The sequence below is a fragment of the Campylobacter taeniopygiae genome, assembly GCF_005406225.1.
GTDB lineage: Bacteria > Campylobacterota > Campylobacteria > Campylobacterales > Campylobacteraceae > Campylobacter_D > Campylobacter_D taeniopygiae.
In genome coordinates, this window is record NZ_NXLY01000013.1 from 1 (window position 1) to 47227 (window position 47227).

Sequence of the window (47227 nt, forward strand, 5' to 3'; positions counted from 1 at the left end):
GGGGGAAAGTAGCTCATTGCGGACTTGTTAATTATTCTACTTCTTATTTTAATCTTCTTAGAGTATTTAATCTTTTAAATATAAAATAGTTTAGTTAATCTTTATTGTTAGTTTGGTTGTCTATATAGGGTTTAGGGTTAGGGTGTTTGTAAAAAATAGTTTTTAAAGATAATTTTAAAAGAATTATCTATTAAGATAATATTTTTTAAATTTATAAATCAGTTTAAACCCTAGTTTGTCCTATGAGATTATTTAATCTATCCATTATAGATCCAACATAAGAATTAATACTTTCACTACTTGCTTTCCAGCCATTAGCAATGGCTTGTTTAATCTCAGCGTCCAAAGCCCAATTGCCTAAAGCTTGCTTGGGAGATATACCCTTTTCATACATATAAAGCTCTCCATCTGCTATACCACGTTCTGCCCAATATCTAAAAAAGTCTTTAAAAGCAGTTTTATCTGTCATAATTGCATCAATATTAATTGCAGGACCGTTAAAACTCTCTTTAGCCATAGCTGTATTGTAAGCTTCTACTTTTGGATTAAGAGTAGTATTTGGACTATATAAAACACGTCCTTCTTGAGATTTTATTAAACTCATAAATAAGTCTTCTCTAGTATAAGTTCCATCTTCATTTTTTGGATAAAATGACATATCAGGTTTAAAATCACATTCATACTTAGCTTGAGAAACATTTTTTATTTCTTCTAAGGATAAACCTAAGGTTTCAGGTTTAATACCTGATATTAAACCTCCAGAATCAGAATAAATGCTATCTGCTTCGTCAAATTGTTCTGAGGTTTTATAAACATTAGAAATTCTAACATCAGAATAATCCGCTATACTTTTAATAGCAATGTCATTATTTCTTATAGGATCAGGATTTTGAAAAATACCATAACCATTATAAAATCCATTTATAGAGTATCCTTTGGGCATAGTATTAATATCTGCTTCACTAAAACTTGTTTTATCACTTGGAAAGCTTTGACTTAAAGCATTAGAAAAAAGATTATAGTATTGTTTGATGGTTTCAGCCATATCTATATTGTCATAGTATTTATCCACACCTAGATATTCTTTTATATCAGAGACATTATATTCAGCCACTCTCTCTATCTCATCCAAAGTAGATTTATGTATCTTAAAATCTTTTGGTAATCCTGCAGCCTCATTAAAATCTTCTCCCATATAACCATCTTTATCTACACTATAACCATAGGCTGTATTATTACTTATATCTGCTTGTTTGAATTTTAAAGTATAAATAGAGTTTTTAAATTCACTAGATATATCATAATTAGGAGAGTTTGTTTTAGTATAATAATTCTTATTGATATTATTAATAGAATTTGATTGATTGTCTAATACTTCACTTCTTATTAAAGTTTGTGAATTTTTATTTTCTATATCATTTAATTTAGTAGCATTTTGTTTTAAGAAAGCATTGGCAAAATTTATTTTTGAATTTTCTTTACTTTCTTTATTAGCTTTTGCTTGTGAAAGTATAGAACCATAGTTTGAGTTATCATTAATACTGAAGATACTCATATTTATTCCTTTGATTTTAGAATTGTTCTGCCTTCAAATCTAAATATCTTAATTAAATATAAGCAAAATTTGTTCCACTTTGGATTTATGATTTTTTGTTTGAGTAGGGTTTTGAAATGGTTTTTTAGAAGGTTTTAGGGTTATGTTATCACACTTTAATATTCACACTTCTATGTTTAGTTTTAGCTTTAGAACTTAATTTACTAAGATGATTAGAGTTGGAATTGTTATCATTAGAATTATCATTGCTATTAGAATTGTTATTTGTATTGTCATTATCTATTTTTACATTAAAAAGAATTTCTAATTCTTTTGCTAAATCAAATTTATTTTCAAGAAGTTTTTTTATGAGTTCATTTCTTATATTATCATCTTTATAAGTTTCTTTGTTTTTGCTTTCTGCTTGGATGGGTTTGAAGGGTTTTTGAGTATTGTCATCTTGTGTTTTTTTATTTTTATTATTTGAAATGCTTTGTCCACTAGCAATATCTATGCTATAATCAATTCCTTTGGCTTTTTCTTCTGCTTCCAAATTTTCTATAAAGTCATCATATCTTTCTTTAAAATCTAAATATTTAGTTTTAAATTCATTCAAGCTCATATTAGAATTAATCATTTCATTGTATTCTTTAGCAAAATCTCTAGCTTGTTGTGCTAATTCAGTATTGCCTATGTTTTGACTTCTTTTAATGTAAAGTTGCATTGAAAGACGTTCTTCAAGAGGAATCCATTCATCAGGATTGCTTGAATCTTTATAAAAAGCACTTTGAATTTTATTTTTATTCATAAAATTTTGAAAATCATTACGTTCTGCTTCGCTAACATTTTTATCAACTAAAATTTTTCCAAGCAATTTGGTATCGCCCTCTAAAAAATTAGTTGTTGCACCATAAAGTTGGGAATTTAAAAAGCCCATTAAAACTCCGCCCTTATCTATACTTCCATCTTCATTAATATAAGCATTTTTGTTTAATCTTGTATCTCCATTATTACTAAAAATATTATCAGTATTAATATCTTCAAAATATGAACCATTCCAAGTATTGAAACTAGCATATATTGTGTCTTGAGAGAAATCTATTTTTTCATATTCGTCTTTAGTGTAAATTTTAGTTATATTGTAATTTTTATCCATACTAAAACCATAAGGAAGGTTTTTTAACTCTTCTTGAGAAAAACTTGAATTTGAAGTTTGAGGTATGAGTTGTGAAAAAGCTTTATAAGCATTTCCTATAGTTTTAGCTATATCAACCTTATAATGTGTAGAAAAAATAAAATTATCACTTTCTTGAAAATTCACAAAACTTTCCATATCTTTAGCATAAATCTTATAATCTTTTGGTATTCCTGCAGCTTCATTGAAATCACTAGTAAAAAAACCATCTTCATCTACACCATAACCTAGTATTTTATTAACAGCCTTAGATTTATCACTTACTAAATTTGAATTTATTTGTTTTAATGAGGTATTGTTTGAAATATTATTATTATTTAAATTTGTGTTGTTGTTTATTTCTTTATTGTTATTATTATCTACTGAATTATTTGTTTTAGAATTCTTTTTATTAGAATTTAAAGTATTTGTATAGTAATTATAATTTGAGTAAGAATTTATATTATTTATCATTTTACTGCCTTTTAGTATATTGATCATTTCTACCTTATATATCGGTAGAAATGATGAGAAGTTTATGATAATAATATTTTTATAGAAATAATGATGTACGTTTATAAATTTGTTTTTAATCGTTTTAAGTTTTAAAATTATTTTTTAAACTCTTTTATCTATACCTTTTTCATTAAGTTTTTCCATAAGTTCTAAAATATCTATTCCATTTTCTTTTTGAACTTTTAAAAATTGTTCCCAAAAACTATTTTTTATTTCATCTTTATAAGTTTCTTTGTTTTTACTTTCTGCTTGGATGGGTTTGAAGGGTTTTATTTCTTGTTCTTGTGTAGTTTGCATTTCTTGCTGAATATCTTTTCTGCTTTGCTCGGCAATTTCACCAAATCTAGCTTCGTGTTTGGTTTGAAGATCTAACCATTTTTGTTTAAATTCTTCTACACTCATACTTGTGTGATAAATTTTTACATATTCTTTTTGTAAGTCTTCATCCATCCAATGCACCGAAGCTTTATTTTTTGCTTTAAAATCTTCAATTTCTTTAAAATCTTCTCGGCTTAATTCACCCTTTAAAATCTGATCTTGTATAGAGCCTTTAGCAATAGGAATTTCTTTTGTAAGTTCATCATAATAATCTTTGTAAGATTTTAGTAATTCATCTAAATTTGCAACATTTGACTTTTTTTTATCATTTGGAGTTTGAGCGGTATTTTTATCACTCAAACTCCAGTCATTCGTTATACTTATTCCAAAAATACCCAAACTATTCATATTTTACCTCCTAGGATACCAACCGCCAAGAGCACTTTTATATTTATTTGCCATTTTCTTGATCGCCATAATTATTATTTAGCATTTAATATCGACAAAATACAAATTTTTATTAATATCAATAAAATATAAAAATTAAATTTTACTAATACATTCTTTAAAGGTTTTTCCGCGTTCTATATAAGAACTAAATTGATCTAAACTAGCACAAGCTGGGCTTAAAAGAGCGACTTCATTTTTTTGAAGAACTTTTGAAATTTCTTCTACAGCTTTGCTTAATATTTCGCATTTGATTATTTTTATATTAGCATTTTTAGCATAATCAAGCATTTTTTGCGTGCTTATGCCTATAGCATAAAGCGTAATGTCAAATTTTTTCATAAATTCAAATAAAGTACTTAAATCAACCCCTTTATCATCTCCGCCGATGATTAAATGGATTTTTTTATCTTTGTACCGATTTAGCGCCGCCATAACAGCACTTTCATTGGTTGCTTTCGTATCATTTACCCAAAGTCTTCCTTGGGTATCAAATAATTCTTCAAGTTTATTTTCTTCAAGGATAAATTGATTTAAAAGATCATAACTTAAGGTATCTAGTAAAATTTTTTCTATAGCTAAAGACATAACAGCATCAAGCAAAAAAGGACTTTTAAAAGAAATTTTACCTATATCAATACCAAATTTACTTGCTAAATCTTTTTCATCTTCATAAGAAACAATATAGGCTTTAGTAGGGGTGTTCTCATAAATTTTTGGCAAAATTGCTATATCGCATTCATTCATTCTCTCTAAAACGCTGAGTTTATCTTTGACATAGTTTTCAAAATTTCCATGCCACGAAAGATGATCTGCGCTTATAGGCAAAAGAACGTAAATTTCAGGTTTGGCAATATGGGTATAATGAAGAGTAAAAGACGAAGTTTCAAGCACCCAAAGTTTAGCATGAGTATCAAGTTTGGCTAAAGGAGTTCCAATATTTCCTCCCATTATTGCGCCTACGTGTGATAATAAATGCGTTGTCATTTGCGTGGTTGTCGTTTTTCCATTTGTGCCACTAATCCAAACAGATCTTGGCATAGCATCATAAAAAAAGTCATATTCGCTTTGTAGATTTTTTGCTTTTTTTATTAATGCATGGTTTGGTGGAAAACCTGGGCTTGGAATTTCAAGATCGCTTGAATTTTGATCAAATTCTTTAGGGTTTAAAAGATAATTACCTAATTCATCTTGAGTTGTATTTTTAAAATTATCATCATAAATATTAAAAACGCCAAATTTATCAGCAAGATTTTTTGCTATAGCCTGTGTTGTTTTTCCATATCCAAAAAGAGAAATTTTCATCAGCGTAACTTTATGGATGCAAGTGCGAGTAAATTTGTAAGAAAAGCGATCATCCAAAAGCGCACTATGATTTTATTCTCTACCCATCCTACTTTTTCAAAATGATGATGAATAGGTGCCATTTTAAAAACTCTTTTGTTAAAAATTTTAAAGCTTCCCACTTGCAAAATAACTGAAATGGTTTCAAGAACAAAAACAAAACCTATAAGCAAGAGTAAAACTTCATTTTTGCTGATGATAGCTAAAAAGCCTATAAATCCTCCGATAGCCAAACTTCCACTATCTCCCATAAAAACTTGAGCTGGATAGCAGTTATACCATAAAAATCCCATTAAAGCTCCAATCAGCGCAGCACAGATAATGCTAACTTCGCCCAAACCTTGAATTTTTGGTAAAAGTAAGTATTCGCTATAGTTAAAATTTCCACTCAAATATAAAAGAATACCTAAAGTTGATAAGGAAAAAATACTAGGTACGGTTGCTAATCCATCAAGTCCATCGGTTAAATTTACAGCATTTGAACTTGAAATTAGAACTAAAACCCAAAAGAAAAGTGCAAAAATTTCCATGTTAAAAAGAGGATATTTGTAAAATGGAATATAAAATTCAGTGTTAAATTGAGAACTAAAATATAAAGGTAGGACGCAAATTAAACCCGCACCAATTTGGGCTAAAAGTTTCATTTTTGGACTGAGTCCTGAGTGATTATCTTTTTTTAAAACTTTGCCAAGATCATCAACAAGGCCAATAAGGCAAAAAAGAGTAAGACAAAGTAAGGAGCTTATAGCAAAAACATTTTCATATCTTATGCACAATAAACTTGCCAAAAGAGCGCAAAATATAAATACAAGACCACCCATAGTTGGAGTATGTGATTTTACCTTGTGGTTTTCAGGAGCATATTCATAAATAGGTTGATTAGCATTTTTAGTTTTTGCCCAAGCTATAAATTTAGGCATTAAAAACAAAGATAAACATAAAGCGATAAAAAACGCAAAACCAGCACGCACACTAATATAAGTAAAAAAAGCATAATTGCTTAAATCAGAAAGATAATACAAATTGAACCTTCTTTTTGGTTTTTAAAAGCTTAATTTTATTAAAATGTAACCAAAAAAATTCTTATAAAGTTTAGAATAATGAAACAAAAATGTATTTTAGTGATTACAGATGGAATAGGTTTTAATCAAGATAAAAAATTCAATGCTTTTGAAGCAGCAAAAAAACCTACCTATGAAAAGCTTTTTAAAGAAGTGCCTTATTCTTTATTAAAAACCAGTGGTTTGGCAGTGGGTTTGCCTGAAGGTCAAATGGGCAATAGTGAAGTAGGTCATATGTGTATAGGCAGCGGACGGATTATTTATCAGAATTTGGTGCGGATCAATCAAGCTATTCAAAATGATCAGCTTAAAAACAATTCTAATTTAAAAAGTTTATTGGCAAAATGCAAAAAAATTCACATTATAGGGCTTTATAGTGATGGTGGAGTGCATTCTATGGATACGCATTTTAACGCTTTACTTGAAATTTGTGCTAAAAATGGCAATGAAGTTTTTGCGCATGCTATCACCGATGGACGAGATGTAGATCCAAAAAGTGCTTTAAATTTCATTAAAAATTTGCAAGAACATTGCGATCAATTAGGAATCTGTTTTGCAACTTTATGCGGGCGTTTTTATGCGATGGATAGAGATAAGCGTTGGGATAGAATTCAAGAATATTATCAATGTTTAATGGGTGAAAGTCAAAGTAGCAATGATTTTACAAAATATATACAACAATCTTATCAAGATCAAATCACAGATGAATTCATAAAAGCGGTCAAACATAAGGACTATAAAGGGATGGATGAGAATGATGGGTTGATTTTCATTAATTTTAGAAACGATAGAATGAAACAACTTGTTGAGGCATTAAATTTTCAAGATTTTAAAGAATTTAAACGAGATAAAATTTTTCAAAATTTATTAACCATGAGTGTTTATGATGATCGTTTTGATATCCCTGTAATATTTCAAAAAGAAAAAATTCAAAATACTTTGCCAGAAATAATTTCTAAAGCAGGATTAACTCAACTTCATACGGCTGAAACTGAAAAATACGCCCATGTGACCTTTTTCTTTAATGGAGGCAAAGAAGAGTTATTAGAAAATGAAACAAGAATTTTAATTCCAAGTCCTAAGGTTAAAACTTATGATGAAAAACCTCAAATGAGTGCTTTTGAAGTATGTGATATCGTAAAAAAGGGGATCAATAAGGGCGAAGATTTCATCGTTGTTAATTTTGCAAACGGTGATATGGTAGGACATACTGGAAATTTTGATGCGGCTATTAAAGCTGTAGAGACGGTGGATACTTGCTTGGGTGAAGTGATTGAATGTGCTAGAAAAAATAATTATGCTTTTATTATTACAAGCGATCATGGAAATTGCGAAGCTATGCAGGATGAAAAAGGTAATTTACTCACCAACCATACAACCTTTGATGTTTTTGTATTTATAGAGGCAAATGGAGTGCAAAAAATTAAAAACAATATGGGGCTTAGCAATATAGCTGCAAGTGTTTTAAAAATTTTAGATTTAGAAATTCCAAAAGAAATGAATAAAGCTTTGTTTTAATTGATTTGCTTTTTTCTTTTTAAATTTGTTAAAATTCTGACAAATTTAAAAGATTAATTTTTAATAAGGATAAAATGATGAAATTTAGCGGAAAAAACGTTTTAATAACAGGTGCAAGTAAAGGTATAGGTGCTTCTATTGCAAAAACTTTAGCTGATTTTGGACTTAAAGTTTGGATTAATTATCGTTCAAAACCAGAATTAGCGGATGCTTTAAAGGATGAAATCATTGCAAAAGGTGGCAATGCAGCGGTGATTAAATTTGATGCAAGCAAAGAAGATGAATTTGAAAATGGTGTGAAAACTATCGTTGAAAGCGATGGAGAGCTTAGTTATCTTGTAAATAACGCGGGTGTTACCAATGATAAATTGGCTTTAAGAATGAAGTTAGATGAATTTAGTTCTGTTGTGGATGTGAATTTAAATTCAGCATTTTTAGGATGTAGAGAAGCTTTAAAAACAATGAGTAAAAAGCGTTTTGGTGCTGTGGTTAATATCGCTTCTATTGTTGGGGAAATGGGAAATGCAGGACAAGTAAATTACTCAGCAAGTAAAGGCGGAATGATAGCCATGACAAAATCTTTTGCTAAAGAGGGAGCAAGTAGAAATTTACGTTTTAATTGCGTAACTCCAGGTTTTATAAAAAGCGATATGACTGAAGTTTTAAGCGAAGAAATTAAAAAAATGTACCAAGATGGCATTCCATTTAAACGTTTTGCTGAACCTGAAGAGGTGGCTTATTGCGTCGCATTTTTATTAAGTGATTATTCTTCTTATATTACAGGAGATGTGCTTAAGGTTAATGGCGGTTTGTATATGTAAGGAGTTGTGATGAATTTAGAAGAAATCATGCAATTTTTAGATAATAATCCACCTGCTTTTTTAGCAACTCTAGGTACTTGTGGAAATCCTAGAGTTCGGCCTATACAGAGTCCGCTTTTATTTAAGGATAGAATTTATTTTTGCACTTCAAATACTAAAGGACTTTATAAACATATCAAAAATTATAATGGAATTGAGTTTTGTTCTTGCTCTAAAGAGGGAACTTTTTTAAGGCTTAGAGCTAATGCGATTTTTGAATCTAATTTGGAAGTTAAAAAAATGATGTTTGAAAAATATCCTTATTTAAAAAAATTATACAATACTCCAGAAGATTTAAGATTTGAAGTTTTTTATCTCGATAATTTAAGTGCTAGAATGCAATTTAGCAATGGAGAATTTAAAACCTTAAAGTAAGAAAATCTTACTTTAGGTTTAAATATTTGTTTGCATTTTTAAAGAATGCTCCCAAAAAGCAATTTCCAAACGCACGACATTATGAAAAATTGAATTAAGTTTTTTAAATTTTTCTTCAGAAATTTGATCACTATAAGAATTAACAAAATCTTCAAATTCTTTTACTGTTGCTTGAAATTCTTGACTTGAATAAGTTAAAATCCATTCTTTATAAAGATGGTTTTGCAACTTTTCTTTTGAGATATTTTTGCAAATTTCATTCCCTATGTATCCATAGCCTATTGCGCAAGCACTAAGAGCAATTAGCATGTCTAAAAAATCTCCATTTTCACCCACGCTTAATATATAACGCGAATAAGCAATATTAATAAGACTTTCATCTTTTTCGTTAAAATGACTTGTATCAATGCCTAATTCCAAGATACTTTTATGAAGTTCCAATTCTCCTTCTAGGGTGTAATTTTGAAACTTAATGGCAAAACGCAATTCCTCTACCGTATTAGCATTTAAAGCAAGTCTTGCATAACATTTTGAGTAATTAATAAGATACATATAATCTTGCTTTAAATAGAAAAGAAATTGTTCTTTGCTTAAAGTTTCATCTTCAAGCCGTTTTACAAAATTATGATGTATATACTCATTCCAAATTTTTAAATTTTCTTTGATAAGTTTTTGAAAGAGCATTTTTTATCCCCTTGGTTGATTTAATTTTTTTAAAGTATAATCAAAAACTATAAATATTTTAAGTTTTTTATAGTAAAATACGCTTTATTTTTTAATTTTTTATTTTTAAGGAGATATAAATGGCAACATTTGATGATGTAAAAGCAGTAGTAGTAGAACAATTAAGTATTGATGCAGATACAGTTAAAATGGAATCTAAAATTATTGAAGATTTGGGTGCAGACTCTTTAGATGTTGTAGAATTGATTATGGCTTTGGAAGAAAAATTTGAAGTTGAAATTCCAGATAGCGATGCTGAAAAACTTATTAAAATTGAAGATGTTGTAAATTATATTGACAATCTTAAAAAGTAATTTTTATTAACTTTACAAGGAGTTTATTCTTGAAAAGAGTCGTGGTTACAGGCATTGGGATGATCAATGCCCTTGGTTTAGATAAAGAGAGTTCTTTTAAAGCTATTTGCGAAGGTAAAAGTGGGGTAAAAAAAATTACCCTTTTTGATACAACAGATTTTCCAGTTCAAATAGCGGCAGAAATCACTGACTTTAATCCTTTGGATGTTATAGATCCTAAAGAGGTAAAAAAAGTAGATCGTTTTATTCAGTTAGGTATAAAAGCTGCTAGAGAAGCAATGCAAGATGCTAATTTAAAAGATAATTTTAATCAAGAAGAATTTGGCGTAGTATCTGCTGCTGGTATAGGAGGTTTGCCTAATATAGAAAAAAATTCGATCATCTGTTCTGAACGAGGACCGCGAAAAATTTCTCCATTTTTTATTCCTTCGGCTTTGGTTAATATGCTCGGTGGCTTGATTTCGATCGAACATGGACTTAAAGGGCCAAATATTTCTTGTGTGACTGCTTGTGCCGCTGGAACTCATGCTATCGCTGAAGCCTATAAAAGCATTGCTTTAGGTACTGCAAGTAAAATGCTTGTTATAGGTGCTGAAGCTGCTATATGTCCAGTAGGAATAGGTGGTTTTGCTTCTATGAAAGCTCTATCAACTAGAAATGATGATCCAGAACGTGCCTCAAGACCTTTCGATAAAGAAAGAGATGGTTTTGTTATGGGAGAGGGTGCAGGTGCTTTGGTTTTTGAAGATTATGAAGAAGCTAAAAAACGAGGGGCTACTATTTATGCAGAATTGGTAGGTTTTGGTGAAAGCGCTGATGCCCATCATATCACTTCTCCAACTTTAGATGGTCCTTTAAGAGCTATGAAAAAAGCTTTAAATATGGCCGGAAATCCTAAAGTTGATTATATTAATGCACATGGAACTTCAACTCCGGTTAATGATAAAAATGAAACTGCTGCCATTAAAGAGCTTTTTGGTGCTAATGTTCCATTGGTTAGTTCTACAAAAGGACAAACAGGACATTGTTTAGGAGCTGCTGGAGCAATTGAAGCGGTTATAAGCATCATGGCTTTAAGAGATGGTATTGTTCCACCAACTATAAATCAGCTTGTAAAAGATGAAGAATGCGATTTAGATTATGTTCCAAATTCTGCCAAAAAAATGGATCTAAAAGTAGTAATGAGTAATTCTTTTGGCTTTGGTGGCACTAATGGTTGTGTCGTTTTTAAAAAAGTAGATTAAGATGGCTTCATATTTAGAATTTGAAAAAAATATTCAACAACTTGATGAAGATATTGCTAATGCACAAATCAAGGGAGATGTTGATGCCATTGTTATTTTAAAAAAAAATCTTGAAAAAGAAATTATCAAAACTTATAAAAATTTAAACGATTATGGTCGTTTGCAGCTTGCTCGTCACCCTGATCGTCCTTATGCTCTTGATTATATAGATCTTATATTGCAAAATGCACATGAAATACATGGAGATCGTGCTTTTAGAGATGATCCTGCTATTGTTTGTTTTATGGGATATTTGGGCGATAAAAAACTTATTGTTATCGGTGAGCAAAAGGGTAGAGGAACTAAAGATAAAATAGCAAGAAATTTTGGAATGCCGCATCCTGAGGGTTACCGAAAAGCTTTAAGAGTTGCGAAGCTTGCAGAAAAATTCCAAATTCCAATTTTGTTTTTAATTGATACTCCAGGTGCTTATCCTGGTATTGGTGCTGAAGAGCGTGGTCAAAGTGAAGCTATTGCTAAAAATCTTTATGAATTTAGCGATTTAAAAACTCCTACTATAGCTGTAGTGATTGGAGAAGGTGGTAGTGGTGGAGCTTTAGCTATAGGAGTTGCTGATAAACTTGCTATGATGAAAAATTCTGTTTTCTCTGTTATTTCTCCTGAAGGTTGTGCGGCAATTCTTTGGAATGATCCTAGTAAAATCGAAGTAGCAACTAAAGCAATGAAGGTAACTGCAGATGATCTAAAAGAGCAGGATTTGATTGATGATGTTATAGAAGAACCCATCAATGGTGCACATAGAGATAAAGAAGGAGCTGCTATTGCTATTGCTAATTATGTAAAAAAAGCATTAGATGAATTAAATACAATAAATCCAAATGAGCTTGTGGCTAATCGTATGCAAAAAATACTTAAACTCGGAGCTTTTTTAGAAGTTTAATTTATTATTTTATCTTAATTTAAAATACCCGCGATATCATTAATAAAAAATTATTTTTTTATATCAAAGGTTTTTTAATGGCATTTAAAAATTTAAAAGAAATATTGTTTGATCATTCCGAATATATTAAACCTAAACGTTTTTCTTATGAAAGTAATGATAGATATTGCACTTGGGATTTTATAGAAGCAAAAGATAGTGTTTCTATACTTTTATATCATCAAGAATTTAAAAGCTTTGTTTTTGTTCGTCAATTTAGAATACCTCTTTGGTATCATCAGATCCATCATGAAAGTTATCAAGGTAAAGAAATAGGATATACAGTAGAACTTTGTTCCGGTTTAGTAGATAAGAATTTATCTTTAGAGCAAATAGCCAAAGAAGAATGTGTGGAAGAGGTTGGATATTGTCCTAAAAAACTTGAAAAAATTAAAGATTTTTATACCGGTTTTGGTTCGGGGGTAAGTAAGCAAAGTCTTTATTTTGCAACTATAAATGAAAATGATAAAATTTCTGATGGCGGAGGAATAGATGGAGAGCAAATTGAAGTTATTTTTGTAAAAATTGAAGAATATGAAAAATTCTCACAAGATATTATTTGTAACCCTTTGTTAGATTTTTCTTATTTGTGGTTTTTAAAAGAAAAAAAAGATTTTTACCTTTAAAAAAGGTAAAAAGATTATTTTTTTGTGCTTTCGTGAAGCATTTCTTTAAAGACGTCGAATAAATTTAAGGAAGCATTTTCAGCTGTTTGACATCTTTCTATGATTTTATGTTGAGTTAAATTTGAACTTACGTCTTCTGCAGCAGCTATATCAATAGCACTATTCATATTTTCATGTACTTTTTCATGAGGTTCTGCAATTTTCAAGAAGCTTTTACTAGTTCCAAATCTTTCTTTTCCAGTACCAGCTAACCATTTTCCAAGACGACAGCTTGTGTGATCTGCTAATCTTTTTCCAGTTTTTGTAAAGATTTCTCTATATCCATTCAGTTTAAAAGCAATATGGTCTAATTTAGCAAGAGATATAAACGCTTCAGAGGCAATATTAACTGCGTTTGAATTTGTAGAATGTGCTTCAGATACAAGATGGGAGAATTTCTCTGAAAAATTGACAATATGAGCACTAGAATCAAGAGAAATTTTTTCAACTTGTTCGCTTTGACTATACATTTCATTAGCATTTTGTTTTAAAAGATTGATATTCATTTCTACTTCTGTAGTTGCTTTTTGTGTTTTTTCTGCTAGTTTTCTAACTTCATCGGCCACGACAGCAAATCCTCGCCCATGTTCTCCTGCACGTGCAGCTTCTATAGCAGCATTAAGTGCTAAAAGATTAGTTTGATCTGATACATCTTTGATTAGATTAATAACATTAGTAATTTCATCAACGCTACGATGTAAAGTTCCAGCTGTATCGCGTGTTTTATTGGCGGATTCTGTGATATTACTTAAAGAAGCATTAATAGAATCTGCAATATGACTCAATTCATCCATTTCTATGAGTGAAGTTTTGGAGTAATTAGATATAACTTCGGCTTTATCAACATTTTCAAGCATATCATTTTGAACTATAGTGATATTTTTTAAAATACCATTTAATAATACGTTTAAAAGATCGGTTTTTAATTTAGATTCTAAAGCTTCTTGCTCTAAGTCTGAAATTTTATTTTTTAACTCTAAATTTTCGGCTTTAATTTTTTGAATTTGATTTGAAAGATTTTTATTTTCTTCTTCTAATTTTTGAAAACTCTCATAATTAGTTTTTTTACTAAACATAGCTCCACCTTTATTTTTTATAATTTTCTAAATATTTTTTCAATTCATCTTTAATATGAAGTTTTTCTTTTTTAAGATTTGAAATTTCAATATCACTAAGAGTTGAAATTTTATTTTCTTCTGCATTTTTAATTTGCTCATCAAGTTCATTGTGACGTTCAAATAATTTATCAAAATGAGCATCTTTACCTTTAAGCTCCGAAATAAGATCGCGATATTCGTGTAACATAAATTTCTCCTCATGCTGTGAAATTAATATTGTATAATTAATTATATCTAAGTAAGTTAATATTTTTACTTAAAAAATATTAAAAATTTAATGATAAATTAAATGCATATATAATTTGGAAAGTTTTAGTGTGATTTTTTGAGGATAAATCCTCAAAAATATTACTTAGAATTTTGTTTTTTTAGGGTTCTTAAAGTAGACGCAGCGATTTTCATTTTTCTAGTAGTACCATCTTCTAAGGTTACACGAACTGTTCTAAGATTAGGTAAAAAACGTCTTTTTGTTTTATTATTAGCATGGCTAACATTATTGCCTACCATTGGCCCTTTGCCTGTGATTTGACATACTCTTGCCATTTTAGTTCCTTATTGTTTGGGATAATTTTTAAATAGGGATTTTAACAAATTTAAACTTAAAATATTCAAATATTTATACTATTTTTATTTATAAATGGATAGAATATTTTTCTAAAAATTATTCTTACAAGAAGGTTTTTTAATCATGTATGTTGCTCCAAGTTTATTATCTGCTAATTTTTTAAATTTAGAAAAAGAAATTAAAGCTGTAGAAGAAGCAGGAGCCGATCTTTTGCATATTGATGTAATGGACGGTTATTTTGTACCTAATTTTACTTTTGGACCTTGCGTGATAGAAAAAATTTCTAGCATTAGTAACCTTCCTTTAGATGTGCATTTGATGGTAGAAGATGTTAAGAAATTTGTAGATTTATTTATTCCATTGAAACCTAAATTTATTTCCTTTCATGTGGAAATAGAAAAACACCCTATAAGAATGTGTGAGTATATAAGATCTTGTGGAATTCATCCAGCTATAGTTTTAAACCCTCATACGCCTATAGATTCTATTAAACACATGATTGATTTTGTAGATATGATTCTTTTAATGAGTGTAAATCCTGGATTTGGTGGGCAAAGTTTTTTAAATTTTACCTATGAAAAAATTAAAACATTAAGAGAACTGATTGATTGTAAAAATGCCAAAGTTTTTATTGAGGTTGATGGTGGTGTTAATGGTTTAAATGCAAGTGAATTAGAACAAGCAGGAGCAGATATTTTAGTTGCTGGAAGCTATATCTTTTCTTCTAATGATTATAAAACTTCTATTTCATCATTAAAGTTAGAATTTTGAGTTCTCAACAAGTTGAGCAGATTATTTCTGTTTTGAGCAAACAAAGCAAACCTTATGAATGGGTGATTAAACAATTTTGCAAAGTTGATGAGCTTCAAGATTATCAGCTTGATTTAGAAACTTTTGAACTTTTGGGCTTAGGTTTTTATTTAAATCATGATAATTTTTTAAGTTTAAAAACGCGTACTACAAAAATTAAAGAAGAGACTTTTTGCATAGTAGATATAGAAAGCACTGGCGGTATCAAGCATGGGCAAATTTTAGAAATTGGAGCTGTTAAAATTAAAAATTCCAAAGAATTAGATCGCTTTAATACTCTAATAAAAGTTGATCAAATACCGGAAAATATTACTGAATTAACAGGGATTAGTTTTGATATGGTTGAAAATGCCCCAAATTTAAAACAAGTTTTAAGAGATTTTAAACTTTTTTTAAAGGATAGTATTTTTGTAGCACACAATGTTCGCTTTGATTATGGTTTTATTTCCAAAGCTTTACATGAATGTGGCTTAGGAATTTTGCTTAATCGCTATATTTGCACTATAGAATTTGCACAATGCTGCATACAAAGTCCTAAATATAAACTTGATGCCTTAAAAGAATTATTGGGGATAGAAAGTGTCCACCATAGAGCTTTAAGTGATGCTTTAGCGGCGGCTGAAATTTTTAAATATTGTCTAGCAAAACTTCCCTATCATGTTCAAACTACAGAAGAGTTAATAAAATTTATTAAAACCTCTCGCACTCAACGTAAAATTGCGATATAATAATACAATAAATGACGGGAGCTTGTGAAACAGGCTGAGAGTAAGCTAAAAGCTTAGACCGAACCGGATCTGGATAATGCCAGCGTCGGGAAGATTTTATTATTAAACGCTTTAAAATTTACATTCACCCTTCATTTATCCAAAAATTTTTCAAGGATAAAATATGAAAACTCAAATGCTTTATGCTAAAGAAGGTATTTTTACCAAAGAAATGCAAATTGTCGCCCAAAAGGAGCAAGTAAGTCAAGATTTTTTACTTGAAAATATTGCTTGTGGCAAAATCATCATACCTGCTAATATTAATCATAAAAGCCTTGATCCCAATGGTATAGGATTTGGACTTCGCACGAAAGTAAATGTTAATTTAGGTGTTTCAAATGATTGTATCGACTATAGCGAGGAGATGAAAAAAGTAAAACTTGCACATAAATTCGGAATTGAGGCTATTATGGATTTAAGTAACTATGGAAAAACGAGTCATTTTAGAGACGAACTCATCACTTTTTCAAAGGCAATGATAGGTACAGTTCCTGTTTATGATGCAGTGGGATTCTTAGAAAAAGATTTAAAGCAAATTGAAGCTAAAGATTTTTTAGACGTGGTTTATCATCATGCAAAAAGCGGTGTAGATTTTATGACTATACATGCTGGAATAAATTCACGTGCTGTTAAAGTTTTTAAAGAGGGAAAAAGGCTTACAAATATAGTTTCAAGGGGAGGATCTGTGCTTTACGCTTGGATGATGATGAAGCAAGCTGAAAATCCTTTTTTTGAATATTATGATGATTTGTTAGAAATTTGTTTAAAATATGATGTAACCTTGTCTTTAGGTGATGCCTTGCGTCCAGGTTCTACGCATGATTCAACCGATGCATCACAAATTACAGAACTTATAGAATTATCTTTGCTGACGCAAAGGGCTTGGGAGGCTGGAGTTCAAGTGATGATAGAAGGTCCTGGGCACATGGCAATAAATGAAATCGAAGCCAATATGCAACTTGAAAAACGTCTTTGCAAAGGAGCACCTTTTTATGTTTTAGGGCCTTTGGTGACTGATATTGGCGCAGGATATGATCACATCAGTGGGGCAATTGGCGGCGCTGTAGCGGCTGCGAGTGGTGCTGATATACTTTGCTATGTAACACCAGCTGAACATTTAAGACTTCCAAATTTGGATGATGTTAGGGATGGAATAGTGGCAACAAAAATTGCAGCACATGCTGGCGATATTGCTAAGTTACCAAAAGAAAGAATGAGAGATGATGATATGAGTAAAGCAAGGCAAGATATAGATTGGGAAAAAATGTTTAAACTTGCCATTGATGGAGAAAAGGCTAAAAAGATGTTTAATGAACGCCGCCCAGATGATTTAAATTCCTGCTCTATGTGTGGAAAAATGTGTGCGATGAATACAATAAATCAAATCTCAAAAGGAGAAGATGTCAATTTAATCTGAGTAAATTTCCACAGAAAAATTTATAGCAATGCCTTTTGGTGTTGCTTTTAATGTAATAGGATAACTGACTTTAATTAAATTATCATAATTTTTTAAAGCATTGATAAAATTGTAAAAATTTTTAGGATTATCCATTAAAGCTTCGATTTTTAATTCTTTACGTAAATATTCTTGTGGAGTTTGTATCTTTATGTTTGTTATTTTGATGTTTTTAAAATAATATTTTAGAAAATCATTGAATTTTTTTTCATCGAATTTTTGTTGAAATTGATCTAAATTTTTTTCATTGTTATGTTTTAATTGTGTAATTTTATCTTCACTAGTTTTTAAATCGATTTTAAAAGAATTAACCGTTCCAATTTGAGAATTTTCTCTTAAATTAATTTGTTCGTAATCTTTCAATACCGGCAATAATAAAAACAAAATTAAAGCCGTGCATATACTAATAAAACTTAAAGCAAGAATGAGAATTCTTACTATATTGAGTTCTTCGAGGCTTTTATCTTTCATCGCAGCAACCTCCAGTATTTTTTTTACTTATGCTTACAAAACGATACCATCCATTGCTTAAGCGATAATATGTGGTGTTGCTTTGATCAAAAATACTTTTCAAAGGAGTTTCCAAAAGAAGGCTAAACATTTCCATGGTCGGAGTTACTCCAATAAGTTGCAAAGAGTCTTTTTCTTGATCTACGCTTTCAAGTGTTATGGATCCTGTTTGCACAACGATGTCAAAAAGATTTTTTAAGCTTTTTTTTGCGATTTCATTTTGATCTTTGATATTGTTAGCAATTTTACTCTTATTTAAAAGAATTTGGTATAAATTTTCATTATCTTTGATTTCTTTTTGCATTTTAACAACTTCTTCTTTTTGTTTTTTAATAGAATGAGAAACAAATGCAATTTTTGTTAGATATAAAAAATACATAAAAATGATAAAGACAATTCCAAAAATAAAAAGAGCAGCCCAAATTTTAATAAATAAGGTTAAAATAGGTTTTTTTCTAGGCTTTATAAAACTGTAAGTCATTGAATTTCCTTGTGCATAAGCTCAAACATGAGATCAAAAGTATTTATTTGTTGAGTAGTAATTTCTAAAAAAGTTTCATTTTCCAAAAATTCAGTAGCCTCTATACTTAGTTCTTGTTCGCTTAGTACATGTATATTGTTGATAAAATTTCCAGAATATTTTTCATCGTTGTAAAATTTTTCAATGCTAGAAATAATACAATGTGCAATTTCCATATCGTTATTAAATTGACTTAGATTATCAAAATTTAAAAATCCTTCCTCTTCTGAATCATTTTTTTCCTGTGATAAATCTTCAAAATTTTCATCCAAATTTTCAAAATTTAATTCATTATTGAAAATATCTTCATCTAATTCTTCATTTGATGTTTCATTGTTTTCAGACTCTTGATCTAAAAAATTTAATTCTCCGTATAAAATTTGATGATTTTTGCAAACCATAATTGTTAGCATTTGCCTACATTGATAAGCATATAGAGTTATTTTATCATCATTTTTGTTCTGCTTTGAAATATTAAAATAAAGCAAAGCAAAAGGAGAGTATAAAAAATCTAATCCATTATAATCTTCAAAAAGTTCATGGAAATATTCCACATGTTCGGTTGCTGTATAGGTTAAAGCATTATTAAGGGTTATAAATTTTAAACTTATCTTACCAACATTAAATTTTTCCAAGTCTTCATTTTTTGTGCTCGGGATAAGACCTTGTTCTTTGGCATTTAAAAAAAGTGCAGTATGGAAAAATAAGAATTTTTTACTTAAGGTTTTAACATATTCTAGCAAATCTTCACTTTTTTCAAAGCTTTTTTCGCTGCTACTTATTAATTTTTTATTTCTATATATTGCTGCTTTAAGGATATTTTTTTCATCTTCTAAAATAATACCAATAAAAATTTGAGGTAGGATTTTTTTAAGCAAAAATAACATTCTATTCCTTAAAACTGTCTAATTCTTCAATATCTTTAAAAAAAGCTAATAATTTTTTTTTAGCTTCCTCTTTATCTAAATTTGAAATATCTAAAGGCTCGCTTAATCGATAAATCAATGTTGTAAATGGCTTAGGAAGGATCATTTTATCCCAACTTTTAAATTCCCAAAAATGCTTTGCTTCATAATTTAATAATCTTATTTTAACATTTTTTTTCTGAGCAAGCAATACAGCTCCATCTGCAATACTACGATAAGGACCGCGTGGTCCATCCGGAGTAATAACAATATCGTCTTTTTCATCTAAAACTTTAAAAGCAGATCTTAATGCCGCACTGGCACCTCTTGAGGTACTCCCTCTAATAGTATCTAGATGAAATAATTTAATAATTCTAGCAATCATTTCCCCATCTCTATGATGAGAAATCATAACATAGGCTTTTTTATTTTTTTGTCTAAAATATCTAAAAGCAAAAGGCATTAAAGCCAAGCGTCCATGCCAAAAAAGTATAACATAAGGCGCTTTATCGACTTTATCTCCTTTATAGATTTTTTTACAACTTAAGAAAATCAGCCATTGTAAAATAAATACTAGATACGTTATTAATACGGTTTTAAACGAGTTCCCCATATAAAACCATACGCTTTGCATTTGTGATTTTTACTTTTTTAATTTGCCCCAAAAGTTCTTCGCTATGTTCAATTTGGACTAAGAAATTGTTATCTGTTCTTCCTGCTACTGAATGATTAGGTCTTAATTCTTCAAATAAAACTTCAAATTCTTTATTGTTTTGTTTTTCAACAATTTCATCTAAAATTTCATTATGGCGATTTTGCAAAATAGAAAGTCTTTGAGATGCTACCTCAGGATCAATTTGATTTGGCATAGTAGCTGCTTTGGTTAAAGGACGTTTTGAGTATTTGAAAGAAAACATTTGTTCAAATCGAATTTTTTCCAAAACATCCATGGTATCTTCAAAATCTTTTTCACTTTCTCCAGGAAATGCAACGATAATATCTGTAGAAATGCTAACATTTGGGCATAATTCTCTAAGTTTTAAAGCTCTATTAAGATACCATTCTTTTGTATAGCCGCGTTTCATTGCTTTTAGGATCTCAGTTGAGCCGCTTTGTAAAGGCATGTGCATAGATTTACAAACTTTAGGATTTTTTGCAAAAACTTCTAAAAATTTATCATCCATGTGCAAAGGATGAGGGCTAGTAAAACGAATACGCTCTAAGCTTTCTATGGTACTAAGTTCTTCAAGTAGATCTGAAAAATCCATTTTTTTATGATCATTTCTAAATCTTTTGCCATAATTATTAACATTTTGTCCAAGTAAAAAAATTTCTTTTGCTCCCTTTTGTACAGCTTTAGTTGCTTCATTGTATATGATGTCAAAAGGTATAGAAATTTCATCACCTCGGGTATGAGGAACTATGCAATAAGTACAATGTTTATCGCATCCTATAGAAATATTAATATAAGATTTATAAATACTGTTTCTAAAATCGGCAAAAGCAAATTCGCTTTCATCATAATCAATATCAACGCTAATAAATTTTGGAGTATTGATAGCTTGAGTAATTTTAGAAATATTTCTCGCGCCTAAAACAAAATCAACATAAGGAGCACGACGAAAAATTTCATTACCTAAATGTGAAGCAGTGCAACCACATACTCCTATTTTAGCATCTTTCTTTTTGACTTTTTCAAATCCCCCAACTTCAGAAAAAAGCTTATGCACTGGTTTTTCTCTAACAGAGCAGGTATTAATAAGTATCAAGTCTGCTTCTTTAATATCTTGAGTTAGAGAATAATTTTCTTTTTGAGTAAGTTCTGCGATCATGTGTTCAGAATCTCTGACATTCATCGCACAACCTAAAGTTTGAATAAAAAGTTTTTTAGCACTCAAAGAATATGCACCTCATACATAAAATCATTATCATCTAAACCATATTTAATAGTTCTATGATAAACACTTAAACCTTTTTTTTCAAAATATTCTACTAGGGCAATAAGATCTTTGTGTGAATTTTCCTTGTCAAAATAGAAAAACTTTTGTCCATCCTTTACTACAGCTTCTTCAATTTTGCCAAGGCTTATATTTTTCGGTTTTTCATCAATTAAATTTCTTGCTAATTTTAAATCCATGTTATATCCTTAAAGCATCTTTTAAATTTATAATTTTATCAAATTTTACTTTTAATTAAACTTATTAAAGGTATACTTTTAATCTACTTTTTAAATTTAAATCCCAAAGTTAAGGTATTAATAATAATGGAAAAAATCGCAGATATCATAGAAAGCATTGCGAATGAAAAAAATTTGGAACTAGAAAGCGTTAAAGAAAAGGTTATTTTAGCCTTAACAAATACCGCTAAAAGAATTTATGGTCAAGAATATGATTTTTTTGTGGATAGAAAAAAATTAAATCTTTATCAAAAAATTACTGTTGTGGCAGATAATGATCCAAGATTGGAAGAAAATAAAGAAAGCTTTATAGCCCTTAGAAAGGCAAAAGCTGAAGCTCCTGATGTTGAAATTGGAGATGAACTTACTTATGAGTGTTCTTTGGAAAATTTAGGAAGAACGGCGGTTAATATATTGCATAAGGAATTAGAATATCATATCCAAAAATTATTAGAGCAAACTATTTTTGAAAAATATAAAAATAAGGTTGGTAAAATAGTATTTGGTAATGTTGTTCGTATTGATAATGATGAAAATACCTTTATAGAAATTGATGAATTAAGAGCTTTTTTACCAAGGAAAAATCGTATTAAGGGTGAAAAATTTAAGATAGGGGATGTTGTAAAAGCGGTTATAAAGCGTGTTTATGCCGACAAAGGTATTAAGATGGAATTAAGCCGAACAAGCCCTAAGTTTTTGGAATGTTTATTAGAAGCTGAAGTTCCAGAAATTAAAGATGGGTATGTTAATATTATTGGATGTGCAAGAATTCCAGGAGAAAGAGCAAAAATTATACTCAAATCCAATGGAATCAATATAGATGCAGTTGGAGCTACAGTTGGAGTTAAAGGGGTTAGAATCAATGCTGTGAGCAAAGAATTGCACAATGAAAATATTGACTGTATTGAATTTAGCAATGAACCTGAAATTTTAATTGCAAGAACTTTAGCACCTGCTATAGTAAATTCTGTTAGAATTGAAGATAAAAAGGCCATTGTAAGTTTAAACAGTGAACAAAAAAGCAAAGCTATAGGAAAAAGCGGTATTAATATACGCCTTGCAAGTATGTTAAGCGGTTATGAAATTGAGCTTTGTGAATTAAAAAATGGACAATCTGGCCATTCTTTAAGCAATGAAGAAGCCTTAAAGAATTTACAAGATTTATTTAAAATTTAAAGCTAATCTGTAAATTTTTAAAATTTACAGATATTTTTTTTCAAACCATTTCCAATAAAAAGCTGCAAAAATAAATAAAGTTCCAAGAAGAAAAGTGATCATTCTTAAACTTAAATTTAATTCAAATAAAAATCCCATCAGTTGAGAAATAATAGCACTAAAACTAAGATAAACCATATCAGTATAAGCAATCACCCTTCCATAATAAACCTTATCGCAGTTTTTTTGTATCATGGTATAGGTATAAGCCCAAAGCGAAGAAGTGAAAAAACCTGCAGCAATTAGCCCTAAAAAAGAGATATAAAAATTAAATTGAGTCAAAGCCCATAATATAATCCCAAATGCCTGTCCTAAATATAGATAAAATAAGGTTTTATTGTTGATAAATTTGCTTAAAATTACAGGTCCCAATGCCAAAGAACAAGCACGCACAGCATTTAAAAAACCAATCACCAAAGCAGCGGATAAAACTTCTTTGTTGGTGAAAAAAAATTCTTTAATAGCAGATAAAGATTCTTGATATTGATGTTGAGCGAGCAAAGCTACTAAAGTTTCATAAGCTGTTAATCCTATAAAAGCATGAAGCAATATAAGATGAAGTATGATTTTATTTTTTAAAATGTAATTAAATCCCTCTTTAATCATCAAAGAGAAATTATCTTGATTTTTTTGCTTAATTTTGGGAATATCAAGTCTTGTTAAAATTAAAAAGCCACTCATGATAAGAAAACAGTCAAATAAAAAGGCGGTTTTTATTCCAAAGAAATAAATGAAAATCCCAGCACTTGCCATTCCAGCTGTATAAGAAACTGCCCAAATAACACTATGCATTTCATTAGCAAGTTTTAATTCCTGTGTGTTTAGAATTTTAGCAAGAAGACTCATTTCAGTTTGAAAATAAATAGAGGCAACACACAATCTAATGAAGATTAGAATAAATAAAAGCCAAAGCATGCTAAGATTTGTCACAAAAGTAAGACAAAAGATAGAAATAAATTCAATACTTATCATGCTTAATAAAAGCTTTTTAGGTTTATTTCTTTCAACTATAACTCCATTAATAGGGGCGAGTAAAACTCCAGGTAAAAAGGCGAGCATGGCACTTGTCGAGGTTGCCCAAGTAGGAGCGTTAAGATTAACCAATAAGGTAAAAACACCTGTTTGTGAAAACCAAGCACCAAAATAAACTATAAATTGAACCGAAGCTAGAATTCTAATCGTCTTATTATTTTTTAGTAAATCAAAGTAATTCATAAATGAAACTATAGCACAATTTATATTTTAAATGCTATAATATTTTAAAAATTTAATGCATTAAGGATAAATATTTGAAAAGATTAAATAAAACGGAAGCTTTGGATTTATTGAAAAATGCGAGTTTGGTTGAGCTTGGAGAAATGGCTTATCAAAAAAAAATAGAACTTCATCCTGAAAAAATTACTACCTTTGTGGTGGATAGAAATATAAATTATACTAATGTTTGTTGTATTGATTGTTCTTTTTGTGCGTTTTATCGTCATCACAAGGAAAATGATGCTTATATTTTAAGTTTTGAAGAAATTGGTAAAAAAATAGAAGAATTAGAGGCTATAGGTGGAACTCAAATTCTTTTTCAAGGTGGAGTGCATCCAAAACTTAAAATTGAATGGTATGAAGAACTTGTTTCTTGGATTAAAGAGCATTATCCAAATATTACTATCCATGGTTTTTCCGCCGTTGAAATTGCTTATATTGCCAAAGCATCTAAAATTTCCATAGCAGAAGTGCTACAAAGATTGCAGCAAAAAGGTTTATTTTCTATACCCGGTGCAGGGGCTGAGGTTTTAAGTGATAGAGTGCGTGATGTCATAGCACCAAATAAATGTGATACTAAAACTTGGTTAGAAGTGCATCGTCAAGCTCATAAAATCGGCATGAAAAGCACCGCCACTATGATGTTTGGAACGGTTGAAAATGATGAGGAAATTATAGATCATTTAGAACATTTAAGAGCACTACAAGATGAAACGGGCGGGTTTAGGGCTTTTATTTTGTGGAGTTTTCAAAGCGAAAATACCCTTTTAATTCAAAAACATCCTGAAATAATGAAACAAAGCTCTAATAAATATCTTAGACTTTTAGCACTTTCAAGGCTTTATTTGGATAATTTTAAAAATTTACAAAGTTCTTGGGTGACTCAAGGTTCTTTAATAGGACAGCTTGCTTTAAAATTTGGTGCTAATGATTTAGGTTCAACTATGATGGAGGAAAATGTAGTGAGTGCTGCGGGTGCAAGTTATAGAATGAATCAAGATGAAATGATAAGATTAATTAGAAGTTTAGGCGAAAATCCTGCAAAACGTAACACAGCTTATGAAATTTTGGAGAAATTTTAATGCAATATTTAGAAAGCAAAGGGGTAAAAATTCCTTTTATCTTTGAAAAAAATCAAGATTTGCCTATCGTTGTTTTAAAGCTTGTTTTTCAAAATTGTGGGCGAAGTTATGATGAAATTGCCGGACTTGCAAAAATGTTTTCTCGTATTTTAAACGAAGGCGTTGATGATCAATTTTTTAAAGAATTGGAATTTAGGGCTATTAGTTTAGAAGCAAGTAGTGGTTTTGAGAGTTTAGAAATCAATCTTTCTTGTTTAAAAGAACATTTTAAATTTGCAATGCATCAAATTGAACGATTATTGTTAAATCCTAGAATAGAAGAAAAAATTTTAAAAAAAATAAAAATTAATGTTTTAGGAGAATTAGCAAGTAAAAAAAGTGATTTTGATTATTTGGCAAAAAATTTACTCAATGCTGAAGTTTTTGAATATTCAGAATTTCAAAGTCCTAATGATGGAGATGAAAAAAGTATAGAAAAAATCACTTTAGAATCACTACATCGCTACCACAAAAAAAATATTCATTTAAATAATTTAGTATGTGTTATAGGTGGAGATATTGAAGAAAAAGAGGCGAAAGATTTTTTAAATGGCTTGTTTGAAAAGCTTCATAAAGGAGAAACAAATAAAAACAAAAAATATGATCTTTGCAAAGAAAATAAAGATAAAATTTTAATCCGAAAAGAAAGCGAACAGGCTTATATTTATTTTGCCACTCCATTGTATTTAAACCTCGATGATAAAGATATTCATCTAGCCAAAATTGCTTTATTTATTTTGGGTCAAGGTGGATTTGGCTCAAGAATTATGGAAGAAATTCGCGTAAAAAGAGGTTTAGCTTATTCAGCTTATGCTATGTTAGATGTTAAATTATCTTTTTCTAGAATTTTTGGATATTTGCAAACTAAGAATGAAAGCGCCGCACAAGCAAAAAAAATTATCAAAGAACTCTTTAAAGATTTTTTACAACATGGTATCAATGAAAATGAACTTCTTCAAGCTAAAAATTTCATCATAGGTTCTTCTCCTTTGCGTTATGAAAGTCTTTCTAAGCGTTTAGCTATAGCTTTTAATGAGTATTATCAAGGGTTAGAGCAAGGGTATTATAAAAAAGAATTAAATTTGATACAAAAGGTAAAACTTGAAGAAATCAATGCTTATATCAAACAGCATAAAGAGATATTAAATATGAGTTTTGCTAGTATTCAAAATGAAAATTAAAGAAAATGATTTTGAACTTTTTAAAAAGTTAAAAATAAAGAGCGCTATTGATTTGGCGCTTATTTTACCTAAAAAGATTGAAAATTTAAATTCAAGTAAATTTCCTAAAGAAAATGAAATTTGCACTCAAAAAATTATTTTAAAAAATGTAAATTATAATAAAAATCAACTTTTTGGTACAGGATTTTGCAAAGAGTGGAATAAAAATATTTCTTTTGTTTTTTTTCATCCAAGACCTTGGCATCATAAAATTTTAAAAACAGGAAAAGAAGTTATTTTTAACGCTAAACTCACTCTTTTTAATAATTTTTGGCAATTTAATAATCCTAAAATTTTAAATTCTTTTGAAGGTTTTATTCCAAAATACCAAATTGCAGGCATAAGGGATTTAAAAATTCAAGAATTCATGGCAAAATATCTTACTTTTGAAAATTTAAAAGAAAGTGGAATAGATGATAAATACATCAATTTTCTTTTAAATCTGCACGCTTATGATGAAAAAAGTTTTGCGATGTTTCAAAATTTGGAATTTTTTCTAAATGATTTAAAATATATTGAAATTTTTAATTTTCTAAGACGGTTAGGGGTAAAAAAAACTAATTACAAATCTTATAAAATTGATGTTTTCAATATCGACAATTGGCTTAACAACCTCCCTTTTGCACCCACTCAAGATCAAATTAAGGCTTTAAAGGATATAAAGCAAGATCTCAATTCAAGTGAAGCTAAAAGACGGGTTATTATGGGTGATGTTGGATGCGGAAAAACCTTGATTTTATTAGGAGCCGCTTTAATGGTTTATCCAAAACAAGCCATTTTAATGGTACCAACTAGCATACTTGCCAATCAGATTTATGAGGAAGCAAAAAAACTTTTGCCCGATTTTGTAAATATTTTATTTATTAAAGGAGGTAAAAAAGAAAAAGATTTAGCGCAAAAATTACAAAGTGCTAATTTGATTATAGGTACTCACGCTTTAATACATTTAGAAAATCATGAGGCTGTTTTAGTGATGATTGATGAGCAACATCGTTTCGGTTCTGCTCAAAGACAAAAAATTTATACTTTAAACAAAAAAGATTTTGCACCGCATTTTATACAATTTTCAGCAACACCTATTCCAAGAACTTTAAGTATGATACAATCAGAATTTTTACAATTTAGTTTTGTCAAACAAATGCCTTTTAAAAAAGATATTTCTACTTTTTGCATACAAAATGAAGATTTTTCAAAATTAAATGAAAAGATAAAAGAAGAGATTGCACAAAATCATCAAATTATTATTATTTATCCTTTGGTTAATCCAAGCGATAAAATTCCTTATCTTTCTTTGGAACAAGCTAGTGAATACTGGCAAAGTCATTATGAAAAGGTTTTTATAACTCACGGAAAAGATAAACAAAAGGATGAAATTTTAAAGCGTTTTCGCGATGAAGGAAATATTTTATTAAGTACTACCGTCGTAGAAGTTGGAATTTCTTTGCCAAGATTAAGTACTATTGTCATAGTTGGGGCAGAGCGTTTAGGACTTGCCACTTTACATCAACTTAGAGGAAGAGTCGGAAGAGTGGGGCTTAAAAGTAGTTGTTATCTCTATACAAAACTTAAAGAAATTCCTATACGTTTAAAAGAATTTGCAAACACTTTAGATGGTTTTAAAATCGCAGAACTTGATCTTAAAAATCGTTTGAGTGGAGATTTGCTTGATGGCTTTTTTCAACATGGAAGTGAATTTAAATTTTTTGATTTTTCTAAAGATGAAGAGATTTTAAAACAAGCAAAAGAGGACTTGAGAAAAATAAAAATTTAATTTTTATAATGGCGTCGATTAGTAAGACGCCTTATTGATAAAGCATATTTTTAAAATGAGAGGCTATCATCTGTGCTCGTTGTAAAATTACATTTTTCATTTCTTCATTATAGATTTTATCCAAGCTTTCTTCAAAAAGTTTTAACCAAATTTCAAAAAATTCTTCAGGAAAAGAAGGTAATTCGAGATGCTTTTTTAAAGGTTGTCCATTGTAATCACCTTTGCCTAAAAGAATACCTGACCAAAAATTTCCTATTTTTATTTTATGTTCCTCCCATTGTTTGTCACTTGTTCCTATGGCATTGTTAAAAATAGATCCCAAATTTTCATCTTTTCTTATTTTTTCATAAAATATTTCCATAAGTATTTTTATATTTTCTTGGGTAATGGTATTTGATTTCATAGTCGATTTTCTCCAATATTAATTTTATAAAGCTAATATAACAAAAAATAGGAGAATTTTATTTAACATAGGTTAAAAATGAAGGATGAAAATTTATTAAAATATTTATATAAAATAGGAAAAACAAGAAAAATGCAAAAAAATAATATTTTATTTTATGAAGGAGAATTGGCAAAAAATTTTTTTATTTTATTGCAGGGAAGAATACGAGTTTATAAACATGCTAAAGGTGAAAAAGAAATTACTCTGCATTATTTCAAACCTTTTGATTTTATTGCAGAAATGCCAGCTTTTAAAAGATTAAATTATCCAGCGAGTGCTATCTGTGAGGAGGAGAGTCAAATATTAGAAATTAATTTTATTGAGTTTGAAAATTTATGTAATAACAATAATGAATTTAACTTGATACTGATTAGTTCTTTATTAAATAAGATAAAAATTTTGGAGAAAAAGATATTGCAGAATTCTTTAGATTTGAAAACAAAATTACTAAAATATATTTTGGAAAATGAAAAAAAATTAGATACAATTCCCCAAAAACAAATTGCGATAGATTTAAACGTAAGAGTGCAGTCTTTATCTAGGATGTTAAAAGAGTTAAAATTAGTCAAACTAATTGACACAAAAAAAGGTAAAATTGAAATTATAAATAAAAAAGCACTCTTGGATGAAGTTTGGTAAAATTAAGGATAAAAAGAATATGGATTTAAATTTTATAATCAATCATTTAAGTGTATTTGCAATAGCTGGTTGGCTTACTTTGAAATTAAGTTTTTTTGGTATAGCTTTTTCTATAATTATAGGATTATTTTGTATTTTAATGAGTTATTTTAGAATTAAATTTATAGAACAAATGTGTAAAATTTATATAGAATTATCTCGAAATACTCCTTTATTGATACAGCTTTTTTTTCTTTACTATGCTTTGCCCAAATTTGGCATCCATTTAGAAAAAATTCCTCCTTTAAATTTGATTTGTTTAAGCGTTGATGAAACTTTACGCCCCGCTTTTGCTTGTGCGATTGTTGGTCTTAGTTTTTTGGGTGGATCTTATATGGCTGAGAGTTTTAGATCAGGATTTGAGGCTATTAGAAAACAGCAATTTGAAGCAGGGCTTTCTTTAGGTTTTACAAAATTGGGAAATTTTCGCTATGTTATTTTACCTCAAATACTTGCTGTTTCGATATCAAGCATTAGTGCAAATATTATTTTTCTTATTAAAGAAACTTCGGTGGTAAGTATCATAGCCTTGCCTGATTTGGTCACGGCTATGAAAGATTTAAATTCTCTAACCTATAAAACAGATGAGCTTTTATTTCTTTTGTTTATGGGGTATTTATGCATTATTTTACCGATTTCTTTGATATTATTTTTTGTGGAAAAAAGGCTTTCAAATGCTTAATTTATTAAATTTAGATACTTTAAATCGTCTTTGGCAAGGTTTATTTGTTACGCTTGAAATTTCCATAATTAGTATTATAATTACATCTTTCTTTGGGCTTTTTTTAGGTATTTTAATGAGTTTTAAAAATCGCTATATTTATATTTTATGCCGTTTTATTTTAGAATTTGTGAGAATTATGCCTCTTTTAGTTTGGCTTTTTATAGTATATTTTGGTTTTTCAAGGTGGCTTGGGGTTAATTTAAGTAGCACAGCTTCGGCTATTATTGTATTTAGTATTTGGGGAAGTTTTGAGATGATGGATTTAGTTAGATCTTCATTGCAAAGTATTCCTAAACATCAATACGAAAGCGCTAAAAGCTTAGGTTTAAATAAATTTCAAGCGTATTTTTATATCATTATTCCACAAGCCTTCCGTCGTCTTACTCCTGTAAGTATGAATTTGCTTACTCGTATGATTAAAAGCACAACCTTTGCTTATTTAATTGGTAGTGTGGAGCTTGTAAAGGTAGGGCAGCAAATTATTGAATTTAACAATAAAAACGATTTAGCTCCTTTTATAATTTATGGTTTTATTTTTTTTATTTTTTTTATAATTTGTTATCCTATTACTTTATATTCTAGAAAATTAGAAAAAAAATGGAGTTAAAATGAGTATTTTAAAAGTAACAAATTTGCAAAAATATTATGGAACTCATCATGTTTTAAAAAATATTAATTTAGAGGTAAAACAAAAAGAAGTTGTTGTGATCCTAGGTCCGAGTGGCTGTGGAAAATCAACTTTTTTAAGATGTATTAATGGATTAGAAGAAATTGCAGACGGAACGATACAAATTGGTCAGGATAAAATCGATAAAAATTTTAAAGATTGGACAAGGGTGCGTCAAAAAGTAGGCATGGTGTTTCAATCTTATGAATTATTTGAACATTTAAGTGTTAAAGATAATATACTTTTAGGCCCTTTAAAGGTGCAAAAAAGATCCAAAGAAGAAGTTTTAGAAGAGGCTAAAATATGGCTTGAAAAGGTAGGGCTAATCCATAAACTAGACGCTTTTCCTAGAGAATTAAGTGGGGGGCAAAAACAAAGAATTGCTATAGTAAGAAGCCTTTGTATGAATCCAGAACTCATGCTTTTTGATGAGGTAACGGCAGCACTTGATCCTGAAATTGTTCGTGAAGTTTTAGAAGTTATGTTAAATTTAGCTAAAGATGGTATGACTATGTTAATTGTTACACACGAGATGGGCTTTGCCAAAGCAGTTGCTGATAAAATAGTTTTTATGGATAATGGCGAAGTGATTGAGGAGAATAACCCGCATGATTTTTTTGAAAATCCTAAAAGCGAAAGGGCGAAAAAATTTTTAAATTTGTTTGATTATCATAAATAATTTTATGATAATATTCTTTTTTAGAGAATATCTGGTTAAATTAATAAATATTTTCTTGACAAAATGTTTTTTTTAATATATAATTCGTCTTTTAAAAATTTTGATTCTAAATTTTAGGACGTAAGATTTGCTGGTTTAGCTCAGTTGGTAGAGCAGCTGCCTTGTAAGCAGCAGGTCGGGGGTTCAAGTCCCTTAACCAGCTCCATATTTATTTTTTTAACAGTGTTTGACCAGATATTTTATATGGTGACAATGGTGAGTTACTCAAGTGGCCAACGAGGGCAGACTGTAAATCTGCTGGCTTTCGCCTTCCGTGGTTCGAATCCACGACTCACCACCATGCTTTGCGGGAGTAGCTCAGTTGGCTAGAGCATCAGCCTTCCAAGCTGAGGGTCGCGGGTTCGAGTCCCGTTTCCCGCTCCAATGTTTAACTGGGAGCTGTGTTTTCATTATAACTACAGTATATTCCCATAATTTTTTTTCAGTTGTCTGTATTATATTGGTTTTCTGAGCGCTCGTATGGCTCAGAGGTAGAGCACTCCCTTGGTAAGGGAGAGGTCGCGGGTTCAATTCCCGCTATGAGCTCCATTGTTTTATTGAAAAGATTATAAATATAGACTTGGTTTTGCTTACATTTATTTTTATATTGGAGGAAAAAAATGGCTAAAGAAAAATTTTCACGTAATAAGCCACACGTAAATATAGGTACTATCGGTCACGTTGACCATGGTAAGACTACTTTGACAGCTGCTATTTCTGCTGTTCTTTCAAGAAGAGGTTTGGCAGAGCTTAAAGATTATGATAATATTGATAATGCTCCTGAAGAAAAAGAACGTGGTATTACCATTGCTACTTCTCATATTGAATATGAAACAGAAAATCGTCACTATGCACACGTTGATTGTCCAGGTCACGCTGACTATGTTAAAAATATGATTACAGGTGCTGCACAAATGGACGGTGCGATTCTTGTTGTTTCTGCAGCAGATGGCCCAATGCCACAAACTAGAGAGCATATTCTACTTTCTCGTCAAGTTGGTGTTCCATATATAGTTGTTTTCATGAATAAAGCAGATATGGTTGATGATGCTGAACTTTTAGAGTTAGTTGAAATGGAAATTAGAGAATTATTAAGCTCTTATGATTTCCCAGGAGATGATACTCCAATTATTTCTGGTTCTGCATTAAAAGCTCTTGAAGAAGCTAAAGCTGGTCAAGATGGCGAGTGGTCTAAAAAAGTATTGGATCTAATGGCAGCAGTTGATAGCTATATTCCAACTCCAACTCGTGATACTGAAAAAGATTTCTTAATGCCAATTGAAGATGTTTTCTCAATTTCTGGACGTGGTACGGTTGTTACCGGAAGAATTGAAAAAGGTGTAGTTAAAGTAGGTGATACTATTGAAATTGTTGGTATTAAAGATACACAAACTACTACTGTTACCGGCGTTGAAATGTTTAGAAAAGAAATGGATCAAGGTGAAGCTGGAGATAACGTAGGTGTTCTTCTTCGTGGTACTAAAAAAGAAGAAGTTATTCGTGGAATGGTTCTTGCAAAACCAAAATCAATTACTCCTCATACTGATTTTGAAGCTGAAGTTTATATTTTAAATAAAGATGAAGGTGGTAGACATACTCCATTCTTTAACAATTATAGACCTCAATTCTATGTGAGAACAACAGACGTTACAGGTTCTATTAAATTAGCAGATGGCGTTGAAATGGTTATGCCAGGTGAAAACGTAAGAATTACAGTAAGCTTGATAGCTCCAGTAGCTCTTGAAGAAGGAACACGTTTTGCTATTCGTGAAGGTGGTAAAACAGTTGGTTCTGGTGTTGTTTCTAAAATAATTAAATAAATATTATAAGAAAGTCAAGTTTTTTATACTTGACTTTTGTTTTAAGGGAAAAAAATGAGAATTAAAGTTGGTTTAAAATGTGAAGAGTGTGGTGATATCAATTACAGCACTTATAAAAATAGTAAAAATACAACTGAAAAGTTAGAATTAAAAAAATATTGTCCAAGATTAAAAAAACATACACTTCATAAAGAAGTAAAATTAAAAAGTTAAGCTCTTAGGGCAATAGCTCTAACGGTAGAGCGTCGGATTCCAAATCCGCAGGTTGGGGGTTCGAATCCCTCTTGCCCTGCCATATTAAGGTTTATATAAATGGAAAAATTAATAACTTATTTTAAATTATCAAAGGCTGAACTAAGGAAAGTAATTTTTCCTTTAAAAGAACAGGTGCGAAATGCTTATATTACTGTTTTTATAGTAGTTGCGGTTATTTCAGTATTTTTGGCATTAGTAGATTGGATTATGTCATCTATTGTTTCTTTGGTTGTATAAGGAGATAATGGTGAATACTTATAAATGGTATGCAATTCAAACTTATGCTGGTAGTGAAATGGCTGTAAAAAGAGCTATTGAAAATTTAGTTAAAGATAATGGTATTGAGGATAGACTAAAAGAAATAGTTGTTCCAACAGAAGATGTTATCGAATTTAAAAATGGAAAAGAAAAAATTAGTGAAAGAAGTTTGTATTCAGGATACGTGTTTGCAAATCTTGATTTAAATACGGAACTTTGGCACCGAATTCAATCTCTTCCAAAAGTAGGACGTTTTATTGGGGAATCAAAAAAACCAACCCCTTTAACAGAAAAAGATATCAATTTAATTTTGGAAAAAGTTCATAATCGTGCAGCTCCTAAACCAAAAATTTCTTTTGAAGAAGGAGAAAATGTAAGAATCACTGAAGGCCCATTTGCGAATTTTACTGCTATTGTAGAAGAATATGATATGGTTAGAGGTTTATTAAAATTAAATGTTTCTATTTTTGGACGTTCAACTCCAGTGGAGATTTTGTATTCTCAAGTTGAGAAAATAATTTAAATTTATTAAGGAGAATTGTTATGGCTAAGAAAGTTGTAGGCGAAATTAAATTACAAATTGCTGCCACTAAAGCAAATCCATCGCCACCAGTTGGCCCTGCTTTAGGACAGCAAGGTGTTAATATTATGGAATTTTGTAAAGCTTTTAATGAAAGAACAAAGGATATGGCAGGTTTTAATATCCCTGTTGTTATCACAGTTTATGCAGATAAGAGTTTTACTTTTATTACAAAACAACCACCAGCTACAGATTTAATCAAAAAAGCAGCTGGTATTTCTAAAGGCACAGATAATCCTTTAAAAAATAAAGTGGGTAAATTAACTCGTGCTCAAGTTTTAGAAATTGTTGATAAAAAAATTGCGGATTTAAACACTAAAGATAGAGAACAAGCAGCAAAAATTATTGCTGGTTCAGCTCGTTCTATGGGTGTTGAAATCGTTGATTAATCCTTTTGACCGCTAAAGTAAAAAGCGGTAGCACTTTAAAAATGCGGAGAGTATAAAAATGGCTAAAATGGTAAAAAGATTAAAAAATTTATTAGAGAAAATTGATTCAAATAAAATTTACAGTCTTAATGAGGCAATAGAAACAGTTAAAGAGTTAAAATCAGCAAAATTTGATGAAACTGTCGAAATTGCTTTAAAATTAAACGTTGATCCAAGACATGCTGATCAAATGGTAAGAGGATCTGTTGTACTTCCTGCTGGAACAGGCAAAAAAGTTCGTGTAGCTGTTATTGCAAAAGATGCTAAAGCAGACGAAGCTAAAAATGCTGGAGCAGATATTGTTGGAAGCGATGATTTAGTTGAAGAAATTCAAAAAGGAAATATGAATTTTGACGTATTGATTGCGACTCCAAATTTAATGGGTTTAGTAGGTAAAGTAGGTAGAATTTTAGGTCCTAAAGGTTTAATGCCAAATCCAAAAACTGGAACAGTAACTATGGATGTTGCACAAGCTGTAAATAACGCTAAGAGTGGGCAAGTAAATTTTAGAGTTGATAAACAAGGAAATATCCATGCTGGACTTGGAAAAGTAAGTTTTTCTAAAGAGCAATTATGGGATAATATCTCAACTTTTATAAAAGCTATTAACAAACATAAACCAGCTGCAGCAAAAGGTAGATATATTAAAAGCGCTGCTTTGTCTTTAACTATGAGTCCATCGGTAAAACTTGAAATTCAAGAGTTACTTGATATGAAATAAAGAGTTGTCAAAAACTCTTTATTTTTTTTGAAATAAACATTTGAGAAAATGTTAATTTTTTGAAATGTTTATTTTAGATTGAAGATAGTCGAGGCGTAAGCTTAATTGGAAAATTTCCTCTCTACTTGAAATCTCAATCGGAAAGGAGAAAATGTGACTAGAAGCGAAAAAGTTGAAGTTATTGCTAAGCTTGAAGAAAATTTCAAAGCTAGTGAAGCTATTATAGTTTGCGACTATAAGGGTTTATCTACTAAGAAATTGGAAGAACTTAGAAATAATGCAAGAGAAAATAATGTAAAAGTTCAAATTATTAAAAATACTTTGGCTAACATTGCTCTTAATAATTCCGGAAAAACAGGTCTAGTTCTTAAAGATACCAATATTTATCTTTGGGGAGAAGATCAACTTAGTGTTTCAAAAGTAGCTGCTAAATTTGAAGAAAACAATGAAAAATTTCAAATTAAAACTGCTTTTGTTGATGGTGAAGTTGCAGACGTTGCTAAGGTTAAAGCCTTGGCTAAAATGCCTTCACGCAATGAGTTGCTTGCTATGCTTTTGCAAGTTTGGAAAGCGCCAATTGCCAACTTTACTATTGGTTTAAATGCGCTAAAAAATAAAAAAGAAACTGAATAAAAAGGATTTAAAATGGCAATTTCAAAAGAAGATGTATTAGAATATATTTCAAATTTAAGTGTTCTTGAGCTTTCTGAGCTTGTAAAAGAATTTGAAGAGAAATTTGGTGTATCAGCTGCTCCGGTAATGGTAGCTGGCGGTGCAGCAGCAGGTGGCGGTGCAGCAGCTGCTGAGGAAAAAACAGAATTTGATATTGTTTTAACTGACGGCGGTGCTAAAAAAATCGAAGTAATTAAAATCGTTAGAGCTTTAACAGGTCTTGGACTTAAAGAAGCTAAAGATGCTGTAGAGCAAACTCCTTCAACTTTAAAAGAAGGTGTAGCTAAAGCTGAGGCAGAAGAAGCTAAAAAACAACTTGAAGAAGCTGGTGCTAAAGTAGAACTTAAATAATTTAATTTTTTAAATTGGATTTAGTTTAAGAAGATTTGTTTTTAACAAGTCTTCTTTTTTTTGTTTTTACCTAGTTTTTAGGTCTTCTTTTTTAAATTTACAAAATTTACCATGAGGTATATGCAAATGTTAGATAATAAATTAAGAAATCGTTTAAGAGTAGATTTCTCCAATATTTCAAAACAAATAGAAATTCCAAATCTTTTACAATTACAAAAAGCTAGTTTTGATTATTTTTTAAATTTTAATAATGGTGAAAGTGGTATAGAAAAAGTTTTTAAATCAATTTTTCCAATACATGATCCGCAAAATAGATTGAGTCTAGAATATGTAAATAGTGAAATAGGCAAACCAAAATACACTATTCGCGAATGTATGGAAAGAGGTTTAACTTACTCTGTAAATTTAAAAATGAAAATCCGTCTTACTTTACATGAAAGAGATGAAAAGACAGGTGAGAAAGTTGGTATAAAAGATATTAAAGAGCAAGAAATTTATATCAGAGAAATTCCATTAATGACAGATCGTGTGTCTTTTATTATTAATGGAGTAGAAAGAGTTGTTGTTAATCAGCTTCATAGAAGTCCCGGTGTAATTTTTAAAGAAGAAGAAAGTTCAACAGTAGCTAATAAGCTTGTTTATACGGCGCAAATTATTCCTGATCGTGGTTCTTGGTTGTATTTCGAATATGACGCTAAAGATGTGCTTTATGTGAGAATTAACAAAAGAAGAAAAGTGCCTATAACTATGCTTTTTAGAGCATTAGGGTATAAAAAACAAGATATTATAAAGCTATTTTACCCTATTCAAACAATCCATGTTAAAAAAGATAAATTCTTGACCGAATTTAATCCTAGTGATTTTATGGATAGAATAGAATACGATATTAAAGATGAAAAAGGTAAAGTTGTCCATCAAGCGGGAAAAAGATTGACAAAGAAAAAAGCCGAGCAATTGATTAAAGATGGATTGAAATGGATAGAGTATCCAGTAGAGGTTTTATTGAATCGTTATTTGGCAAATCCTATTTTTGATAAAAATAGTGGCGAAATGCTTTTTGATTCTCTAACGCTTATCGATGAAAGCAAACTTGCAAAAATTAAAGAGCAAAAAAGTTTTGAAATTGCAAATGATTTAGCTAATGGTGTAGATACTGCTATTATCAACTCATTTATACAAGATAATGAAACTTTAAAACTATTAAAACAAACTGAAAATATTGAAGATGAAAATGATCTAGCTGCAATAAGAATTTATAAAGTTATGAGACCTGGTGAACCAGTAGTTAAAGATGCGGCAAAAACTTTCGTTAATGATTTATTTTTCAATCCAGAAAGATACGATTTAACCAAAGTTGGCCGTATGAAAATGAATCATAAATTAGGTCTTGATGTTCCTGAATATGTAACCGTTTTAACCAATGAAGATATTATTAAAACTGCAAAGTATTTGATCAAGGTTAAAAATGGCAAGGGTCATATTGATGATAGAGATCATTTAGGAAATCGTCGTATTAGATCTATAGGTGAACTTTTGGCTAATGAGCTTCATTTAGGATTGGCAAAAATGCAAAAAGCTATCCGAGATAAATTCACCTCTTTAAATTCGGATATTGATAAAGTTATGCCTTATGATTTGATTAATCCTAAGATGATCACTACAACAATTATTGAATTTTTCACAGGTGGACAACTTTCTCAATTTATGGATCAAACAAACCCGCTAAGCGAGATCACTCATAAGCGTCGTTTATCTGCGCTTGGTGAAGGAGGACTTGTTAAAGAAAGAGCAGGTTTTGAAGTTAGAGATGTTCATGCGACTCATTATGGTAGAATTTGTCCAGTAGAAACCCCAGAAGGGCAAAATATTGGTTTGATTAATACTCTTTCAACTTATGCTAAAGTGAATGAACTCGGTTTTGTTGAAGCACCTTATAAAAAAGTTGAAAATGGAAAAGTTACTGATGAAATTGTTTATTTAACTGCTACACAAGAAGAAGGTTTATTTATTGCACCTGCTTCCACTAAGGTAGATGCTAAGGGTAATATCGTTGAAGAATTCGTTGAAGCAAGACAAGATGGAGAAACAATTCTAGCTAAAAGAGAAGAAGTTCAACTTATCGATCTTTGTTCAGGTATGGTTGTTGGGGTTGCAGCTTCTTTGATTCCTTTCTTGGAGCATGATGATGCAAACAGGGCTTTGATGGGTTCTAATATGCAACGTCAAGCTGTTCCTCTTTTAACTTCAAGTGCTCCTATTGTAGGTACTGGAATGGAGAGTACTATTGCGCGTGATGCTTGGGAAGCTGTTAAAGCTAAGCGTGGCGGTGTAGTAGAAAAAGTAGATAATAAAAGTATTTTTATCTTGGGTGAAGATGAAAAAGGTCCTTTTATCGATCACTATATTATGGAGAAAAATTTACGCACTAACCAAAATACAAATTATATTCAACATCCTATTGTCAAAAAGGGAGAAGTGGTTAAAGCAGGGCAAATTATTGCTGATGGTCCTTCTATGGATCAAGGGGAATTGGCTATCGGAAAAAATGCTTTAATTGCTTTTATGCCTTGGAATGGTTATAACTATGAGGATGCTATCGTAGTAAGTGAAAGAATTATTCGTGAAGATACATTCACAAGCGTTCATATCTATGAAAAAGAAATTGAAGCTAGAGAATTAAAAGATGGTATAGAAGAAATCACCAAAGATATACCAAATGTTAAAGAAGAAGATGTTGCTCATTTAGATGAAAGTGGAATTGCAAAAATAGGAACTCATATTAAACCAGGTATGATTTTGGTTGGAAAAGTTTCACCAAAAGGCGAGGTTAAGCCAACACCAGAGGAAAGACTTTTAAGAGCTATTTTTGGTGAAAAAGCAGGCCATGTCGTAAATAAGTCTTTGTATGCTACTGCTTCATTAGAAGGTGTAGTTGTAGATGTAAAAATATTTACTAAAAAAGGTTATGAAAAAGACGAAAGAGCTTTAAAAGCGTATGATAAAGAAAAAATGTCTTTAGAAAAAGAACATCACGATAGACTTTTGATGATGGATAGAGAGGAAATGCTTAGAGTTTGCGCTTTATTGTCTAAATCAACTTTAACCAGCAGTCAAAAAATCGGTGATAAAACTTATAAAAAAGGTGAGAAAGCTGATTTAAGCGATTTAGAAAAAATCAATCGTTTTACACTTACTACTATTATTAAAGCTTATTCTAAAGAAGTTCAAAAACAATATGAAGATTTGAAAAATCATTTCCAAAATGAAAAGAAAAAACTAAAAGCTGAACATGATGAAAAACTTGAAATTTTAGAAAAAGATGATATCTTACCAAGTGGAGTAGTAAAACTTGTAAAAGTTTATATTGCTACAAAACGAAAGCTAAAAGTGGGCGATAAAATGGCAGGACGCCATGGAAATAAAGGTATTGTTTCTACCATAATCCCAGAAGTTGATATGCCTTATCTTGCAAATGGAAAAAGTGTAGATATTGCACTCAATCCTTTAGGGGTTCCAAGTCGTATGAATATAGGTCAAATTTTGGAAAGTCATTTAGGACTTGTTGGATTAAGACTTGGGGAGCAAATTCAAGAAATCTTTGATAGAAAACAAAAAGATTTCATTAAAGAATTAAGAGCAAAAATGCTTGAAATTTGTTCTATTCCAAGACTTGCAAATGAAAAAGAATTTATTAAAAAATTAAGCGATGAAGAACTTTTAGATTATGCTAGAGATTGGAGCAAGGGGGTTAAATTTGCAACTCCTGTTTTCGAAGGTGTCAATATAGAGGAATTTAAAAAATTGTTTGAATTAGCAAAAATTGACATGGATGGAAAAACAGAGCTTTACGATGGAAGAACCGGTGAAAAGATAGCAGAGCGTGTTCATGTGGGATGTATGTATATGTTAAAACTTCACCACTTAGTCGATGAAAAAGTTCATGCAAGAAGTACAGGACCTTACAGTCTTGTAACCCAACAACCAGTTGGTGGTAAAGCACTTTTTGGAGGTCAAAGATTTGGAGAAATGGAAGTGTGGGCGCTTGAAGCTTATGGAGCGGCACATACTTTAAGAGAAATGCTAACTATTAAATCAGATGACGTAGAGGGTAGATTTAATGCTTATAAAGCAATTACCAAAGGAGAGAATGTTCCAGCGACAGGAATTCCTGAAACATTTTTTGTTTTAACTAATGAACTTAAATCACTTGCATTAGATGTTGAGATTTTTGATAAGGATGAGGACAATGAGTAAATTTAAAGTCATAGAAGTAAAAGAAGATGCTAGACCTAGAGATTTTGAAGCTTTTCAACTAAGGCTTGCTAGTCCTGAAAAAATAAAATCTTGGTCTTATGGAGAAGTAAAAAAACCAGAAACGATCAATTATAGAACTTTAAAACCTGAAAGAGACGGTCTTTTTTGTGCTAAAATTTTTGGTCCTATCCGTGATTATGAATGTCTTTGCGGTAAATATAAAAAAATGCGTTTTAAAGGTGTTAAATGTGAAAAATGTGGCGTTGAAGTTGCTAATTCTAAAGTTCGTCGCTCAAGAATGGGGCATATTGAACTTGTAACTCCAGTAGCGCATATTTGGTATGTGAATTCTTTACCAAGTCGTATAGGCACACTTTTAGGCGTAAAGATGAAAGACCTTGAGCGTGTGCTTTATTATGAAGCTTATATTGTTGAAAATGCTGGTGATGCATATTATGATAATGAAAATACTAAAAAAGTTGAATATTGTGATGTTTTAAATGAAGAACAATATCAAAATTTAATGCAGCGTTATGAAAGTAGCGGTTTTAAAGCAAGAATGGGTGGAGAGGTTGTTCGAGATTTATTGGCTAATTTGGATCTTGTAGCTCTTTTAAATCAATTAAAAGAAGAAATGGCCGCAACTAATTCAGAAGCAAAGAAAAAGACTATCATTAAACGTTTAAAAGTGGTTGAGAATTTTTTAAATTCAAATTCTAACACTGATGTTGATAGTGAAAATGCAGTTCCTAATCGCCCAGAATGGATGATGATAACTAATTTACCAGTATTGCCACCAGATTTGCGTCCTTTGGTTGCCTTAGATGGTGGAAAATTTGCGGTTTCTGATGTAAATGATTTATATCGTCGTGTTATCAATAGAAATACTCGTCTTAAAAAGCTTATGGAACTTGATGCACCAGAAATCATTATAAGAAATGAAAAAAGAATGCTTCAAGAAGCAGTAGATGCTTTATTTGATAATGGTCGTCGTGCTAATGCAGTTAAAGGAGCCAATAAGCGTCCTTTAAAATCTTTAAGTGAAATTATCAAAGGTAAGCAAGGACGTTTTAGACAAAACTTGCTTGGAAAAAGGGTTGACTTTTCGGGACGTAGTGTTATTGTTGTAGGTCCAAAATTAAGAATGGATCAATGCGGTCTGCCTAAAAAAATGGCTTTAGAGCTTTTTAAACCACATTTATTAGCTAAGCTTGAAGAAAAAGGTTACGCAACAACCGTTAAACAAGCAAAAAAAATGATAGAGAATAAAACCAATGAAGTTTGGGAATGTTTAGAAGAGGTTGTAAAAGGTCATCCTGTTATGTTAAACCGTGCTCCAACTTTACATAAGCTTTCTATTCAAGCTTTTCATCCGGTTTTAGTTGAAGGTAAAGCGATACAATTACATCCTTTAGTATGTGCTGCTTTTAATGCAGACTTTGATGGGGATCAAATGGCAGTACATGTGCCGCTTTCTCAAGAAGCCATTGCAGAATGTAAGGTGCTTATGCTTTCTTCGATGAATATTCTTTTACCAGCGAGTGGTAAATCAGTAACTGTTCCTTCGCAAGATATGGTTTTGGGGATTTATTATCTTTCCTTGGAAAAAGCAGAAGCAAAAGGATCTCATAAAATTTGCACAGGCATTGATGAAGTAATGATGGCACTTGAAAGCAAATGTTTAGATATTCATGCAAGCATACAAACTGTTGTTGATGGTAGAAAGATTACAACGACAGCTGGAAGACTTATTATAAAATCTATTTTACCTGATTTTGTTCCTGAAGCTAACTGGAATAAAGTTTTAAAGAAAAAAGATATAGCAGCACTTGTTGATTATGTTTATAAGCAAGGTGGATTGGAAATCACAGCTAATTTCTTAGATAGACTCAAGAATTTAGGTTTTGAATATGCCACAAAAGCGGGTGTTTCTATCTCTATAGCAGATATTATTGTTCCTGATGATAAGCAAAAGGCTATTGATGCAGCTAAAAAGCAAGTTAGGGAAATTCAAAATTCTTATAATCTTGGTTTAATAACCTCTGGAGAGAGATATAATAAGATTATTGATATTTGGAAAAGTACAAATAATCTTCTTTCAAAAGAAATGATGAAGTTGGTTGAAAAAGATAAAGATGGCTTTAACTCCATTTATATGATGGCGGATTCTGGAGCTAGGGGTAGTGCAGCGCAAATTTCTCAGCTTGCTGCAATGAGGGGACTTATGACTAAGCCAGATGGTTCTATTATTGAAACTCCTATTATTTCAAATTTCCGCGAAGGTTTGAATGTGCTTGAGTATTTTATATCTACTCACGGTGCTAGAAAAGGTCTTGCAGATACAGCACTTAAAACTGCAAATGCAGGTTATTTGACAAGAAAATTAATTGATGTTGCACAAAATGTGAAAATTACCATGGAAGATTGTGGTACACACGAGGGAGTAGAAATCAATGAAATTACTGCCGATAGTTCTATAATAGAAACATTGGAAGAAAGAGTTTTAGGAAGAGTTTTAGCAGAGGATGTGATCGATCCTATTACAAATTCTGTTCTCTTTACAGAAGGTACTTTGATTGATGAAGAAAAAGCAAGAATGTTTAGTGAGAATGGCATTAAGAGTGTGAATATCCGAACTCCAATTACTTGTAAAGCTAAAAAAGGAATTTGTGCTAAATGTTATGGTGTAAATCTTGGTGAAGGAAAACTCGTTAAGCCAGGTGAAGCTGTTGGTATTATTTCTGCACAGTCTATTGGAGAGCCTGGTACTCAGCTTACGTTAAGAACTTTCCATAGCGGCGGGACTGCAAGTACAGATTTGCAAGATAGACAAGTTAGTGCTCAAAAAGAAGGTTTTATAAGATTTTATAATTTAAAAACTTATAAAAACAAAGAAGGAAAAATAATAGTTGCAAATCGTAGAAATGCAGCTATTTTATTAGTAGAACCAAAAATAAAAGCTCCATTTAAAGGGGTAATCAGTATAGAAAATATCCATGAAGATGTGATTGTTTCCATTAAGGATAAAAAGCAAGAAATTAAATATACGCTTAGAAAATATGATCTGGCAAAAGCAAATGAGTTGGCAGGAGTTAGTGGAAATATAGATGGCAAATTATATCTTCCTTATCAAAATGGTACCGAAGTTGATGAAAATGAAAGCATTGTAGAGGTTATCAAGGAAGGATGGAATATTCCTAATCGTATTCCATTTGCAAGTGAAATTTTAGTTAAAGATGGTGATCCAGTTGTACAAAATATCAAAGCAGGTGAAAAAGGCACCTTGAAATTTTATGTTCTTAAGGGCGATGGTCTTGATAGAGTTAAAAACGTTAAAAAAGGTGATATAGTTAAAGAGAAAGGTTTCTTTGTTGTTATTGCCGATGAAAATGGAAGAGAAGCAAAAAGGCATTATATTCCAAGAGAATCAAAAATTGAATTCAATGATAGTGCCCTTATTGAAGATTCTAGTGTTATCATAGCGAGTGCTCCAAAAAAAGAAAGTATTGTTATTGCAGAATGGGATGCTTATAACAATACCGTTATTGCTGAAATTGATGGAACTATAAGTTTTGAAGATATTGAGGCAGGTTATAGTGCCGATGAACAAGTTGATGAAGCAACAGGTAAGCGATCTTTAGTGATCAATGAATATCTTCCAAGTGGCGTTAGACCAACTTTAGTGATTGCTGGAAAAGGTAATAAGGCGGTGCGTTATCAATTAGAGCCAAAAACGGTTATTTTTGTACATGATGGTGATAAGGTTTCACAAGCTGATATTTTGGCAAAAATTCCAAAAGCCGCTGCAAAATCTAAAGATATTACAGGAGGTCTTCCAAGAGTTTCCGAGCTATTTGAGGCAAGAAAGCCAAAAAATGCCGCTGTGATTGCTGAAATTGATGGTGTAGTTCGTTTTGATAAACCATTGCGTTCAAAAGAAAGAATAGTAATTCAGGCGGAAGATGGCACAAGTGTTGAATATTTAATTGATAAATCAAAACATATACAAGTTAGAGATGGTGAATTTATACACGCTGGAGAAAAACTAACCGATGGTGTGGTTTCAAGTCATGATATACTTAAAATTTTGGGTGAAAAGGCCTTGCATTATTATTTAATTTCTGAAATTCAGCAAGTTTATAGAGGACAAGGTGTTGTGATTTCAGATAAACATATTGAAGTTATTGTTTCACAAATGTTAAGGCAAGTAAAAGTTGTTGATAGTGGGCATACTAAATTTATAGAAGGTGATTTAATATCTAGACGTAAATTTAGGGAAGAAAATGAAAGAATTATGAGAATGGGTGGAGAACCAGCTATTGCAGAACCTGTTCTCTTAGGTGTTACAAGAGCTGCGATTGGAAGTGATAGTGTGATTTCTGCAGCATCTTTCCAAGAAACAACTAAAGTCTTAACCGAAGCTAGTATAGCAGGTAAATTTGATTATCTAGAAGACTTAAAAGAAAATGTTATTTTAGGTAGAATGATTCCTGTAGGAACTGGTCTTTATAGCGAAGAAAAATTTAAATTAAAAGAAAATAATTAAATAGCCAAAAAGGCTATTTAATTTGATAGATTCCTTTCAAACAATTATTCATTTTTTCAATTATATTTAAGAGATTCTATAATAAGTATCTGCGTATTTAAATATCAAAAATACAAATATCCAAGAATTAATAAAATCTTATAAAAATAATTTTTTACTATTATATAATTGATAAGCGTTTATTCTAAATCAAAAAAATAAGAAAATATTAAATATAGCCATGAAATTAAGAAATTATAGTGAGTTTTAGATTAAATGTAGAACTTTATTCAGCATGTTTAGCTGCAAATTTATGTAGTGTAAGAATAAAATGCATAATGTGGAGAGATGAGATGTTATACAATTTGTCAATTTTCAATATTTAATTATATTAAATTTGTATTTAGAAGTTAATTATGAAAAAATCTAGATTTTGATTTAAAAAACGCAATTTATAAAATTTATTGATACAGAAGGTAACATAAATTAAAAATTTAGTCAAAATGTTTATTTGAACTTATGAAAATAAATATTGTTTTACAAAATTTTACTTATTATAAAATAAAAAAGGAAATTGAATGAAAGAAGAATATATTTTTATAGGAGTTGATATAGGTACGACAGGCGTTAGAGCCGCTGCTTATGAAAAAAATGGAACTCTTTTTTATTATGCAGATGAATATTATTCTATTGAAATGCCTAGGCCAAATTATGCAGAACAAAATCATGAATTGATTTTTAATAAAACTAAAAAAGTTATAAAAGAGGTGGCGAATAAACTCTTATATCTTAGAAAAAAACCTCTCGGAATATCTTTAAGTGTAGCCATGCATAGTTTTGCTTTAGCTAAAAAAGATAAATTTTTAAGCAATATGTTAATTTGGGCTGATAGCAGAGCTAGTAAGCTTGTAAAAGATTACAAAGCAAAGAGTGACAATATAAAATATTTTTATGATAAAACTTGCTGTCCTCCTCATTCTTGTTATCCATATTTTAAGATGCTTTACTTTAAACAAAATTATGAAAATTTAGATTTTGATAGAGTTTATTCCTTAAAAGATTATATCTTTGAACAATTAACTGGTTTTTGGTGTATAGATAAATCTTGTGCCTGCGCGAGTGGGTTTTATAATGCGAATGATTTAAATTGGGATGATGATTTACTTTATAGCTTGGGTTTAAAAAAAGAAAATTTACCAGAAGTAAAAGATACTATTTTTAACTTAGGTTTAAAAGAAGAAATTGCAAAAGAGTTAAATCTAGCACCAGGTTTGCCAGTAGTAATAGGATCAAGTGATGGAGTTTTAGTAAATTTGGGTATAAGTTGTTTTAAAGAGGGACAAATGAGTGCTACTATAGGTACTAGTGGAGCTTTGAGGCTTATTAGCAACGGAGTTAAAAAGGATTCAAGTGCTAGAACTTGGTGTTACAATCTCTTAGATGATACTTGGGTAGTTGGAGGAGCTATAAATAATGGCGGAATAGTGCTTAAGTGGCTAAGGGATAAGATTTGTCATTATAGCACAAGTAATCTTGAAAATATAGATATAGATGTATAAAACCGCTTTTCAAATCAAAGTCATTTGACACTTAAAATCAAAGTCAAAAAATACGACTTTGATTTCTAATGCAAAATTTGAGTATATTTTGT

The 47227-nt window shown here is 30.3% G+C and carries 46 protein-coding genes, 5 tRNA genes and 1 riboswitch; of the genes, 34 read left to right on the forward strand and 17 right to left on the reverse strand.

Annotated features, from left to right (window positions below):
- Positions 1-223: 223 nt before the first annotated feature.
- From CQA75_RS06860 to mraY, 5 genes are all read right to left on the reverse strand, one after another.
- A complete protein-coding gene (locus CQA75_RS06860) occupies positions 224-1555 on the reverse strand; it encodes a Cj0814 family flagellar-dependent secreted protein (protein ID WP_137624282.1) in 1332 nt (443 codons plus the stop codon).
- A gap of 148 nt (positions 1556-1703) precedes the next feature.
- On the reverse strand, positions 1704-3182 hold the full coding sequence (locus tag CQA75_RS06865) for a Cj0814 family flagellar-dependent secreted protein (protein WP_246023782.1): 1479 nt from the start codon (positions 3180-3182) through the stop codon (positions 1704-1706).
- Positions 3183-3326: 144 nt separating this feature from the next.
- On the reverse strand, positions 3327-3950 hold the full coding sequence (locus tag CQA75_RS06870) for a hypothetical protein (protein WP_137624283.1): 624 nt from the start codon (positions 3948-3950) through the stop codon (positions 3327-3329).
- A 135-nt stretch (positions 3951-4085) separates the two neighbouring features.
- Positions 4086-5294 (reverse strand): UDP-N-acetylmuramoyl-L-alanine--D-glutamate ligase, encoded by a 1209-nt coding sequence (gene murD / locus CQA75_RS06875; RefSeq protein WP_137624284.1) that lies wholly within the window; start codon positions 5292-5294, stop codon positions 4086-4088.
- Positions 5294-6355, reverse strand: a complete 1062-nt coding sequence (gene mraY, locus CQA75_RS06880; RefSeq protein ID WP_137624285.1) for a phospho-N-acetylmuramoyl-pentapeptide-transferase — start codon at positions 6353-6355, stop codon at positions 5294-5296. Before mraY ends, murD begins: the two co-directional genes overlap by 1 nt.
- A 78-nt stretch (positions 6356-6433) precedes the next feature.
- Here mraY and gpmI point away from each other — a divergent pair, with 78 nt between their 5' ends.
- From gpmI to CQA75_RS06895, 3 genes are all read left to right on the forward strand, one after another.
- Positions 6434-7912, forward strand: a complete 1479-nt coding sequence (gpmI, locus tag CQA75_RS06885) for a 2,3-bisphosphoglycerate-independent phosphoglycerate mutase (RefSeq protein WP_137624286.1) — start codon at positions 6434-6436, stop codon at positions 7910-7912.
- Positions 7913-7989: 77 nt separating this feature from the next.
- A complete protein-coding gene (fabG, locus tag CQA75_RS06890; RefSeq protein WP_137624287.1) occupies positions 7990-8733 on the forward strand; it encodes a 3-oxoacyl-ACP reductase FabG in 744 nt (247 codons plus the stop codon).
- A 6-nt stretch (positions 8734-8739) separates the two neighbouring features.
- Positions 8740-9147: a pyridoxamine 5'-phosphate oxidase family protein gene (locus CQA75_RS06895; RefSeq protein WP_137624288.1), complete on the forward strand. Its 408-nt coding sequence runs from the start codon at positions 8740-8742 to the stop codon at positions 9145-9147.
- An 18-nt stretch (positions 9148-9165) separates the two neighbouring features.
- Here CQA75_RS06895 and CQA75_RS06900 read toward each other — a convergent pair whose 3' ends face one another.
- Positions 9166-9831 (reverse strand): TenA family protein, encoded by a 666-nt coding sequence (locus tag CQA75_RS06900; RefSeq protein ID WP_137624289.1) that lies wholly within the window; start codon positions 9829-9831, stop codon positions 9166-9168.
- A gap of 119 nt (positions 9832-9950) precedes the next feature.
- Here CQA75_RS06900 and acpP point away from each other — a divergent pair, with 119 nt between their 5' ends.
- From acpP to CQA75_RS06920, 4 genes are all read left to right on the forward strand, one after another.
- Positions 9951-10184, forward strand: a complete 234-nt coding sequence (acpP, locus tag CQA75_RS06905; protein ID WP_137620899.1) for an acyl carrier protein — start codon at positions 9951-9953, stop codon at positions 10182-10184.
- Between the two features lie 29 nt (positions 10185-10213).
- Entirely contained in the window at positions 10214-11428 is a 1215-nt protein-coding gene (locus CQA75_RS06910; RefSeq protein ID WP_137624290.1) for a beta-ketoacyl-ACP synthase II, read from the forward strand.
- Position 11429: 1 nt separating this feature from the next.
- The gene (accA, locus tag CQA75_RS06915) at positions 11430-12368 is read left to right on the forward strand and encodes an acetyl-CoA carboxylase carboxyl transferase subunit alpha (RefSeq protein WP_137624291.1); all 939 of its coding nucleotides are present in this window, start codon (positions 11430-11432) and stop codon (positions 12366-12368) included.
- Between the two features lie 77 nt (positions 12369-12445).
- Positions 12446-13033 carry an NUDIX hydrolase gene (locus CQA75_RS06920; RefSeq protein ID WP_137624292.1) on the forward strand — a complete coding sequence of 196 codons (588 nt, stop codon included), beginning with the start codon at positions 12446-12448 and terminating at the stop codon, positions 13031-13033.
- Positions 13034-13047: 14 nt separating this feature from the next.
- Here the strand turns inward: CQA75_RS06920 and CQA75_RS09600 are convergent, their stop codons facing one another.
- The 3 genes from CQA75_RS09600 to rpmB form a co-directional block, all read right to left on the reverse strand.
- A complete protein-coding gene (locus CQA75_RS09600; RefSeq protein WP_137624293.1) occupies positions 13048-14148 on the reverse strand; it encodes a methyl-accepting chemotaxis protein in 1101 nt (366 codons plus the stop codon).
- 10 nt (positions 14149-14158) lie between these two features.
- On the reverse strand, positions 14159-14377 hold the full coding sequence (locus tag CQA75_RS06930) for a YdcH family protein (RefSeq protein ID WP_137624294.1): 219 nt from the start codon (positions 14375-14377) through the stop codon (positions 14159-14161).
- Positions 14378-14538: 161 nt separating this feature from the next.
- The gene (gene rpmB / locus CQA75_RS06935) at positions 14539-14733 is read right to left on the reverse strand and encodes a 50S ribosomal protein L28 (RefSeq protein WP_137624295.1); all 195 of its coding nucleotides are present in this window, start codon (positions 14731-14733) and stop codon (positions 14539-14541) included.
- A gap of 145 nt (positions 14734-14878) precedes the next feature.
- Here rpmB and rpe point away from each other — a divergent pair, with 145 nt between their 5' ends.
- The 3 genes from rpe (at position 14879) to thiC (ending at position 17749) form a co-directional block, all read left to right on the forward strand.
- Positions 14879-15526, forward strand: a complete 648-nt coding sequence (rpe, locus tag CQA75_RS06940; protein WP_137624296.1) for a ribulose-phosphate 3-epimerase — start codon at positions 14879-14881, stop codon at positions 15524-15526.
- Positions 15523-16293 carry a 3'-5' exonuclease gene (locus tag CQA75_RS06945; protein WP_137624297.1) on the forward strand — a complete coding sequence of 257 codons (771 nt, stop codon included), beginning with the start codon at positions 15523-15525 and terminating at the stop codon, positions 16291-16293. The genes rpe and CQA75_RS06945 overlap by 4 nt, the downstream gene beginning before the upstream one ends.
- Before the next feature lie 4 nt (positions 16294-16297).
- Positions 16298-16402: riboswitch (TPP riboswitch) on the forward strand.
- A 54-nt stretch (positions 16403-16456) separates the two neighbouring features.
- Positions 16457-17749, forward strand: coding sequence for a phosphomethylpyrimidine synthase ThiC (gene thiC, locus CQA75_RS06950; protein WP_137624298.1), 1293 nt, complete (start codon positions 16457-16459; stop codon positions 17747-17749).
- On the opposite strand, the gene CQA75_RS06955 is transcribed toward thiC, so the two are convergent.
- From CQA75_RS06955 to CQA75_RS06980, 6 genes are read right to left on the reverse strand one after another with little or no spacing between them, the layout of a single operon-like run.
- Complete coding sequence (locus CQA75_RS06955) at positions 17741-18259, reverse strand: hypothetical protein (protein WP_137624299.1); 519 nt, start codon at positions 18257-18259, stop codon at positions 17741-17743. The two genes, thiC and CQA75_RS06955, sit on opposite strands and share 9 nt — an antisense overlap.
- Entirely contained in the window at positions 18249-18779 is a 531-nt protein-coding gene (locus CQA75_RS06960) for a hypothetical protein (protein ID WP_137624300.1), read from the reverse strand. Before CQA75_RS06960 ends, CQA75_RS06955 begins: the two co-directional genes overlap by 11 nt.
- The gene (locus tag CQA75_RS06965) at positions 18776-19705 is read right to left on the reverse strand and encodes a clan AA aspartic protease (protein ID WP_137624301.1); all 930 of its coding nucleotides are present in this window, start codon (positions 19703-19705) and stop codon (positions 18776-18778) included. Before CQA75_RS06965 ends, CQA75_RS06960 begins: the two co-directional genes overlap by 4 nt.
- Position 19706: 1 nt before the next feature.
- The gene (locus CQA75_RS06970) at positions 19707-20336 is read right to left on the reverse strand and encodes a lysophospholipid acyltransferase family protein (RefSeq protein ID WP_137624302.1); all 630 of its coding nucleotides are present in this window, start codon (positions 20334-20336) and stop codon (positions 19707-19709) included.
- Positions 20320-21621 carry a tRNA (N6-isopentenyl adenosine(37)-C2)-methylthiotransferase MiaB gene (gene miaB, locus CQA75_RS06975; protein ID WP_137624303.1) on the reverse strand — a complete coding sequence of 434 codons (1302 nt, stop codon included), beginning with the start codon at positions 21619-21621 and terminating at the stop codon, positions 20320-20322. Before miaB ends, CQA75_RS06970 begins: the two co-directional genes overlap by 17 nt.
- Positions 21618-21860 (reverse strand): HP0268 family nuclease, encoded by a 243-nt coding sequence (locus CQA75_RS06980; protein WP_137624304.1) that lies wholly within the window; start codon positions 21858-21860, stop codon positions 21618-21620. Before CQA75_RS06980 ends, miaB begins: the two co-directional genes overlap by 4 nt.
- A 126-nt stretch (positions 21861-21986) precedes the next feature.
- Here CQA75_RS06980 and nusA point away from each other — a divergent pair, with 126 nt between their 5' ends.
- On the forward strand, positions 21987-23075 hold the full coding sequence (nusA, locus tag CQA75_RS06985; RefSeq protein ID WP_137624305.1) for a transcription termination factor NusA: 1089 nt from the start codon (positions 21987-21989) through the stop codon (positions 23073-23075).
- 24 nt (positions 23076-23099) lie between these two features.
- On the opposite strand, the gene CQA75_RS06990 is transcribed toward nusA, so the two are convergent.
- On the reverse strand, positions 23100-24329 hold the full coding sequence (locus tag CQA75_RS06990; RefSeq protein ID WP_137624306.1) for an MFS transporter: 1230 nt from the start codon (positions 24327-24329) through the stop codon (positions 23100-23102).
- A gap of 74 nt (positions 24330-24403) precedes the next feature.
- Between CQA75_RS06990 and CQA75_RS06995 the strand changes: the two genes are divergently transcribed.
- The 3 genes from CQA75_RS06995 to recG are packed head-to-tail and all read left to right on the forward strand — an operon-like array spanning position 24404 to position 28480.
- Positions 24404-25450 carry a dehypoxanthine futalosine cyclase gene (locus CQA75_RS06995; protein ID WP_137624307.1) on the forward strand — a complete coding sequence of 349 codons (1047 nt, stop codon included), beginning with the start codon at positions 24404-24406 and terminating at the stop codon, positions 25448-25450.
- Positions 25450-26670, forward strand: a complete 1221-nt coding sequence (locus CQA75_RS07000; RefSeq protein WP_137624308.1) for a M16 family metallopeptidase — start codon at positions 25450-25452, stop codon at positions 26668-26670. Before CQA75_RS06995 ends, CQA75_RS07000 begins: the two co-directional genes overlap by 1 nt.
- Complete coding sequence (recG, locus tag CQA75_RS07005) at positions 26660-28480, forward strand: ATP-dependent DNA helicase RecG (RefSeq protein ID WP_137624309.1); 1821 nt, start codon at positions 26660-26662, stop codon at positions 28478-28480. The genes CQA75_RS07000 and recG overlap by 11 nt, the downstream gene beginning before the upstream one ends.
- A 31-nt stretch (positions 28481-28511) precedes the next feature.
- Here the strand turns inward: recG and CQA75_RS07010 are convergent, their stop codons facing one another.
- On the reverse strand, positions 28512-28883 hold the full coding sequence (locus CQA75_RS07010) for a group III truncated hemoglobin (protein ID WP_137624310.1): 372 nt from the start codon (positions 28881-28883) through the stop codon (positions 28512-28514).
- 132 nt (positions 28884-29015) lie between these two features.
- On the opposite strand from CQA75_RS07010, the gene CQA75_RS07015 reads away from it, so the two are divergent.
- From CQA75_RS07015 to CQA75_RS07110, 20 genes are all read left to right on the forward strand, one after another.
- Positions 29016-29564, forward strand: a complete 549-nt coding sequence (locus CQA75_RS07015; RefSeq protein ID WP_281276532.1) for a Crp/Fnr family transcriptional regulator — start codon at positions 29016-29018, stop codon at positions 29562-29564.
- 19 nt (positions 29565-29583) lie between these two features.
- A complete protein-coding gene (locus tag CQA75_RS07020) occupies positions 29584-30285 on the forward strand; it encodes an amino acid ABC transporter permease (protein WP_137624312.1) in 702 nt (233 codons plus the stop codon).
- Positions 30278-30934 carry an amino acid ABC transporter permease gene (locus CQA75_RS07025; RefSeq protein WP_137624313.1) on the forward strand — a complete coding sequence of 219 codons (657 nt, stop codon included), beginning with the start codon at positions 30278-30280 and terminating at the stop codon, positions 30932-30934. The genes CQA75_RS07020 and CQA75_RS07025 overlap by 8 nt, the downstream gene beginning before the upstream one ends.
- A 1-nt stretch (position 30935) precedes the next feature.
- Positions 30936-31673, forward strand: a complete 738-nt coding sequence (locus CQA75_RS07030) for an amino acid ABC transporter ATP-binding protein (RefSeq protein ID WP_137624314.1) — start codon at positions 30936-30938, stop codon at positions 31671-31673.
- Positions 31674-31802: 129 nt separating this feature from the next.
- Positions 31803-31878, forward strand: a tRNA-Thr gene (locus CQA75_RS07035).
- Positions 31879-31927: 49 nt separating this feature from the next.
- Positions 31928-32013: transfer RNA gene (locus tag CQA75_RS07040), tRNA-Tyr, on the forward strand.
- A gap of 6 nt (positions 32014-32019) precedes the next feature.
- Positions 32020-32096, forward strand: a tRNA-Gly gene (locus CQA75_RS07045).
- A gap of 90 nt (positions 32097-32186) precedes the next feature.
- Positions 32187-32261: transfer RNA gene (locus CQA75_RS07050), tRNA-Thr, on the forward strand.
- A 71-nt stretch (positions 32262-32332) separates the two neighbouring features.
- On the forward strand, positions 32333-33532 hold the full coding sequence (tuf, locus tag CQA75_RS07055) for an elongation factor Tu (RefSeq protein WP_137622495.1): 1200 nt from the start codon (positions 32333-32335) through the stop codon (positions 33530-33532).
- 54 nt (positions 33533-33586) lie between these two features.
- Positions 33587-33745 (forward strand): 50S ribosomal protein L33, encoded by a 159-nt coding sequence (gene rpmG, locus CQA75_RS07060; protein ID WP_002793551.1) that lies wholly within the window; start codon positions 33587-33589, stop codon positions 33743-33745.
- Positions 33746-33751: 6 nt separating this feature from the next.
- A tRNA-Trp gene (locus CQA75_RS07065) sits at positions 33752-33827 on the forward strand.
- Positions 33828-33844: 17 nt separating this feature from the next.
- Positions 33845-34024 carry a preprotein translocase subunit SecE gene (gene secE / locus CQA75_RS07070; protein ID WP_137624315.1) on the forward strand — a complete coding sequence of 60 codons (180 nt, stop codon included), beginning with the start codon at positions 33845-33847 and terminating at the stop codon, positions 34022-34024.
- A 10-nt stretch (positions 34025-34034) separates the two neighbouring features.
- Entirely contained in the window at positions 34035-34568 is a 534-nt protein-coding gene (nusG, locus tag CQA75_RS07075) for a transcription termination/antitermination protein NusG (RefSeq protein ID WP_137624316.1), read from the forward strand.
- 20 nt (positions 34569-34588) lie between these two features.
- Positions 34589-35014: a 50S ribosomal protein L11 gene (gene rplK / locus CQA75_RS07080; protein ID WP_066777288.1), complete on the forward strand. Its 426-nt coding sequence runs from the start codon at positions 34589-34591 to the stop codon at positions 35012-35014.
- A 58-nt stretch (positions 35015-35072) separates the two neighbouring features.
- Positions 35073-35774, forward strand: coding sequence for a 50S ribosomal protein L1 (rplA, locus tag CQA75_RS07085; protein ID WP_137624317.1), 702 nt, complete (start codon positions 35073-35075; stop codon positions 35772-35774).
- A 153-nt stretch (positions 35775-35927) separates the two neighbouring features.
- Entirely contained in the window at positions 35928-36407 is a 480-nt protein-coding gene (gene rplJ / locus CQA75_RS07090) for a 50S ribosomal protein L10 (RefSeq protein ID WP_137624318.1), read from the forward strand.
- Between the two features lie 12 nt (positions 36408-36419).
- Positions 36420-36797: a 50S ribosomal protein L7/L12 gene (gene rplL / locus CQA75_RS07095; RefSeq protein ID WP_137624319.1), complete on the forward strand. Its 378-nt coding sequence runs from the start codon at positions 36420-36422 to the stop codon at positions 36795-36797.
- A 126-nt stretch (positions 36798-36923) separates the two neighbouring features.
- Positions 36924-41051 (forward strand): DNA-directed RNA polymerase subunit beta, encoded by a 4128-nt coding sequence (gene rpoB, locus CQA75_RS07100; RefSeq protein WP_137624320.1) that lies wholly within the window; start codon positions 36924-36926, stop codon positions 41049-41051.
- A complete protein-coding gene (gene rpoC, locus CQA75_RS07105) occupies positions 41044-45597 on the forward strand; it encodes a DNA-directed RNA polymerase subunit beta' (RefSeq protein WP_137624321.1) in 4554 nt (1517 codons plus the stop codon). The genes rpoB and rpoC overlap by 8 nt, the downstream gene beginning before the upstream one ends.
- 557 nt (positions 45598-46154) lie before the next feature.
- Positions 46155-47135 (forward strand): FGGY family carbohydrate kinase, encoded by a 981-nt coding sequence (locus CQA75_RS07110; RefSeq protein ID WP_137624322.1) that lies wholly within the window; start codon positions 46155-46157, stop codon positions 47133-47135.
- Positions 47136-47227: the final 92 nt, after the last annotated feature.

Excerpts from the sequence above, each read along its gene's own strand:
- CQA75_RS06860 (WP_137624282.1), bottom strand. The coding sequence starts at position 1,555 with ATGAGTATCTTCAGTATTAATGATAACTCAAACTATGGTTCTATACTT.
- CQA75_RS06865 (WP_246023782.1), bottom strand. The coding sequence starts at position 3,182 with ATGATAAATAATATAAATTCTTACTCAAATTATAATTACTATACAAAT.
- CQA75_RS06870 (WP_137624283.1), bottom strand. The coding sequence starts at position 3,950 with ATGAATAGTTTGGGTATTTTTGGAATAAGTATAACGAATGACTGGAGT.
- murD (WP_137624284.1), bottom strand. The coding sequence starts at position 5,294 with ATGAAAATTTCTCTTTTTGGATATGGAAAAACAACACAGGCTATAGCA.
- gpmI (WP_137624286.1), top strand. The coding sequence starts at position 6,434 with ATGAAACAAAAATGTATTTTAGTGATTACAGATGGAATAGGTTTTAAT.
- fabG (WP_137624287.1), top strand. The coding sequence starts at position 7,990 with ATGAAATTTAGCGGAAAAAACGTTTTAATAACAGGTGCAAGTAAAGGT.
- CQA75_RS06900 (WP_137624289.1), bottom strand. The coding sequence starts at position 9,831 with ATGCTCTTTCAAAAACTTATCAAAGAAAATTTAAAAATTTGGAATGAG.
- acpP (WP_137620899.1), top strand. The coding sequence starts at position 9,951 with ATGGCAACATTTGATGATGTAAAAGCAGTAGTAGTAGAACAATTAAGT.
- accA (WP_137624291.1), top strand. The coding sequence starts at position 11,430 with ATGGCTTCATATTTAGAATTTGAAAAAAATATTCAACAACTTGATGAA.
- CQA75_RS06920 (WP_137624292.1), top strand. The coding sequence starts at position 12,446 with ATGGCATTTAAAAATTTAAAAGAAATATTGTTTGATCATTCCGAATAT.
- CQA75_RS09600 (WP_137624293.1), bottom strand. The coding sequence starts at position 14,148 with ATGTTTAGTAAAAAAACTAATTATGAGAGTTTTCAAAAATTAGAAGAA.
- CQA75_RS06930 (WP_137624294.1), bottom strand. The coding sequence starts at position 14,377 with ATGTTACACGAATATCGCGATCTTATTTCGGAGCTTAAAGGTAAAGAT.
- rpmB (WP_137624295.1), bottom strand. The coding sequence starts at position 14,733 with ATGGCAAGAGTATGTCAAATCACAGGCAAAGGGCCAATGGTAGGCAAT.
- rpe (WP_137624296.1), top strand. The coding sequence starts at position 14,879 with ATGTATGTTGCTCCAAGTTTATTATCTGCTAATTTTTTAAATTTAGAA.
- thiC (WP_137624298.1), top strand. The coding sequence starts at position 16,457 with ATGAAAACTCAAATGCTTTATGCTAAAGAAGGTATTTTTACCAAAGAA.
- CQA75_RS06955 (WP_137624299.1), bottom strand. The coding sequence starts at position 18,259 with ATGAAAGATAAAAGCCTCGAAGAACTCAATATAGTAAGAATTCTCATT.
- CQA75_RS06960 (WP_137624300.1), bottom strand. The coding sequence starts at position 18,779 with ATGACTTACAGTTTTATAAAGCCTAGAAAAAAACCTATTTTAACCTTA.
- CQA75_RS06965 (WP_137624301.1), bottom strand. The coding sequence starts at position 19,705 with ATGTTATTTTTGCTTAAAAAAATCCTACCTCAAATTTTTATTGGTATT.
- CQA75_RS06970 (WP_137624302.1), bottom strand. The coding sequence starts at position 20,336 with ATGGGGAACTCGTTTAAAACCGTATTAATAACGTATCTAGTATTTATT.
- CQA75_RS06980 (WP_137624304.1), bottom strand. The coding sequence starts at position 21,860 with ATGGATTTAAAATTAGCAAGAAATTTAATTGATGAAAAACCGAAAAAT.
- nusA (WP_137624305.1), top strand. The coding sequence starts at position 21,987 with ATGGAAAAAATCGCAGATATCATAGAAAGCATTGCGAATGAAAAAAAT.
- CQA75_RS06990 (WP_137624306.1), bottom strand. The coding sequence starts at position 24,329 with ATGAATTACTTTGATTTACTAAAAAATAATAAGACGATTAGAATTCTA.
- CQA75_RS07000 (WP_137624308.1), top strand. The coding sequence starts at position 25,450 with ATGCAATATTTAGAAAGCAAAGGGGTAAAAATTCCTTTTATCTTTGAA.
- recG (WP_137624309.1), top strand. The coding sequence starts at position 26,660 with ATGAAAATTAAAGAAAATGATTTTGAACTTTTTAAAAAGTTAAAAATA.
- CQA75_RS07010 (WP_137624310.1), bottom strand. The coding sequence starts at position 28,883 with ATGAAATCAAATACCATTACCCAAGAAAATATAAAAATACTTATGGAA.
- CQA75_RS07015 (WP_281276532.1), top strand. The coding sequence starts at position 29,016 with ATGCAAAAAAATAATATTTTATTTTATGAAGGAGAATTGGCAAAAAAT.
- CQA75_RS07020 (WP_137624312.1), top strand. The coding sequence starts at position 29,584 with ATGGATTTAAATTTTATAATCAATCATTTAAGTGTATTTGCAATAGCT.
- CQA75_RS07025 (WP_137624313.1), top strand. The coding sequence starts at position 30,278 with ATGCTTAATTTATTAAATTTAGATACTTTAAATCGTCTTTGGCAAGGT.
- CQA75_RS07030 (WP_137624314.1), top strand. The coding sequence starts at position 30,936 with ATGAGTATTTTAAAAGTAACAAATTTGCAAAAATATTATGGAACTCAT.
- tuf (WP_137622495.1), top strand. The coding sequence starts at position 32,333 with ATGGCTAAAGAAAAATTTTCACGTAATAAGCCACACGTAAATATAGGT.
- rpmG (WP_002793551.1), top strand. The coding sequence starts at position 33,587 with ATGAGAATTAAAGTTGGTTTAAAATGTGAAGAGTGTGGTGATATCAAT.
- secE (WP_137624315.1), top strand. The coding sequence starts at position 33,845 with ATGGAAAAATTAATAACTTATTTTAAATTATCAAAGGCTGAACTAAGG.
- rplK (WP_066777288.1), top strand. The coding sequence starts at position 34,589 with ATGGCTAAGAAAGTTGTAGGCGAAATTAAATTACAAATTGCTGCCACT.
- rplA (WP_137624317.1), top strand. The coding sequence starts at position 35,073 with ATGGCTAAAATGGTAAAAAGATTAAAAAATTTATTAGAGAAAATTGAT.
- rplL (WP_137624319.1), top strand. The coding sequence starts at position 36,420 with ATGGCAATTTCAAAAGAAGATGTATTAGAATATATTTCAAATTTAAGT.
- rpoB (WP_137624320.1), top strand. The coding sequence starts at position 36,924 with ATGTTAGATAATAAATTAAGAAATCGTTTAAGAGTAGATTTCTCCAAT.
- rpoC (WP_137624321.1), top strand. The coding sequence starts at position 41,044 with ATGAGTAAATTTAAAGTCATAGAAGTAAAAGAAGATGCTAGACCTAGA.
- CQA75_RS07110 (WP_137624322.1), top strand. The coding sequence starts at position 46,155 with ATGAAAGAAGAATATATTTTTATAGGAGTTGATATAGGTACGACAGGC.